Here is a 57,671-nt window from a genome sequence, read left to right as displayed (position 1 = left end):
ATGACGTTTTTATTAGCGGGTTTAGGCACGTTATTTATTAACTTCTTCTTTGATAGTTTAAATGCATGGAAGAAGAAAAAGAAGGGAACGAAGTAAAGGAGGGAACATATGCAAAAGTGGAAGCTTATATATCAGGTGATTATTTTCCTATTGCTTGTAGGTATTGGCGTTTTTAAATACGCCACACCGATAGGGAATTGGGCATCGTTTACAGCTTGCATTGGCATGTTTTTCATTTTACAATCGTTAACGAAAAAAAATAATCAGACATGAAGGTAGCTCGCCGTTTTATCGGCGAGCTATTTTGTTATGCTTTTTTCTTTTCATCACTTGTTTTTTCAGTAGCTAAATGACTATGTTTTCTAGAGTAGAAGAAATAGAAGCATAAGCCGACTAGAAGCCAAACTGCAAAGCTTATCCATGTCGTTTTAGACAAATTGATCATTAAATATAAACAGCAAAGAATTGCAACAACTGGTAATACAGGTACGAAAGGTGCGCGGAATCCACGTTTTAAATCAGGATGTGTTTTTCGTAAAATAAGTACAGCGCAGCAAACGAATGTGAATGCTGTTAACGTACCGATGTTTACTAAATTCGCTAGTAAATGTAAGTCTAAAAGTCCTGCTAATAAAGCTGACACAACGCCAGTAATCCACGTGTTTAATAAAGGGATTTTTACTCTTTTATTCACACGTGCTAACGCTTTTGGAAGTAAACCGTCGCGGCTCATTGCATACGAAACGCGAACTTGTCCATACATAACGACTAAGAGAACGGTTGTCATTCCAGTCATCGCCCCAACAGCGAGTAGTCCTGCAATTGTATCTTCGCCAACGAAATGTAAGGCAAACGCAACCGGATCAGAAACATCTAATTGTGTATACGGAACCATACCTGTTAAAACGAAAGATACAATCATGTATAAAACAGTACAAATAAGAAGGGAACCGATAATGCCAATTGGTAAATCGCGCTGTGGTTTTTTCGTTTCTTCTGCAGCGGTTGCGATTGCATCAAAGCCTAAGAAGGCGAAGAATACAGTGGCAGCCCCAGTAATGATACCGTCGTATCCGAATGGAATGAACGGAGTCCAATTTTCAGGTTTTACATATTTTGCCCCTGCTACGATAAAGGCGATAATAACAGCTAACTTGATAAGAACCATAATATTATTAATGCGTGCGCTTTCGCGTATACCGAAACTTAAAAGTCCCGTAATGAGTAGTAAAATACAAACAGCCGGTAAATCGATAATGCCGCCTTTTCCTACGCCAGGGGCCGAGGCTATTATGGTGGGCAAATGGATGTTAAATCCTTGTAGTAAAGATTGTAAATAACCAGACCAACCGACAGCTACTGCCGCGACTGCAAGTAAATATTCGAGCATTAAACACCAGCCGACGATGAAGGCGACGACTTCTCCGACTGTCATATATGCGTAAGTGTACACACTTCCTGAGACAGGAATAGAAGAAGCAAATTCAGCATAACAAAAGGCTACACAAGCACAAGTAAATGCAGCAATAAGGAATGATAACATAATACCAGGACCAGAATGTTTCGCTGCGACAATACCTGTTAATACAAAGATCCCTGTCCCAATTACGGCGCCAATTCCTAAAAATGTTAAATCAAGTGCAGTTAATGTTCTATCTAACTGCCGTGGTGATTCAGTACTAAGCGGTTTTTTTCGTAATAATGACTTCACTTTGGACTCTCCCCCCCGTTTTTTCATTTCCATAACTGCGAATATAGTATGAGCCCACTAGAAAAGAGTATGTAAGTAAATGGAGGTACAGTTATGGTAGGTTGTTTTTAAAATTGCTGGATTAATCTTAATATAATTCAGAATATTTTGTCAAATAAAAATGTGACAAATAAAATGCGGATGAATAGGGGAAACTACTGGCAGGAATGGACGAGGGTTGTAAATTTACTTTGGATGGAGAAAACCCACTGATTAAAGTTAAAGTAGGAGAAGATGTTATGTTATTTTATTTTGAACTTGTCGTCATTTTACTTTGTACGAAATTAGCTGGTGATATTAGCGTTAGGCTTGGCCAGCCTTCTGTACTTGGTAAATTAATCGTTGGTATTATTATCGGTCCGGCTGTGCTTGGTATTATTAATAGTTCTGAATTGATCGATGAACTGAGTGAAATTGGTGTTTTACTACTTATGTTTATGGCAGGGCTTGAAACAGATTTAGAAGAGCTAAATCGAAATTTGAAATCTGCATTCGCAGTAGCGATGGGAGGAATTATTTTCCCATTCCTTGGTGGGTATTTAGCGGGACTTGCGTTTGGAATGTTACAGTCGCATGCGATCTTTTTAGGGTTATTACTTTGTGCCACTTCCGTTAGTATTTCTGTTCAAACACTAAGAGATTTAGGGAAAATGAATACGAGAGAAAGTACGACGATTTTAGGGGCAGCTGTATTTGATGATGTAATTGTTGTTATTTTATTAGCATTTGTGATGAGTTTTTTAGGTACACAAGATGTAAATGTAACGCTTGTCATTGCAAAGAAAATTATCTTTTTTGTCAGTATCGTTTTCATCTCTTGGAAAGTTGTTCCATGGATTATGAAAATGCTCGTACCACTTCGCGTAACAGAAGCGTTAATTAGTGCAGCTCTTATTATTTGTTTCTCATTTTCGTATTACAGTGAAATGATGGGGATCGCAGGTATTATTGGGGCATTTGCAGCCGGAATTGCCATTTCGCAAACAGAGTATAAGCACGAAGTAGAACATAAAATTGAACCGATTGCTTATGCAATATTTGTACCGGTGTTCTTCGTAAGTATCGGAATGGAAATTACATTTCAAGGTATCGGAAGCCAACTTTGGTTCATTATCATCATGACTCTTATTGCAATTTTTACAAAGTTAATCGGATCAGGTTTAGGAGCAAGATTAACAGGATTCAACCTTCAATCTTCTATTAGTATTGGTGCGGGGATGGTATCGCGTGGTGAAGTAGCGCTTATCATCGCAGCAAATGGACTTACGGCGAATTTATTAGCGAAAGAAAATTTCACAGCGATTGTTATTGTTGTTATATTAACGACGATTATTACGCCGCCGCTTTTGAAGAAGTATTTTGTATAGAGAGGAAGAGCTTATCTGATGTAGGTAAGCTCTTTTTTTATTGGAAAAAGCAATAGTCATATAGCGTGAATAGGTTGTAATTATGGTAAAATCTACGTATATGATAAGTCGAGGAGAGAAAATGTATGAGGATTACGAAGGGGAAGGTTATCGGTGTAATCATACTTATTGCGCTATGTATACCATTTACTGCATGGAAAGAATCAAAAGTGAAAGACTTTCCAGTTTCTATTTTTTCTTCCTATGTAGAAGACGAAAACCTGAAAGACTATAAGTACACTGCTTTTGTACCTGACTTTGCAATTTGGATACATGGATGGGAAAAACAGCGATCTGAAGGTGAAATAACGTCATATAAAAAAGGGGATCGAACTGTAATTGTTCACCATCCACCTGGTAATGATGGTTTTTATCTATACGATGTAAATGATATTAGAGAATAAACGCAACCGTAAGAAGTGGAGGTTAAATAGTGAAAGCTTCAACATTACTATTTAAAATTGAAAGTAATATGGATCAATTTTCACCAGCTGAAAAGAAGGTTGCCATGTACATAATGGAGAATGCAGAGATTGTTCCGAACTTAACGACGAAAGAAGTGTCAACGAATGCAGGCGCGAGTGAAGCAAGTGTTGTTCGCTTTTGTAAGTCAATCGGAATCGGAAGCTTTAAAGCATTTAAAATCGCGCTCGTTCGTGAATTGACGATTGCTGATTATAATATTAATGATTTTTCAGTTATGAATACGGAAGATGGACCGTATGACTTGTTTAATAAAGTTACGTATGTGAATAAAGCTGCAATTGAGGCGAGCGTTACTGCGATAGATAAAAAGGAACTTGAGAAAGCTGCAGATCGTATTGTAAATGCAGATAAAATTATATTTTATGGAGTAGGCGGATCAGCTACTCCTGCGATGGACGGGGCTTATAAATTTACAAGGCTCGGATTTACAGCGATGATGCTATCAGATTTTCATATGATGTTGCCGCTTGTGACGAATTTAAAAGAGGGCGATATATTTGTTGCCATTTCAACATCTGGTCGTACGAAAGATGTACTTGAAATGGCGCAATATGCGAAGAGACAAGGTGCAACAGTTATTGCGATTACAAAGCTTGACCAATCATCACCTTTATATAAAGAAGCGGATATTCGTCTTTGTATGCCAGATGTAGAGCAAGATCATCGTATTGCGAGTATTGCTTCGAGGATGACACAGCTGAATATGATTGATGCTTTATATGTGATTACTTTTAATCGAATTGGTAATAAAGTGTTGGATCAATTTATGGAGACAAGGGAAGAAGCTCTACGGTTACGGAAGTTAAAATGAGAAGATGGGGAAACCCATCTTTTTTTGCATACTGACATAAATTCGTCATGAAAAGAAATAAAATTTCATAAAATAATAAAGTAATATTGATTTTAAATTTCTTAAAGTTATAATAAAAGTATGAAATTAAATTTCAAAGTGGGTGGTAATATGTTAGAAAATTTATCGACAGAACATCGGAATGAGAAGACGATGAATTTAGATGAGATGAGCATAAAAGAAGTTTTGCAAAGTATGAATGAAGAAGATCGAACTGTTGCGTTAGCAGTTGAAAATGAAATAGAAGAAATTGAAAAGGTTGTACAGATTGTCATTAAATCCTTTGAAGATGAGGGCCGATTAATTTATATTGGGGCTGGTACGAGTGGCCGTTTAGGTATTTTGGATGCGGTGGAATGTCCGCCGACATTTGGCACAGATGATAAAATGGTACAAGGATTTATAGCAGGTGGATTGAAAGCGTTTACTAAGGCGGTGGAAGGTGCAGAAGACCGCGAAGAGTTAGCAGAAGAAGATTTAAAAAGTATTGGATTAAACGAGAAAGATACAGTGATTGGAATTGCGGCAAGTGGTCGAACTCCTTATGTAATTGGCGGTTTGAAGTACGCGGCTAGCGTGGGAGCGAGCACGGCGAGTATTTCTTGTAATAAAAATGCTGAAATAAGTAAATATGCAAAACTAAATGTGGAAGTAGAAACAGGCGCAGAAATTTTAACAGGCTCAACGCGTTTGAAAGCTGGTACAGCGCAAAAATTAGTACTTAATATGATTTCAACAGCTTCTATGATTGGTGTGGGGAAAGTATATAAAAACTTAATGGTAGATGTTCAATCTACAAATGAAAAGTTAGTAGAACGATCAAAACGCATTATTGTGGAAGCAACAGGTGTGAGCTATGAAATAGCAGCAGAGTGTTATGAAAAAGCAGAACGTAATGTGAAAGCTGCGATTGTTATGGTGTTACTACAGTGTGAGTATGGGGAAGCACTGGAGAAATTAAAAGAAGCGAAAGGGTTTGTAAAGAAGGCACTATAAAATAATAGGGATGGGGATTCTATTATGAAGAAAGAAGAGAGAATGGCCAAAGAAATATCAGAGCAACTTGGGGGAGTAAAAAATATTCGTGGCATTGCTCATTGTATGACGAGGCTGCGATTAACGCTTCATGATGAAAGTAAAGTGAATATGGACCTTTTGAAAAAGGTTGAAGGGGTTATGGGCGTTATTGAAGATGAGACGCTTCAAGTTGTTGTTGGCCCAGGGACAGTAAATAAAGTAGCAGCTGAAATGGAAGGTTTAACGGGACTGCGAATCGGTGAGGTGGCAGATCATCACCTTGAAGACCTTGGGCAAGAAATGAAGTCAGAGATTAAGAAGAAAAATAATACACCAGTGAAAAACTTTTTAAGAAAAATAGGAAGTATTTTCATTCCGTTAATTCCAGGTCTTGTTGCCTCAGGAATTATAAACGGGGTCGCTAACTTTGCGAAAAACGCAGGTGCTGATCCGAATGCAACGTGGCTACAAATGCTACTACTCATTGGTGGCGGTATCTTTACATTCTTAGGAATTTTAGTCGGCTGGAATACAGCGAAAGAATTTGGCGGGACACCAGTTCTTGGGGCGATTGCGGGTATTTTAATTTTTAACCCGGCGATGGCGAATGTAAAATTATTTGGTGAAGCGCTCGTACCCGGACGGGGCGGATTGTTTGCAGTTATTTTTGCAGCATGGCTTATGGTTGTAGTAGAAAGACAAGTTCGAAAAGCAGTGCCAAATGCAGTTGATATTATCGTGACACCGCTCATTACTGTGTTAGTCGTAAGTATTGTAACGATGTTAGCCATTCAGCCGGTAGCAGGTTTCTTATCTGAAGGAATTACAAGCGGAATTAATGGTATTTTAAGTATTGGCGGCGCATTTGCGGGAGCAGTACTTGCTGGAACATTTTTACCTCTCGTTATGGTCGGATTGCATCACGGTTTAACACCAATTCATATGGAGTTTATTAATCAAACGCACGTAACGCCTTTATTACCAGTACTAGCAATGGCTGGCGCTGGGCAAGTAGGAGCAGCGATTGCCATCTATGTAAAAACAAAAAACAAACGACTTCGTAACGTAATTAAAGGTGCATTACCAGTTGGATTTTTAGGAATTGGCGAACCGTTATTATACGGGGTTACATTACCACTTGGGAAACCGTTTCTTACAGCTTGTTTAGGTGCAGCAGTTGGCGGTGCATTCCAAGCAGTTATGAAAACAGCCGCACTCGGAATCGGTGTATCAGGATTATCATTAATTCCGTTAATTGCTGATAATAAATATTTATTATATTTCCTTGGATTAGTAGTGGCATATACTTTCGGATTCATTTTTACGTACTTCTTCGGATTCAAAGAAGAAATGGCAGAAAACATATAGAGAAAGGGATTCCTTTCTCTTTTTCTATTCATAGAAAGGGAGATTCATATGATCGGAGTTTCAATTTATCTTGCAAAAGAACGAGTAAAGAAGCAAGAAGAATGGCTAAAAGTAGTGAAGGAAAACGGGTTTTCATCTATTTTTACATCATTGCACATTCCTGAAGATGACCCTGGTACGTACAAAGAGCTAATTCAAATACTTGGGAAACAAGCTCTTGAAAATGAGATGGAATTAATGGTCGATGTTTCTCCAAAATCGTTACATCATTTAGGGATGACTTACGAAAATGTAGAAGAGTTAGTGGAATGGGGCATTACTGGTTTACGAATGGACTACGGCATCACGCCGAAAGAAATCGCAAGCGTATCTCATAAAATGAAAGTAGCTTTAAATGCGAGTACGATTACAGATTCATTTTGGAAAGAGTTAATCATAGAAAATATAAAAGTAGAGAATGTAGAAGCGTGGCATAATTTTTACCCGCGCCCAGAAACAGGACTAGCAAAATCATTCTTACAAAAACAAAACGCATACTTACATGAGTGCGGAATAAAAACGATGGCATTTATTCCGGGAGATGGTGAAAAACGTGGTCCGCTATGTGAAGGTTTACCAACGTTAGAAAAGCACCGCAATATGCGCCCACTTGAAGCGTACTTAGAACTTGTACAAGATTGTGGTGTCGATAAGGTGTTAATCGGGGATATAAGCGGAAGTATAGAAAGTGTACAAGAGATAGCGAGTGCGAGTAGAGGAATTATTCCGCTGCGATACGAGCCATTGATAGAGAAAAGTGAAGTGTTAAAAGTGGTGGAGCGAGTGCATACAAATAGACTAGATCCAGCTCGTGATGTCATTCGTTCAGTTGAATCAAGAGAAGGAAATAAAGTGATTTTAAAGCCGATGCATACAATTGCAAGAAAGAAAGGCAGCATTACAATTGATAATGAATTGTACGGTAGATATGCAGGAGAGATGCAAGTTGCCACACATGATTTGCCTAAAGATGAGAAAGTGAATGTTATTGGCATGGTTGTAGAAGAGGACTTGTCTTTATTGCCGTATGTTGGCGCTGGAAAAATGTTTCAACTTTTTTGTGCAATAGAGTAAAAGCTTGAATTAGCACTATTTTGTAGGAAAACATTATCCGTAAAAGGGATAATGTTTTTTGTTTTCTTAAAAAAAGTATTTGACGAATGAAATGAAATACCGTATTGTTTTGACTTGTAAATAAAAGTTCACCATAACAAAACAAAAAGGAGAGTTCAAAATGAACCAATATATTGGGAATTTAATTATTCGTATCGTGTTAGGAGTGACATTCTTTGCGCACGGTTTAGCGAAGTTTCAATCAGGTATCGATAACGTAGCAGGATGGTTTACAAGCATCGGCTTACCAGGTGGTCTTGCATACGGCGTAGCAACAGTTGAATTAGTTGGTGGTATATTATTAATTATCGGTTTAGGCGTAAAATATGTAGGATTGTTATTCGCTCTTATTTTAGCTGGAGCTATCGTAAAGGTAAATGGAGCAGCAGGTTTATTAGGAGATGGAAAGAATCCAGGGTATGAATTAGATCTTGCATTATTAGCAATGGGTGCGTATTTATTCGTTGTAAAAGCAGAAGGATATGTAGATCGTTTCGTAAAAGAGAAAGTAATGAAAGCGAAGTAAACTTATTTATAAATTGTTGACTTGAATCATAATTGTAACTATAATGATTACAACTAGTTGATTAAGAATAAAACAATATAAATATTTTTTTACACAAGTTGTAACCGAGGTGGTTACGACTTGTGTAAAAAATAAATAAAACGGGAGGAAGTAACATGCCTAAATCAAATTTAGAAATTATTCGAAGCACGTATGAAGGATCAGCTTCTTCGAATGCAAAACATTTAGCAGAAGCCCTCTCTGAAAAAGTAGAATGGACAGAGGCAGAAGGATTCCCATACGGGGGAACTTATATAGGTGTAGAAGCAATAATGGAAAATGTATTTAGCCGATTAGGATCAGAATGGGATGATTTTAAGGCGAGTGTAAATATGTACCATGAAGTAAACGGAAAAGATGTAATTATTGCTGAAGGTGTTTATTCAGGAGTTTATAAAGAAACGGGAAAATCATTTGAAGCAGAGTTTGTTCATGTATGGCAACTGGAGAACGGAAAAATCGTGAAGTTTAAGCAGTATGTAGATAGTCATATTGTTAAGGAAGCGATGAAGAGCTAATGCTTTTTAAATGGATTGTAGGCATATGTATTACAATTATAGTAATTATCACGTCTATAGTTGGCGGAAAGAAATTGCTTGCATATGTGGAAAAAGAGAATAAAAATATTCAAATTGAGCGAGTGGCAAACGAAAAGGAGAAGAAAGTTGCAGAAGAAGCCCCACGAGTTAGCGAAGGTGAAATTATTTCTACTATGCACAAAATGGTACACCAAAAGGTAAAATCCTCTGAGAAATGGGGATTTGTAGAAATGACAACAAAAGAAATTTATAGCGTAAAGAAAGATATTGAAAATAGTATAGGTTTTCAATATAAAACGAGGTTACTTTCTATTATAAATAGATGGGAAAAAGGAGATTTTTCACAAACAGTTGAGGAGCATAACTTTTTATGGGGCCTTCAAGGTGGAGATACCGGCAAAGCGACGGAACGTTTATCGCCAGAAGAGGAAAAGCGGTATATAAAAGAAATGAAGAGTAAATAAAAACATCGCCACCCGGATGACGATGTTTTTTTCATTAAGAATGTTTTCGCATTAAAGCTCTAGTTGGTTGAACAGTAACCGTTTTGAAATGAGAAAATAAATAACATCCTGTCACAACGATCATTGTCCCTAAAATTTGTATCCACGTTAGATCTTCACCGAGGAAAAGGAATGCTAAAATAGCTGTGAAAATCGGATTGAAGTTTAGAAAAATACCGGATGTAGTCGCTCCTAATTTTTGCACGCCAATATTCCAAAACACCATACAAAGAACTGTGGAAATAAGCCCAGTATATAAAAGTGATGTTATGAAAGAAGTATTAATATTGGAAACGGTGAAGCTCCCTATGTTAAATGGCAGTAATAGAATAACGCCGAAAATACCAGAGTATAATGTTGCCATGAGTGGTGTCGTTGTTTTTGTTGCCCATTTACTACAAACAGAATAGATTCCCCAAATACAAACAGCCGCAATCATCCATAAATCGCCGCTATTAAAATGTAGTGAAAATAAAAGTGCAAAGTTACCTTTTAATAGGACAAGAATAACCCCAAAGAATGAAAGAATCATGGATAGAATTTGAAGTGTATTTACTTTTTCTTTTAGAAATAATACTGAAAATAGTGCAATTGAAATCGCATTTAATGTAGAAATAAGCCCTACATTCGTTGCGGATGTTTTTTCTAGTGCTAGAAATTGAAAGATGTTAAAAAGAGCGACCCCTGAGATTCCCATTAGTATTAACGGAAGTATTGCGGCACGAGGTGGAATGATTTTCTTTTCTTTAAACCATACGATCGGTAATAAACAAACGATCGCAATCATCCATCTTAAACTTGTTAGTGTCATCGGTGATGCATGATCAACGAGCGATTTTCCAACGACGAAATTTCCTCCCCATAATAAGCTCGTTAGTAATAGTAAAAAGACATAAAAATAAGGCATATTAAAATCCCCTTTGTTATAATCAATGTGAATTGTAAATAATTTTAGCATTTTTCTTCGTTGTGTAATATATTCTTTTGTATAATGGTTAAAAGTCGATAAAATATTTTGTTGTAAATAGTGTTTGTAGAATGATATTCAGTTTTGTATATGTTGTAAGGTGTTTTTTCGAATAATCATCGGTAAGAAAAAGGGGGAATTGTAATGGAGTCGTCTGTTATTAAAGTGTTAGATGATTTGGACGTACAAATTTTAGATATATTGCAGAAGGAGTCTCAAGTAAGTAATGCTGAGCTTGCGCGACGCGTTAATTTATCACCAGCTGCGATGCATGCGAGAATAAAAAGATTAGATGGAGAAGGGTTCATTGATAAGCAAGTAGCCATTTTAAATCAAGAAAAGCTTGGTTTTGATTTGTTATGTTTCATTTTTATGAGTACGAATATTCATCAATCGGATAAACTTGAGGTGTTGGAGAAAGAATTAGAAGCGATGCCTGAAGTGTTAGAATGTCACTGTTTAACAGGAGAATATGATTATTTATTAAAGGTTGCAAATCGTGATCGTAAAGAGCTGGAGCAGTTTATTAGAAAGTTGAATAAGCTGGGTATTACAAGGATACAGACGAGTTTAGCACTTCGTGAAATTAAATATTCGACAGTATTACCGATCCGAAATGAGGAACCGAGCATCGATTAGATTGCTTGGTTTTTTGTTTGTATAAAGTGATTGACGGGGAGAAAAGAGAGATGTATTATTATATAAAATTATGTATTAAAATTCAATTTAGGTTATAAATATTAATATCGGGGACAAGGGGATATAATATGAAAATCTTTAATGCGGTTACGAGTGATGTGAAAGAAATTTATAGTCTTATTGAAGCTTATGCAAAAGAAGGAGTAGTTTTACCACGTTCTCTTTTATCTCTCTATCAATATTTACAATGTTTATATGTTGTGAAAGAAAGCGATGAGATTGTTGGGGTTGCTGGTTTACATGTGTTAGGGGAGGACCTTGCAGAAGTCCGGTCGTTAGTCGTCTCGCATACATATGCAGGGAAAGGAATCGGGCGTATGTTAGTGAACCATGTAATAAATGAGGCAGCGAAAATAAAAGTGAATAGAGTCATTTCTTTAACATATGAAACGGAATTTTTTCAAAAGTGCGGGTTTGATTTTGTGAATAGAGATGCGTTACCAGAGAAAGTATGGATCGATTGTAGACATTGTCCAAAGGTGGATTATTGTGATGAGGTGGCGATGATTCGATATGTTGGGTGAAATTTTCAGAGAAAAAAGGCCCACTATTATGTACGTAATAGTGGGCATCTATATTTTAGGGGAATTTAAGAACTTGAATTCGTTTTTCTTACCGCAAAATTAAAAATGGGATTTTTAAGCTCATAGTTATAAGTAGAACCATCGACAAGCCCTACAACTTTATCGCTTTCGTAAAGATCAAGCATAAATTGTGCCATTTGTTTTGCGGTGTGGAATTTCGGTACAACATTATCGTATTGGAATTCATCAATATCAAATGAACGTTTTGCAAATTCTGTTTCAGTTGCACCAGGTGCTAAAACCTTTGCTTGCAGTTTTGCACCTTGTTGTTTCAATTCGTGAGATAAACCTTCTGTAAATGCACTTACATAGAATTTCGTAGCGCAATACGTAACAGCATCAGCAACGATTGTGTATCCACCGCCTGATGAAACGTTAATAAGTTGTGTGCCATCAACCATTGAATAATCTCGAACGAAAAGAGAGGAGAGTATTGTTAGTGCTTCTATATTTACATGTAACATCGTTTCTATTTTATTTAAATTTTGTTCAGCAATGGAGGCGAAATTACCAAAACCGGCGTTGTTAATCCACGTTTCAATTTGAAAGGCTTGTAGGCTTTCATACAGCTTATAAACATTTTTCGTGATAGATAAATCCGTTCTTCGAATAACAACATCCAATTCTGGATTCATTTCGTTAATTTTTAATTTTAATCCGTCTAATTCTTCTTGTCTTCGAGCTACAAGTATTAAGTTCTTTCCGCGAGCTGCAAAGGCTAAAGCCGATTCATAGCCAATTCCAGAACTCGCACCAGTAATAACAGTGTATTTCATATAAAATCCCCCTAAGTTCAAATAAATATATTATGGTTAGATTTTATTTGTTAGAGTATACTCTAAGTCAAATGTTTTTTATGAATTTGATAAGGCTATAAAATATATGAGGGTAAGCACGTGGAGGGAGTTAGAGTATGTACACAATTAGCGAGGTGGCTAAATTAATAGGAGTGAGTACACATACACTACGTTATTATGAAAAGGAAAATATATTAATTGCAAATCGCGATACAAATGGGAATCGAATGTATGCAGAGTCGCATATAAAGTGGTTGCAGTTTGTAATGAAATTAAAACAAACGCAAATGCCAATAGCGAAAATAAGAGAATACGCTAGATTATATTTAGAAGGGGAGCATACAACCGAAGCTCGTTTACAGCTCCTAGAAGATCATAGGAAATCTATTCAGATTCAAAGAGAAAACTTAGTAATTACAGAAAAGATGCTGGAGAATAAAATTATTGCATATAAGGCCTCTTTGGAAAGTAAATAGAAAACATAATCCGACTCTTAATTATTTATGATAAAAATGGATTTGATCTCATAGTGTGCCGGCAAATAAAAAAGAGCAGCTAGCAAAAGCTAACTGCTCTATTCAAGGGATCTCTCCAAGGGGGAGTGGAGAAAATATTATGTTACTAGCAGTATTGACGGGTTATTAGGAAATATACAAATCGGATGAAAGAAATTTTAAATAATCTTTCGGTATTGACAGTTTTTAAAATATTCATGTACAATACATATGAATGACATTCAGTCATTTTCGTATGGCAGGATTTAGTTAGTTTGGCAATGGAACAAATATAAATGGTAAATGAGGATGATAGTTGTTTATATATTAGTGATGAAGGAGTATATTTTTTTAAAACAAAAATGACTGATAGTCAGTCATAAGAGGTGAGAGGTATGAAAAATAGAGCTTGGTTATATGTCATATTAACATGTATCTTTGAAATTTTTTGGGTGTTTGGTTTTAATACCGCGGATACTTGGTGGCATTGGATTATTATTTTAGGAGTTATCGCTGTTGATTTTCACTTCCTTTCTAAAGCGTGTGAACATCTTGCGACAGGGACTGTATATGCCATTTTTGCCGGAGCTGGTACGGTAGGTACTTTCTTAATGGATGTATTCCTTTTCGGCGGGAGTTTTAGCGTAGGGAAACTATTCTTTATCATGATGGTTGTAGCCGGTGTTATCGGTTTAAAGCTGGCTGATAATAAAGAAGAAACTGTGGAAGGAGCTGCTTAAAGATGGGTTGGTTTTTCGTATTTTGTGCTGCAATTAGTGAAATAGTCGGTGTGATTGGTCTTAAAATGTATAGTAAAGATAAAACGTTAGCAAATGGTGCAATTTATATAGGTGGATTTGCTACATCCTTCGCATTCTTGTATACATCTTTCTTATTTTTACAAGTAAGTGTCGCTTATGCGGTTTGGATTGGTATTGGAACAGCAGGTGCCGTTTTATTAAACATGTTCCTGTTTGGTGAGTCGAAAAGTAAAGCACGTATCATTAGTGTGGCTCTTATTGTATGCGGAGTGACAGGATTGAAGGCTCTTTCTTAAAGATATATTGTATTTATCTCCTAATGGTTTATTAGGAGATTTTTATTATTAAAAAATGATTTCCTCTTAGAGTTCACTATCATTGACAGTACAATCGATTATCTTATAAAATGAGTGACAGTCATTCAATATGTGTGTGAAAGGGTTTAGATGATGAATAAAAAAGAAAAAATTGTCTATGCAGCTATTGAAGTGTTTCAGGAAAAGGGCGTTGAAAAAACGAAGATTTCTGATATCGTGAAATTGGCTGGCATTGCACAAGGAACTTTCTATTTATATTTTCCTTCTAAGTTATCTGTTATGCCTGCAATAGCAGAAGTGATGGTTGAAAAGATGATACTTGCAGTGAAAGAAAAAGTGCAAAATGATGCGCCTTTCTCAAGTAAAGTGACGCAAGTAATAGATGCGGTGTTTCACTTTATAGCGGAATATCGTGAAATACAAGCTTTAATGTATGCGGGTCTTGCATCTACAGAACATATAAAAGAATGGGAAGCTGTGTATGAGCCTCTTTATATGTGGCTAAGCGAGTTTTTAAGTGCGGCGAAAGAAGCTGGTGAAATTCGTGATTCGGTTCACGCGGAAAGAACGGCTAAGTTATTTATCGCTCTTGTTGAATCTGCAGCGGAACAAGTTTATTTATATGACCATAAAGATGATGAGCAAGTCGAGCTACAAAAGGCAGAAGTACTAGATTTTTTAACACATGCACTACATATAAAGAAGTAGTAAGATGAACCTGTCTGAAAAGGTAGGTTCATTTTTGAGGAAAACTGAATGATAGTCATTCACCTAATGCGTATGTATGTGTGGAAGGATAGAGTGAAATTCTAATGAGTGGGGCATCTCTACTCATGATTAGCCCACAAATAGCAGGATAAAGAAAAAGCTTCTTGGGCATTATTTTTTTGAGGAACTTACGGGAAGAGGTGTTAAAAAGTGAAGAAACCGATAAAAGAACAAAAGATGGTATTGGTCATTCTTTTGAGTAATATATTTATCGCTTTTTTAGGGATTGGATTAATCATTCCGGTTATGCCGTCTTTTATGAATGACATGAATTTAACAGGTAAGACGATGGGTTATCTCGTTGCAGTATTCGCAATGGCTCAGCTCATTACGTCACCTATTACAGGCCGGTGGGTCGATCTTTACGGTAGGAAGAAAATGATCATCATTGGATTATTTATTTTTGGTGTTTCAGAACTTCTTTTTGGATTAGGAAAAGATGTGTGGATGCTTTATGCAGCACGGGTGTTAGGCGGAATTAGTGCGGCGTTTATTATGCCTGGTGTTACGGCATATGTTGCGGATATTACATCTATGCAGGAACGTCCAAAAGCGATGGGGTATTTATCAGCAGCGATTAGTACGGGTTTTATTATAGGACCTGGAATTGGCGGATTTATTGCAGAGTATGGTATACGTGTGCCGTTTTTCGTTGCAGCAGCAATTGCCTTTATAGCATGTGTAATTTCGATCTTTATTTTAAAAGAACCGTTAACGAAAGAAGAACTTGCAGAGATTTCTGCTAACACGAAAGAATCAAGTTTTATTGGTGATTTAAAGAAATCATTACATCCAATGTATGCAATTGCATTTATTATCGTATTTGTACTCGCATTCGGATTATCAGCGTATGAAACTGTGTTTAGTCTATTTTCTGATCATAAGTTTGGATTCACACCGAAAGATATTGCGGCAATTATTACGATTAGCTCCATCTTTGGGGTAGTTGTGCAAGTATTTATGTTTGGTAAATTGGTTGATATGTTCGGTGAAAAAGTGTTGATTCAAATATGTTTAATTGTAGGTGCAGTATTAGCGTTTGTTTCAACTGTAGTCTTTAATTATTGGATTGTACTTCTCGTTACTTGCTTCATTTTCCTAGCATTCGATTTGCTTCGTCCAGCTTTAACGACGTTTTTATCAAAAGCAGCTGGAAAAGAGCAAGGATTCGTTGCTGGTATGAACTCGACTTATACGAGTTTAGGAAATATCGCAGGACCAGCGATGGGCGGAATATTATTTGATATGAATATTCATTATCCATATGCATTTTCAGGAGTTGTTTTAATAGTTGGTCTCGGCATTACGTTTATGTGGAGAGAGAAACAGCTAGCTGAAAGTTTTGCGAAGTAATAAAACCCCTTACGACGGTAAGGGGTTTTTGTTTTATCCCGCTTTAATTGGCAGTAAGACCCCCACCTCAAAATTCACTGAAAGCAAAGAATTTAGGTGGGGGATCAACTGCCCATAAAAGTCCGATTGGTGAGGGCTGATAATCAGTGGGGGATGAAGAAAACCCCCACTGATTAAAGTTTCACTTTATAAGCTTAATCCAAACCGTTTTAATTCAATGAAAATCCCCTCTAATTGCTTTCCTTTATCCGTTAATGTGTACTCTACACGAGGCGGAACTTCTGGATATACTTTTCTCGTTATAATACCTTGAGATTCTAATTCTTTTAGGCGAAGTGATAATGTTTTCGGACTAATCCCGTCCATTGATTTTTGTAAATCACTAAAGCGTAATGTTCCTTCGATAAGAAGGTCGCGAATGATTAAAAACGTCCATTTTGTACGAATTACGTCAAGTGTTTTAGCGATAGGACAAGGTATGCCAGGTAAACCTTTCGTTAATTCAACTGGATCTATATTGTTCATGGAACTAGCCTCCATAAAATTTTTTTGGATGAATTTGCTTTATAGTATCACAAAACTATACTTTTGGTAACTATATGAAAAAAATATCACTACTTCCATAAAGAAAGTTAGTGCATATACAATAGCAATACGAAATACAAAGGGTTTGTATGAGGAGGTGATTTTCATGGGGATGAAAAAGTTGTTTGGGTTCTTTAGTTTGTTTGTTATTTGTATTGTACTTGTAGCATGTAGCGGGGAACAAAAAACGGAAATCCAGTTATTAAAAGAAATGCCGAAGCCAAAAGCAATGACAATTGATCCCTCACTAAGTAAAAAGGAAGCGACCGAAATGGTTCATGCAGCGCAGCGTTTTTATGCATTTTGGGATACAGGTAAGGAGGAACTTATTCTGCAAACTGTTTCTGAAAATTTTTCCGATAATACATTGCCGAAAGGGCGACCACAAGGCACTGAAGGATTAAAGTTTGCGGCACAAAATTTTCGTAAAGTCGTTCCTAATATACATTGCGAGATTGAAGATTTATTAGTCGTCGGTGATAAAGTAACAGCTCGTCTTTCTTTTACAGGAACGCATAAGGATAAGAAAATCAATTTTTTTGCAATTGATATTTTACATGTGAAAGACGGAAAGATAACGGAAGACTGGCATTTAGAAGATAATCTTACGCTGAAACAGCAACTGGGGTTAATAGCCGAGGAGTAAAATAAGGGAGAGAAAAGCGATGAAAAATATATTCATTATAAATGGACATGAAAAATACGGTACAAAGGAAGGCAGATTAAATAAAACGTTAGTTGATTATATGATAACTGTATTAAGCGAGAAGCATCATGTGAAAACAACAACGATTCAAGATGGCTACAATATTAAGGAAGAGCAAGAGAAGTTTTTATGGGCCGATGTTGTGATTTATCAAACACCGATTTACTGGTTTAGTGTACCGGGCTTATTTAAAACGTATATGGATGAAGTATATGAATATGGTTTGTTCTTTAAAGGTGCTGATGAATATGGAACAGGTGGTTTATTAAAAGAGAAGCAGTATATGTTTTCTACAACTTGGAATGCACCTGAAAAGGCATTTGGAGATAAGACGAAGTTCTTTGAAGGGGAAAGTTTAGAGTCAACGCTTAGCCATTTACACCGCGTGCAAAAGTTTCTTGGCATGAGTCCGTTAAAGAGCTTTGCTTGTTATGATGTGGTGAAGAATCCTACAATTGATAAGTATTTAGAGAACTTGAAGAATCATTTAGAAGAAATCATTTAATAATTACAGCCATCCCCATATTTAATGCGGGGATGGTTGTATCCATAATTTCGCAAAATTTGCCCAGCCGAATGAATCAATTGTTACATTTTTTAAAGAAGAAGGGTATGTTTTTTCTTTTTAAAACGGATCAACTTCAGCTAAATTTGGAGTAGTACTAGGCTGTAGCAAAAGATTTTTTAACGTTCCTACTTCAGAAAGAGCTACTAATATGTAGCCACTAATCAGTACAATAAGCCCAATGACGCGTAACGTTTGTAAGCTTACTTCATTATTATTCGTTTCCGTTGGATTTGGGGGCGTTGAAGGTGGATTATTGTTCATAGCTAGGCTCCCATCTTTTTTTATTTATATATGTGTAAAATTATTATTTAACTTATGGATAGGAATCGTATAGTCATTTTCACTATATGAGAAATGCCTATGAAAAGTGATTAGAAATTTGGGGACGAAGAAGGGAGGAATCCACAGGTCATTAAAAATGATATTCCTTTTTAATTTTCATACAAATAAAAAGGTTAACCAAAGTAGCTAAACAGCTATTTTGGCTAACCTCTAATAACTATCCTAGTATACGCAACGATTCTTCAATAAACGCTGGGATGTCCTCCGGTTGTCTACTTGTTACTAGCTGATTTTGGCATACGACAACCTCTTTGTCATGGAAATTTCCACCGGCATTTTTTAAATCGACCGAAATGGATTTATATCCAGTCACATCACGTCCTTCAAGCGTTTGGGCAGTGATGAGTAATTGGGGGCCGTGACAAATAGCAAAAACAGGTTTTTTCGCATCCATAAATGCTTTGCTAAAGCGAACGAAACGTTCATCTGCACGAAGTATATCTGGGGAAAATCCGCCTGGTATGAAGAGGGCATCAAAGTTCTCTGGAGAAACATCATCGATACCTTTATCAATTACAACTTCACTTTTTCCTTGTTTACCGTGTACCGTTTTACCTTTTTCTGCTTCAATAGTTGTTAATTCATATCCCTTTTGTTTAAAAGCTTCTGCTGGCTCTGTGTATTCTGTGTCCTCAAAATAATCTGTTATTAAAGTAGCAATTTTTTTACTCATTCTAATCCGCTCCTTACATTATATTATCGGTTCCAGAATCGTCCTTGGGCAATGCCTTCTATAAATGATTCAATTGAAGTATCTGTTAAGTTGTAAACTCCTGCTTCATCCAGTTTAACCTTACTATGGTCTAAAGCATGAGGGTCGCTAAGGACATAGGCTATCGGTTTAAAGTGTTTAAAAGTAGTTTCTGCAAATTCTAAAACAGGGGGTTTAATGACAGATTCACTACTAAACACTAAGACTGCATCAAAAAGTGAGGAGTCTGCTGTTGTATAAGTATCCGTTACTTTAATAGAATCATTGAAATGATGAATTTTATTATCTATGATGCCATAGTTAATTCGGTGCTGTGCAAAAGCTTGAATCCATTCGAACAGAAGGGAAATGCTTGGATCGCCATTTAATAGAATTGCCACATTTTTGGAATCAGCTTTAAAAATAGTATTGGACATGCTGAGTGCAGGTGATTTTGCATCCGAATTTATTTCTTGATTTTCCTTAGGCAAGGGAGCTCCAATCATGTTAGCGACTTCCTTTGCTAATTGACGATCGACGTGGTTTAAAAGAGCAATTACATTTGCCTTCACCATGTCTGATTTGCACTTCCCAACTTCAAAGCAAAATGCGTCTTTTATGTGCTGCTTTTCAATAGCATTCATACTATTGTAGAAAAGTTTAGCCTGAGAATAAAAGTTAAGGAAGCTTTTACTGCGCCCCCTAATTTTATGTCCATCAACCTTTTCTTGATAATGTTCATATCCGCCCTGTTCGGCTTGGACGGTTGCTGGTTGATTGTTATTTAAGCCATTAGGATGATAGCTTGTTTGACCGCGATGAATCTGCATTTGATGCATACCATCACGTTGATTATTATGAAAAGGACATACAGGCTGGTTAATAGGAATTTGGTGGAAATTAGGACCTCCTAAACGAGATAATTGTGTATCTGTATAGGAGAACAATCTTCCTTGCAGAAGAGGATCATTTGAAAAATCAATACCTGGTACGACATGGCCAGGGTGAAAAGCTACCTGTTCCGTTTCGGCAAAGAAGTTATCAACATTTTTGTTCAGTGTCATTTTACCAACTAGTTTTACAGGAACTTCTTCTTCAGGCCATAGTTTCGTTGGATCTAAAATATCAAAATCAAATGCATGCTCATCTTCTTCCGGAATTAACTGTAATCCAAGCTCCCATTCCGGATAATCGCCTTTTTCAATTGCTTCGTATAAATCTTGACGATGGAAATCAGGATTTTTCCCAGCAATCCTTTGAGCCTCATCCCATACTAATGAATGAACCCCTAGGGTAGGTTTCCAGTGAAACTTTACGAAGTGGGCTTTTCCTTCTTTATTAATAAGTCGAAATGTATGAACTCCAAAACCTTCCATCATTCGTAAACTACGCGGAATTGCGCGATCACTCATCTGCCACATAACCATATGAGTAGACTCGGGATTATGCGCAACAAAATCCCAAAATGTATCATGAGCACTAGCTCCCTGAGGAATATCATTATGTGGCTCTGGTTTAACTGCATGTACAAAATCAGGAAATTTAATAGCATCTTGGATAAAGAATACTGGCATATTATTACCTACTAAATCATAGTTACCTTCATCTGTATAAAATTTTGTGGCAAATCCGCGCACATCTCTTACTGTGTCATTGGATCCTTTAGAGCCTTGAACGGTCGAGAACCGTACAAATACAGGTGTTTTTTTTGAAGGGTTAGTAAGAAAATCTGCTTTTGTATATGCCTCTAAAGATTCATAAAGCTGAAAATAACCATGTGCGCCAACTCCGCGCGCATGAACAATCCTTTCAGGAATTCGTTCATGATCAAAGTGGGTCATTTTCTCGCGAAAGTGGAAATCCTCCATTAAGGTTGGGCCTCTTAAGCCCATCTTTAAAGAAAATTCATCCTCGGCTATTTTTACTCCTTGGTTTGTTGTTAAAGCATGTTTGCATTGATTATCTGTAATGTGATGTTCCAATTGCTCCATTTTCTTATTCACAATATAGGCACCTCCTTTGCCCTGTTAATTTAATACATACCCTTTTTATTAGGACGTAAACATGTATTATCGTTTTTATATGTAAAATTATAAAATATCGATTGTGCCGATGATTCTTGTTTGAGGAGGAAAAATAAAAAAGCCAAGGAGAGAATTTATTTTCTCCTTGGCTTTTATGATAATCCCTTTCGTTAAAACGAGGAAACGCGTTGCTTCGTTTTTGGTACAATAATACATTTGATCCAGAGTAACCCGACAATCATAATGATAAGGCTATGTAAAAATTGACTTGTAGCAATGAGTATAACAATTGAAAATACAATGAGTTGAATGCTTAGCAATATAAAGATTAAGTGAAGAAATTGATTCATTCGTTTCTCAGTATCAATTGGATATAATGCTACAATAATATTTCCCGAAAAATATTTCCACAGGGAACGGAGCTGCATAGAAATCATATATAGGACGATGTAAGCGATAGCGCCTTTTACGTATATGTTTGGTATAAAATATAAGGCGAAGGCACCGATCAACCCTAAACGAATATATATACCGAAATAATCATTCCCACGTAAAAATGCCAGTGTATGTAAATAGAAGAAAGTTGCTTGTTTTTTATGTAATAAAGGTTCAATCCAATTTGTAAGCCATTTTCTTTTATTTACTTGCTTATTTAGTTGTGGAACATCGGTGAAAATGCTAGCAAATTGATAAAAACGAACGTTCATTTTTTCTTCTTGCTCGATTATGTAATCCCACGGTATTCGTTTTGTAGGCTGTTTTTTCGTGTATAGAAGTAGGAAAGCAAGTAGTAAGAGCAATCCGCCTAATATGAGAACATGTGCCGAGTAAAATAGCATGTAAATGATTAGGGCGTTACAAGTAATACGAATAATGAACCATATGTTTTTTTCATGACTATCACGCCACATCCAATGTGTATATATATTCCAAGCTTTCGTAATCATTAAAACGATAAAGATTGTACATAAGAAAGGTACAGTTAATTGTAATGATTGCAGTGCAAGTGGAACGAGAATAAGGAACGTAAATAATAATGGGAAAAGCTGAATGATGTAATTATATAGAAGAGATTTTTTAAAATAAGACGTTAGTTTCTCTTCTAATGCAAGCAAATAGACAGCATCAGGTTTTTGAATAAATGTACGGATCGGGCATCTCGTTATAATGAATGTAAGTACAATCGTGATAAGTAGTAAAGATATTCCTTTAGAAGGAGATGCTTTTAGAAACTGAGCATAGTAATATGCGCCAACGCATGAAATAAAGATAAAGCTATATAGTAAACCGTTAATCATACGTGCAAAGTATGTAATGATATTTTGAATATGTTGTTGGAAGCGACTGCTCCATAGTGATTCGATTGACATGTTTTTCACCTCTTTGTTCTATTATATATGTTTTACAAAAGAAAAAACGAGCAAATTGCGTTATGCAACTTGCCCGTTTTTCTTTTCGTTATTTTTTTTCTCATCACGATTCATTAATGGATAGAAAGCAAATCCGATTACGAATAAACCAATTCCGAGAAGGAACGTTTTTATATCGGATGCGCCGGTTTTAATAACCCATAGTGCGTAGCAAAGTGCGATTACTGCTACTATGCCATCTGTAATTCTTGCCCGCATTTCATTTTTATATGTTTCACCAGTTGCGACTAGTTTTAACTGGAAGATTGGTGAAACGAGATATGGAATGAGGTAGGCTAGTGTTGATACGGTAATAACGAATGTATAAGCTTCCGCAATTGTTCCGGATAGTGTTGAGAATAAGAACACTTGCGACATAATGTTTGTTAATCGTAATGAGTAAATTGGACTTCCTTTTTTATTTGTTTTCGTAAAGAAGGAAGGGAAGAAACCTTCTTTTGCAGCTTGATATGGTACTTCTGAGCTTAATAAAATCCAGCCCAAGATAGAACCGAATAGGGAAGTAAGAGCAAGTAATGCCATCAGTTTCCCGCCGCCATGCCCCATTGCAGCGTTTAATGCGTCTGCTAATGGACGTTCAGAAGCTTGTAATTTATCAACGTGAAGGACACCCATTGTTAAAATTGTAATTCCTAAGTAAATCGCAACTGTAATAAGTAATCCCGCAACTGTTGCGCGTTTTACTGTTTTAGGAGAGGTAGCACGGTTTGATAAAAGTACTGCTGATTCAATTCCGATAAATGCCCAAAGTGTTGTAAGAGCGGCTAAATTTACTTGTGAAAGAAGGCCGTGTGATACACCTGATTTATCGATCATCGGTGTGTACCATTGTCCAAACTTAGAAGCCTCGAATGCAAATAACGTAACGACGATGAATAAAAGGAATCCTGTTACTTTCGTTGTTGTTGCTAAGAAGTTTAGTTTTCCAGCTCCGCTTACACCGTTTGTTAATATAATATGAGTTCCCCAAAGTAAGATGGAACAAATCGTAAATGTAATTAGTTTTCCGACTTCTATGTTAAAAGAACCGATTGAAAATAGTAGTCGTGTATCTTTCATAATTGGGAAGAAGAGTGATAAATATCCCGCGAAAGATGTAATGATGGCAACGTTACTTGCCCAGTTTGCAACCCAATATCCCCATACCATACTGAAACCAGCCATTTTTTTCTTTTTTGGTGTTGAGAATAAAGCATATGCATGACTTTGTGGTCCTGTCGTTAAATCAGGACGACGAATTGCTAAATTACCGAAAACAAGAGCTAGCATTAAAACACCAAACCCTGTTGTTAACCAAGCTAAAGTGACACCGAGAGGGCTTGCTGTTTGTGCCAACGTACTTGGCACCATGAAAATACCAGCGCCAACCATGTTACCGACAACGAAAGCTGTTAGTACCCAAAAGCCCCATTTTTTTTGTTGCATAGAAAATACCTCCAAAGTTAGTATAACCAAGTCAAGCGAGGAGATATGTATGTCTTCTTAGTAGAGAAGAGAAGTCCCAAACAAAACAAAAAAAGCACGTAATTTGCCGCTACATGCTTTCTATCTTATAAGAAACCCACGACATACCTCTCGATAGCTCTCCACAAACGAAACGTTTCGTTTGTGACAGTTCTGCACTTATTAAATGCAGACCCAGCAAGCGTGCATGGTGGACACGGGCTTACTTCGGCAATCATTCCTTTCTCATTCCTTCATCAATGCCACTACATCTCCTGAAATGATACTTTTAATGACTGCAACCTCTACCTCACCGAGATACGAATGAGGATTTAAATATTAAATTAACGTCTTTAAGAGTAACAAATGAATTTTTATACGTCAATGGATATAGTAATAATCAGATTATAGAGAAGAGTTTGTGATTAGGAATGAATAATTATTTGATATAAAAAGAAGCTGATCTAAAACTAGATCAGCTTCTACATATAAGATTAAACGAAGTTTAATACAGTTACTTTTTCACGTGTCATAGACTCAAGGCTCTTACGAATACCTTGTGCGCCCATACCTGAACCTTTTACACCGATGAATGGGAAGTGGTCAGGGCCGCGCTCTGTACGTCCGTTAATTTGAACAGAACCAGTTTCGATTTTGTTAGCAATTGCAAATGCTTTGTTAATGTCTTTTGTGAAGACACTTGCTTGTAAGCCGAACTCTGATTTGTTAGCAATTTCAATTGCTTGCTCATCTGAAGAAACACGGATGATTGGAAGGATTGGGCCGAATGGCTCTTCCCAAGCAACTTTCATTTCTTCTGTTACGTGGTCGATTAATGTTGGGTAAATTAAGTTACGCTCACGTTTGTTACCGATAATAATTGTTGCACCTTTTTCTACAGCGTCGTCAACTAAACCTTGAACGAAGTCAGCAGACTTGTCGTCGATTAATGGAACGATTGTGCTATCTTGTTCTGGAGATCCAACTGATAGTTCAGCTACTTGCGCTTTTAATAAGCTAACAAGCTCATCTGCTACGTTTTCGTGTACAAGTACACGTTTAATAGCTGTACAACGTTGACCAGAGTAAGAGAATGCACCGCTTACGATATGGTTTGCAGCATCTTGTAAGTCAGCATCTTCACGAACGATACCAGGGTCTTTACCACCAAGTTCTAATACAAGTGGAATCATTGCAGCTTTTTTCGCTAAATGTTTACCTGTATTTGTACCACCTGTGAACGATACCATATTGATGCCTTCGTGTTCTACTAAGTAGTCACCAATTACAGAACCACGTCCTGTAGCTACGTTTACAAGACCTTTTGGAAGGCCAGCTTTATGTAGTGCTTCAACCATTTTAATACCACTAATTGCACCTTGAGTTGCTGGTTTGAAAATAACAGCGTTACCCATAATTAATGCTGGTGCAAGTTTTGCAGCAGATAAGTTTACTGGGTAGTTAAATGGTGCGATTGCTAATACAACACCAAGTGGTGCGCGTTGGATGATCGCAAGTTTAGATTTCGTTCCGCCAGGGAAGCTATCGCCCAGCATGCTTTCTCCGTGCATATGAAGAGCTTCTTCAATTGTGTAACGAATGAAATCAGCTGTACGAACAACTTCTTTCTTCGCATCTTTATATCCTTTACCGACTTCTTTCATAATGATATCGGCAATTTCATCTTGCATATTTACGAGCTCATCAGCCCATTTATATAAATATTTTGCGCGATCTTGTAGAGAAGCTTCCGCCCATGATTTTTGAGCTTCTTTTGCAGATGTAATTGCTTCATCTACTTCTCCGCGAGTAATTGCTTGTACTTGTCCAATTACTTCGTGTAAGTATGGAGATGGAATTTCGATTGTTTCTCCTGAAGAGCTTTCTCTCCATTCTCCGTCTAAATAAAATTTGTACGTATTGCTAGTTGTCATGATTAGTCCTCCTAAAATAGCAACTTGTAAGAGTGAGTATAAGGTGATTGTAGGGTGTTTGATAACATTTTTCAAATGAAATGTTTGTGAAAACGATTTCTTATTCTTTTTTTATTTTGTATGCCCTTTCTTACAGAAGATTCCCTTATTTCAAAATGATGTAGCGTATATTTTTATTCATTGTGTAAAAAAACAATTGACAGAATACTCAATAAAGTTGTAAGATTATAAATGGAAAATAAATGAAGGGGGTGTGCGTAATGATTGTAATCGTAAATGTGATGGGCTTAGCTCTGTTAAATGGCAGAAAACATTCATATCATTACGCAACCCGTGCGGATATATAAGGCATCTTTGTCTTATAAAAAGCGTACGTTGCGTATATCGTAACGTACGCTTTTATGCATTTTTGTGCATATCGTCAAGCGGCGGTATGCTTTTTTTTGTTTTCCACATTACTATATAAAATTTTGGAAGGTGGAAAAATGTGATGAGATTGTATGGATTACGAAATGTAAATGTGATGGATCTGGATAGTGGGTAAAGAAATGGGAGTGAAACGAGAACGAGAAGGGAGAGGTTACATTGTTATCAGTATTACTAAAGTTAAAATGGTTTTTTAAAGAGCATTGGAAGAGATATAGTATCGCCATTGGAGCTCTTTTAATTGTAAATATAGTTGAAGTCATTCCCCCGAAAGTGTTAGGGGTTACGATTGATAATATAAAAACAGGAACGTTAACGAATGCAGCGATTATGCAATTTATTCTTATTTTAATAGGGGTTACGGTAATTGGATATGGTCTTACTTTCGTTTGGCAACATCAATTGTTTGGGGGAGCATTCGTACTGGAGAAGACGATGCGCTCTAAATTTATGGGGCATTTACTTAAGATGACACCGACGTTTTATCATAAAAATCGTACTGGTGATTTAATGGCGAGAGCGACAAATGATTTAAAAGCAATTGCTATGACAGCTGGTTTCGGTATATTAACGCTCGTGGATTCGAGTTTATATATGCTTACGATTGTCTTTATGATGGGATTTACAATTAGTTGGGAGCTTACATTTGCGGCACTTATACCGCTTCCGATTATGGCGTATGCGATGAACATATATGGAAAGAAATTGCATGAGAGATTTACAGTTGCGCAAGATGCGTTCGGAGATATGAATGATAAAGTACTTGAATCGATCGCTGGTGTGCGCGTTATTCGTGCATACGTACAGGAAAATGCAGATGTGGGAAGGTTTCATCATTTAGGAGATGACGTCTACGAAAAAAATATGAAAGTAGCAAGAATTGATGCATTATTCCAGCCGACGGTGAAAATGCTTGTTGGCCTTAGTTATTTAATCGGTTTAGTGTACGGCGCATATCTTGTATTTCAATCAAAGGTGACACTTGGTGAACTTGTTTCATTTAACGTGTATTTAGGGATGATGATTTGGCCGATGTTTGCAATTGGCGAATTAATTAATGTTATGCAAAGAGGAAATGCTTCGCTAGACCGTGTGAATGAAACGTTAGCGTATGAACCAGATGTCAAGGATCCGAAAAATCCAAAGCTTGTACAAGAGCCGGATTATATTCAGTTCGATGACGTTACCTTTTCATATCCTTCATCAACTGAAACAAATTTAAAAAAGGTTTCATTTACATTAAAACAAGGGGAAACGCTTGGGGTTGTTGGAAAAACAGGAAGCGGAAAAACGACGCTCGTACGCCAGCTTCTTCGTCAATACCCACTTGGAGATGGGGATATTGCAGTCTCTGATGTGACGTTAGATAACATAACGAATGAAAATGTACTCGGATGGATTGGGTATGTACCTCAGGAACATATTTTGTTCTCAAAAACAGCGAGGGAAAATATTTTATTCGGAAACCGAGAAGCGACTGAAGAAGAACTCGAGAAAGCGATTGAAATTGCGGCGTTTACAAAGGATTTAGAGTTTTTACCAGAAGGGTTAGAAACGCTCGTTGGAGAGAAAGGTGTTTCTTTATCGGGAGGGCAAAAACAAAGGATCTCGATTGCGCGAGCTGTTATTCAAAATCCGGAAATATTAATTTTGGACGATTCTTTATCAGCTGTTGATGCTCGTACGGAAGCAGCAATCATTGAAAATATAAGAACAGAAAGAAGCGGAAAGACGACAATTATTACGACGCATCGTTTATCTGCCGTACAACATGCGGATTGGATTCTCGTTATGGATGAAGGTGAAGTAATGGAAGAGGGTACGCATGAACAGCTTATTCAAAGCGGAGGCTGGTATGCGGAGCAGTTTGAAAGACAACAAGGTGAAAGTGAAAGTGAAAGTGCGGATAGTGGGGTGAAAATATGAGTGTTTCAAAACGATTGTTTCAATATGCGATGAAAGTGAAAGGGACGATTTTTGCAGCGATGCTAATGTTGTTTATTTTCGTCATCGCAGAGCTTGCTGGTCCTTTCGTCGCGAAAACGATGATTGACGATCATATCGTTGGAATAGAGAAACCGTGGTATGAAACAGAAAAGAGTGAAGAGGCTGTTTCGTATAATGGCACCTTCTATAAGCGAAGTGATCGCTTTGGAGAAGGGGAGAAAAAAGGAAAAGAAGTACGTGTGATGCAAGTTGGTTTTCAATATTATTTTGTACCGAATAAAGTAAATCTGGAAGGGTCACGTACTGTAAAAGATGATATGATTACCGTCCAAAATGGTAAGGCAGTGCAAGTGTATAAAGCGAAATCATTAACGAAAGAAGAAGTGTTTGCGTTTTATAAACCAGAAATAAACCCCCTATTATTACTTGGTGGTGGTTATTTCGCTTTATTAGTAGTTGTCTCATTATTTGCATACGGAAAGCAATTTTTCCTACAGAAGGCAGCGAACAAAATTATTCAAATTATGAGGGAAGATGTCTTTTCTCATATTCAAACGTTGCCGATTCGTTATTTCGATCATTTACCAGCAGGGAAAATTGTATCGCGTGTAACGAATGATACGGAAGCCATTCGTGATTTATACGTAACGGTACTGGCGACATTCGTTTCTAGTATCATTTATATTATTGGGATATTCGCTGCGCTATTTTTACTCGATGTAAAATTGGCGACGTTATGTTTACTTATTATCCCGATTTTAATTGTTTGGGCAATTCTTTATAGAAAGTATGCGTCTGTATACAATCATAAAATGCGCTCACGTTTATCTGATATTAACGGAACAGTGAATGAATCTATTCAAGGGATGCCGATTATTCAAGCGTTTCGTCAAGAGCGTGAAACGAAGAAAGAGTTTGAAGAATTAAATGGCGATTATTTTAAATATCAAAATAAAATTTTGAATTTAAATGCAGCAACTTCTCATAATTTAGTGTCTGTATTAAGAAATATCGCTTTCACAGGTGTGATTTGGTACTTCGGTGGTGCTTCATTAAGTGCTTCAGGCGTCATTTCTCTAGGGATACTGTATGCGTTCGTTGATTATTTAACACGATTGTTCTCGCCAATTACAAATATGGTAAATCAGCTTGCTAACTTAGAACAATCGCGTGTTGCATCAGAACGTGTTTTTGAATTGTTAGAGGAAAAAGGGGAAGCAGTAGAAGAGGAACGTATGCCTCGCTTACAAGGAAATGTAAAGTTTGATAATGTGTCGTTTTCTTATAATGGAAAAGATGAAGTGCTAAAAAATATTTCTTTTGAAGCGAAACAAGGAGAGACAGTGGCACTTGTCGGTCATACTGGATCAGGAAAAAGTTCCATTATGAATGTACTCTTCCAGTTTTACGAGTTTGAAAAAGGGAAGCTTACGATTGATGGTCACGATGTAAAAGAGATGCCGAAACAAGCAACGCGTGAACATATGGGAATCGTACTGCAAGATCCGTTTTTATTTAGCGGGACGGTCGCTTCTAATGTAAGCTTAGAGAATGAAAAAATTTCAGAAGATCGCATCGTAAAAGCATTGCGTGATGTTGGTGCTGAACGGTTTGCGAACAATATAGATGAAGAAATTACGGAGAAAGGAAGCACACTTTCAACCGGAGAACGTCAGCTTATTTCGTTTGCTAGAGCACTCGCTTTTGATCCAGCCATTTTAATTTTAGATGAAGCAACGTCTAGTATTGATACAGAAACAGAGGCGATGATCCAACAAGCGTTAGAAGTTGTGAAAAAAGGAAGAACGACATTTATTATCGCTCACCGTCTTTCAACAATTAAAAGCGCAGATCAAATTATTGTGCTTGATAGAGGAACGATTTTAGAAAAAGGCTCTCATGATGAACTAATGAAAAAGCGTGGGCGTTATTACGATATGTACAAAACGCAAATGGAAGGAAACCAGAGCGCTTAATATGTATGGAGGAGAACTTGTGATTTTCACAAGTTCTTTTTTAGTGAATCAGGGCTGTTAAATAAGAAGTATTGTTTTACCTTTTTCTTTATAAATGCTATATTAAAAAATGTTACTTATTTTTTGTATGTAGCGTTATTTTCCCCTTTTGTTTGATTATGAAGAAAAAGGATAAACTAAATAAGAACATTTTCATTGAAAAATTGTTCAAGATTGCATACAATCAATATAGTTTTTAAATTCCTATCAGAATACTTGGAGGATTACCATTATGAAAAAATTATTTTCAGTACTTGCAGTAACTACATTAGCAATCGGGATTGTAGCGGGCTGCGGTAAAGAAGAGAAAAAAGATACAGCTAATCAAGATGCGTTACAAAAGATAAAACAAAGTGGTGAACTTGTAATTGGAACAGAAGGTACATATCCACCGTTCACATTCCACGATTCAAGTAATAAATTAACTGGATTTGACGTTGAATTAGCAGAGGAAGTTGCAAAACGTTTAGGAGTAAAACCTGTATTTAAAGAAACACAATGGGATAGCTTACTTGCTGGTTTAGATGCAAAACGTTTCGACATGGTTGCGAATGAAGTTGGTATTCGTGAAGATCGTCAAAAGAAATATGACTTCTCTAGCCCATATGTTTCATCTTCAGCGGTATTAGTTATTGCGAAGGATAAAGATAAACCTGCTACATTTGCTGATGTAAAAGGATTAAAAGCAGCACAATCTTTAACAAGTAACTATGCAGATATTGCTAAGAAAAATGGTGCGGAAATCACGAATGTAGAAGGCTTTAGCCAAGCTGCAGAATTATTAAACACTGGCCGTGTTGATTTCACAATTAATGATAAATTATCAGTGTTAAATTATTTAGAAACGAAAAAAGATGCAAAAATTAAAATTGTAGATACAGAAAAAGAAGCGTCACAAAGTGGATTCTTATTCCGTAAAGGTAGTGACAAGCTAGTACAAGAAGTAAATAAAGCGTTAGAAGATATGAAAAAAGATGGTACGTACGATAAAATAGCGAAAAAATGGTTCGGTGAAAATGTATCTAAGTAGTGCGTTGGTTTCAGATCGATTGTCTACTTGGATAGATATTATGCAGTCTTCCTTCATGCCTATGCTGAAGGAAGCTGTGTTTACGACAATTCCATTAACGCTTATTACATTTATTATCGGGATTATACTTGCGACGTTAACAGCGCTTGCACGTATTTCAGGTAGTCGTATTTTACAATGGATTGCTCGTATCTATGTATCTATCATTCGCGGAACGCCACTTCTTGTACAGTTATTTATTATTTTCTATGGTCTTCCAACTCTTAATATTGAAGTTGAGCCATATACAGCAGCAGTTATTGGATTTTCGTTAAATGTTGGTGCGTATGCATCTGAAATTATTCGTGCTTCTATCCTTTCAATCCCGAAAGGACAGTGGGAAGCAGCTTACACAATTGGGATGACATACCCGCAAGCATTAAAACGTGTTATTTTACCGCAGGCAACGCGAGTATCTATTCCGCCGCTTTCGAATACATTTATTAGTTTAGTGAAGGATACTTCATTAGCATCGTTAATTTTAGTAACAGAAATGTTCCGAAAAGCGCAGGAAATTGCGGCAATGAACTATGAGTTTTTAATTGTTTATTTCGAAGCAGGTCTAATTTATTGGGCAATTTGCTTCTTATTATCTATTGTGCAACAAATATTAGAAAAACGTTCAGAACGTTACACTCTAAAATAACCCTTTCATAAAAGGAGTTTTTGTTTTTATGATTTCAATTCAACATTTACAAAAAAGTTTCGGAGATAATACCGTACTAAAACATATAGATTTATCAGTTGAGAAGGGGGAAGTTGTTGTTATTATCGGCCCATCTGGATCTGGTAAAACGACATTCCTGCGTTGTCTCAACGTGTTAGAAACGCCGAACGCTGGTAATATTCGCATCGGTAATAAAGAGCTCGACTTCTCTCAAAAAGTATCGAAGAAAGATATTGTCAATCTTCGTACGCAAACAGGTATGGTATTCCAGCACCATAATCTATTTCCGCATTTAACAGCACTTCAAAATGTAATGGAAGGGCTCGTTACAGTGAAAAAGATGGGGAAAGAAGAAGCGAAGAAAAAAGCAAACTATTTCCTTGAAAAAGTTGGTCTTGCGGATAAAGTAGACTTATATCCGTTCCAATTATCAGGCGGACAACAACAGCGCGTTGGAATTGCTCGCGCGCTTGCGATGGAGCCGGAAGTGTTACTATTTGATGAGCCGACGTCAGCACTTGATCCTGAACTCGTTCAAGAAGTTCTGAAAGTAATGAAAGAACTTGCTAAAGAAGGCATGACGATGGTCATTGTAACGCACGAAATGCGTTTTGCGCATCAAATTGCGAACCGCGTTATTTTCATGGATGGCGGTGTCGTTGTCGAACAAGGTACACCAGAAGATGTATTTACAAATCCAAAAGAAGAACGCACGAAGAAGTTTTTACAAATGTTGCAGTAAATGAAGGAAGGTCTCAAGGCATATGCCTTGAGACCTTTTTGCCATATATATTTATTTTTGGAATCCGCCAAGGCTTTGCTCAGCCATTGCAACTAGACGTTTTGTAATTTCTCCACCAACAGAACCGTTAGCACGAGCCGTAGAATCTGCTCCTAATTGTACACCAAATTCTTGAGCGATTTCGTACTTCATTTGGTCGATTGCAGCTGTTGCTCCTGGTACTACTAATTGATTTGAAGAATTTTGGTTTGCCATAGGAATATATCCTCCTTAGAGTTATAAAAATTTTTTTGGTTGGACTAGCTGGAGTTGAACCAGATTATCGCCCCGTTTGGCGCTAATCCATCGGTAATTAAGTTTGTACTCATAGTATGGATGTTACCTAGAAAGATATACGAAATAATAATTTGTAAATTTTGTAAAAAAATCTTAGTGATTTCGTAAATTATGAAATAAGAGTAATCGTTGTATTTTTTAGAAAGAAGGCTAAACTAAGAGCGATATGAAATATGTTTTTCTTTTTGTATCCCGCTATTGTGGGGCAAATCATTAACTTCTTATTTATGACTTACTAAAATTAAATCGGTAGCAACTTTATAGTTCTATTTTAAGTAGGGGGGACAGGACGCTCCTATGCACGGCTAGATGCTCTCTTCAATCTGCTTGTAAATGATAACGTATGGAGGAATCGTGATGGGAATTTGCCCGCTTTGCAACGCATTAGAATCACAAACATATTCTTGTCAAAATTGCCAAGGTATACTCCAAGATTATGGAAAAACTGTAGATTACATTGACGATTATAGTGCGTATATGGACCAAGAATTATTGAGTGCAGTAGATGGATTAACACATAATAATTCAAATGAATACTGCAATCATATTTTTTATTGCGGAGTATGTAACGTGGAAACAGAGGTTGTAGTGAAATTTGTGTAAATAGAAAACTTCCACCTTATGAATGAGGTGGAAGTTTTTGTTTTTGTATTTGTGAGTGAATCATAGGGGATGGGATATGTTCGGTGTTTGTTGGAGTTCCGGACTTTATTTGAGACATTTTTTCTTTTGCATCGCGTAAAGAATGTTCAGTTAAGTAGATGGCATATTCGTAAAATAATTGGCGCGTCAGTTCACTTTGTTCTTTTAACTTTTCATCTTGGAATACAGTTCGCCCAGGTTTAGAGTTTGCTTCAAAGAGCCACGGGTTTTCTTGCGTGTCTAAACCGATATCAAAACCAATTTCTCCAATATTTCCGGTTACTTGTTCATCGAGCGCGTAACTGATTTGTAAGGCTGTATGTTTTAATTTATTTTCAATTTGAACTTGTTTCGTTGAATCTGGAAAAAGTTCTTGCAGTAATTTTGTATCGCCACCGCTATTTACATGCGTTGTTAAGCTACCTTTGCCAGCAATTTTTGCAACGATTGCACTGACCATCCATTGGCCGAAATGATTTTTATTTGTATGAATGCGAAAATCAACAGGTTGCCCATCGAAGCGAAGTAAGGAAATACCTTGTTGTACGATAAACTTTTTTAAATCATGTCCTTTTAACACATGGTTCAGAAGCGTTTCTAATGATTGGTACTTTCTTAGTTTATTTTCTTCATTTTCGCGATAACGACAGTAGTAGCAATTCTCTGTTTGAGAGTAAAATATTTGATGAATGTTTCTCCCGAAGCTACCGTGTATCGGTTTCATGTAAACAGATTTATACGTGCCAAGAAAGCGTTCTACTTGTTCGAAATGTTGAAAAGCTTCCGTGTTTGGTAATAAGGGAGTAATGGATTCATCTTTCATAAGAAGTTGATGCACTTCCCATTTATTGAAAAAACCTGGGTTAAACCACGGAATGGAATAGTCATGCTCTAATTTTCTTTTTGCTCTTACGATCGGTTTATAATTTTCGGCTTTCCGATTTGGTAATCGATCATAAATGACATTCGGTAAAGGGACTTTTTTCTTAATCCACTGTTCCTCTTGAAAGAAATAACCTTCAATTGTTTCGTCTGCCCAGTTTATATGTTGCACACCAAAAACAAATACAAATGGTCGCAAGGTGAATGGTGGCGTTAGTAACTCGCTGAGAGAAGTTGAACGGTTTCCTAAAGGATTAGAAGAGTCATCGTTAAAACCAGTTGTGAAAATCCCGATTAATGGTCCGAAAATAATGGTTTCATTTTGCGTGAATGCATGGATAGTAGTGGAATGAGGAAGTAAAAGTTTCTCTGCAATTTGTTTTCCGATAATGATTTCGCGAGTAAAGGAATAATGAATTTTCACCTCTTCACTTGCAACATGGCGTACGCCGAAGGAAAGAGATGCAATTGGTGGTGTAATGGAAAAAATGTAAGGTAAAGTAATACTATTTGGATGCTCATTTGAAATGTTTAATGTATATATGTGCTCTTTCAAAATGGTGTTACCTCCTTTCATTATGGTGTGAAGCGACTAAACTTTAGTGGTCCGTGATATATTTTTTCGGCTAGTGCATCACTATGACGAATGTAATGTTCGTACGGGGGAATCGTGTTGACATACATAAGCCAAATTGCCCCTTTTTGATCCATAATAGTGGAAAGCTCTAGCTCGAATAACGAAGAATAAGATTCATCTAATGTTTGAAACACTTCATTGATAATGTCATGTAAAGCGTCTTGTAATAATTGTACACCGGTACTAGATAGTACGTATTTAATTTTTGAAAATGAATGCAGCGAGGAATCATCCGTTGCCGAAAGTAAAAGTTGATTCGGAAATGAGCTTTTTTGTATAAATTGGCCGATAGCAGTCCACTTCTGTTCTTTATTTTTTTGCAAAATGGTTCGAATATGGAGCGGGTATGTTAATTGATTTGGTGGTTGCAGCATTGTATGGGTGATGTAACGTGCTGATCGTATGTTAGATTTGTACCAAGATATAAATTCATCTGTCCGTTTGATTGGAGTAGAAGTATGATAGTCACCATTTATCGTATCGATATGAAACGTTTTGTTTTTATAAGTGATCCGGTACAGACTTTCATTGGAATGTGTGTTAGTAGGCCGTATAATAATATCTTTTGTTTTTAATAACAGTTTGAAAATGTTTTGTATCGTTGCTATTTCAAATTTTGGTATATAAGGAGATAATTTTTTATTCGTGAGAAATAAATCATGAAGTTCGCTTAAGTCAATGAGTGTGTTATTTAAAAAGGTAGTGGTAGGACGGTTGTGTAATGAGTGAATAATTGATTTTGCTTTGTTGAAGTCTGTTTCCTCGTTAAAAGAAGAACGATCGTAAATATAAGAAGGAATAGGGAATATTTGCTCTTTCCATTTTCCTGTATCTGTATCATAAATAAGACCAGAGACAAGGTCCGTTTTAGGATCAATACCAAATGGCGTAAACTGGGCCACGACATTATGATAAAGCCGAGCGCGTTTAGCGATTTCGGTGTAATACATTTGCTCATAATGAGGGTGAGAAGTTAAAATACCGAGAACCAACGAAATCACTCCTTTACTAACAAAATGTTGGCATAATAGGCATAGCTATATATTGCAAATACGTTTTTATACCATTATACTTTTGTCCGTATGATGATATGCTATAGTTTTGGAGAAGCGAAAGGTTGATTGTAATGAATATATGGTTAAGTATGTTAACGACGACAGGGCTCGGAGCGATTATTGGAGGATTTACAAATCATTTAGCGATAAAAATGTTATTTCGTCCTCATCGCCCTATTTATATTGGAAAATTTCAAGTTCCATTTACACCAGGGTTAATTCCGAAGCGCCGCGATGAACTTGCTGTTCAATTAGGGAAAATGGTTGTCGAACATTTGTTAACGCCAGAAGGAATCGGAAAGAAATTAACAAATGAAGAGTTTCAAAAAGGTTTAATTCAATGGACACAAGTAGAAGTGGATAAAGTAATTACGAATGAACAGTCGTTACGACATATGTTAGAAAAATGGAATGTAGTACATGTAGAAAAAGAGGCGACCGGGAAAATCGAACATGTGATTACAGAAAAAATAGAGGCATTTTTAGCAGAGTATTATACATATACATGGGAACAGGTTTTACCTCATTCTGTTCATGAAAAAATAGAGAATACAATCCCAAATGTCTCGGCATTTATTTTAGAGCGAGGAATTAGTTTCTTTGAGAGTGAAGAAGGGAAAGCACGTCTTTCAAAAATGATTGATGATTTCTTTGCTTCTAGGGGAACGCTACTTAACTTAGTCGGAATGTTTTTAGGGAATGTAAGTGTAGTGGATCGTGTGCAGCCAGAAGTCATTAAGTTTTTAGGGAAAGATGGAACAAAGCAGCTTTTAACTGACGTACTGCAAAAAGAGTGGGAAAAGTTAAAAGGAAGAGATGTAAAAGAAGTAGAAACGTTTGTAGAAAAAGAAATGATTGTAAGCTCCATATTGTCAGCGGTTAAAGTTGAAGAAACAGTGAGTAAATTTTTAAATCAATCTGTTCAGCAATTATGTGCGCCAGTTCGAGAAACAATCATTGAAAAAGTGCTTCCAAGCGCAGTAACGAAAGGCTTGAAGTGGGGAACAGAAAATGTAGAGAGTATACTAAACAATCTACATCTTGCGGAAATTGTCCAGCAAGAAGTGTCTACATTTTCAACAGAGAGACTAGAAGATTTAGTGCTGTCCATTACAAAAAATGAGCTGAAAATGATTACGTATTTAGGTGCATTATTAGGCGGAATGATTGGACTCGTGCAAGGGCTATTACTGTTGTTCCTTATGTAGTAAAGATAAGTACATAGAAATAAAAGTGAAATTTCTTCACATCTCTTGCATAGTTTGATATGGTAAGAAGAGGTGCGTATGTAAATGCACTTAAAAGGCGGTGCGCATGATAAGCGCTAGCCTTCTAAAGGAGGAAAAATAAAATGACAAAAAACATTCATGATGTTGCATATGAATTACAAAAAGCAATCGCTGAAAACGAAGATTTCCAAACATTAAAAGCAAGCTACGCAGCAGTACAAGGTGACGCAGCTTCAAAGAACTTATTCGATGAGTTCCGCACAATGCAACTTGGCCTACAACAAAAAATGATGCAAGGTCAAGAAATCACTGAAGAAGATAACCAAAAAGCACAAGAAGTTGTAGCTCGCATTCAACAAGATGCTAAAATCACAAAGTTAATGGAAACTGAACAACGTTTAAACCTTGTTATCACTGACGTTAACAAAATTATCATGAAGCCACTTGAAGAATTATATAACGCGCAACAACAAGCGTAATGAAGGAAGACGCCCCTCGGATAGGGGCGTCTTTTTTGTTTGTTATTTGTGGAAATACTCAGTCTCAATATTCTTCTCCTTCAAAAACTTTTCAATTTCTTTTTGCTTCCTACCATTCACTTTCTCAAAGCGTTTTGTAAAAGAAAAATCAGTTTTGAATAAGTTACCATTTTGAGCGAGTTTGTCTAGTTCTTGCTCTAGTTCTACTGAAAGTGCTGTAGACGCTGAAATGAATTCATACATTTTTTTCGAAGGTTTTTTGTAATCATCAGGGGTCGTATTGTTACTAATAAAATCATGAAAATTCGCATCATTTTGTTTTGCTAAATCTACAAGTTGTTGTAATTTCTTTCGGTCGGATTCCGTGACATTCTCATCAGACATGGCTGACGAAAGTTGAACGATGTTTTCGTATAACTCTCCGCTATAATCTAAATACGTTTTTATATTTTGTTTCATTTCATCTTCATTAATAATTTCATTCTTTTTTGAGGAACTAAATATAGTTTCTGGAATTTTTATCGTTACATCTTTAATAGATTGCACAGCGTTTTCTTCCTTATGTTGTGCACTGTTTGAACAAGCTGATAGCAATAAAATTGTAAGTAACATGAGTAGATATAAAGTATACTTCTTCATTTTAATCTCCTTTTATATTCATTATTATCTTTGTAAAATAGCTATATTCCATTTCAAATACTTTACTAAAGTTGCGTATAGATGTTTTATCATTTGATAACATATGACGGATATGAGTAAACCGCTGCAAAAAGCGATGAACACATTGTAAACATCGGAATAACTGATTTGATGAAACCCTTTAAAAAATCCTAACCCTATTAATAAAATAGGTGAGATGATTAATAGTGGAGTAGCAATGATAAGTGCTAGAATAATCGGTAATAAAAAGAGTAGTACGAAAAAGGCGATAATGATAAAGGTAAAGTTTAAAACACTTAAGCTCATAACAGAAAATAGTGCGGTTATCATATTTTTGAAGCTTCGTTTCTTGTCAGCGTTATGTATTGCATAGGAAACAGTAAGCTCTTTCGCGATCGTTTTAGGGTTTCCTAGTTTTCTAGCAATTTCTTCTTCACATTTCCCATCCTGTTTACCACTGATAAAATGAGTTTCATACTCTGAAATAATATCTTTCTTTTCTGCATTAGGCATATTCCGCAGGGAAGAATTAAGTTGTTCCAAAAATTCATTTTTGTTCATAACAATCACTTTCCTTTATAGAATGATGGATTAAAATTGAGAATGCTATATTTTGAAAGGGGGATACGAATTACAAAGTGTGTTCCAATTAATGGGTATTCCAATATTTACAAATATATCATTTACTAGTGTTCTTTGCAAGGTACTGTTATGTTTTTAATACTGTGACAAGATGGAAGTTTTTTGTACATTTTTAGAGAAGTTTTAAAAATGTTATTTTAGGATAAATAAAGGGTTGTAAGCGCATTCCTTTGCGGCTGTCAAAATAATGTTAAATTCATACTGTTGGAAAAATAATGCATTTGTAATATAATGATAAATAATACTTCACCACATTAATTAACTAGGTGAAATTAAAAATCTTTATTACACACATTATGAAATAAAGGGATGATTAGTTTGAGTACAGGTGTAAAAGCAAACGACGTGAAGACAAAAACAAAAGGAGCAGATCTTGTTGTTGATTGTTTAATTAAACAAGGTGTTACACATGTTTTTGGTATTCCAGGAGCGAAGATTGACTCTGTATTTGATGTACTGCAAGAAAGAGGACCAGAGTTAATTGTTTGTCGTCATGAACAAAACGCAGCATTTATGGCAGCTGCTATTGGTAGATTAACAGGGAAACCGGGCGTATGTCTTGTAACTTCAGGACCAGGGACATCGAATTTAGCGACAGGTCTTGTTACTGCGAATGCGGAGAGTGATCCCGTTGTTGCTTTAGCTGGTGCAGTTCCACGTACAGATCGATTAAAACGTACGCATCAATCTATGGATAATGCTGCACTATTCGAACCAATCACAAAATATAGCGTAGAAGTAGAGCATCCTGATAATGTGCCAGAAGCATTATCAAATGCATTCCGAAGTGCGACTTCCACAAATCCAGGAGCTACTTTAGTAAGTCTTCCGCAAGACGTTATGACAGCGGAAACGACTGTAGAGTCTATCGGTGCGCTTTCTAAGCCACAGCTTGGAATCGCTCCCACACATGAAATTACATATGTAGTAGAAAAAATAAAATCGGCGAAATTACCAGTTATTTTACTCGGTATGAGAGCGAGCACAAATGAAGTGACGAAAGCCGTTCGTGAATTAATTGCGGATACAGAACTTCCTGTCGTTGAAACATATCAAGCAGCTGGTGCAATTTCGCGTGAGTTAGAAGATCATTTCTTTGGCCGCGTTGGATTATTCCGTAACCAACCAGGTGATATTTTACTAGAAGAAGCAGACCTTGTTATTTCGATCGGTTATGACCCAATTGAGTATGATCCGAAATTCTGGAATAAACTTGGAGACAGAACGATTATTCATCTTGATGACCATCAAGCAGATATCGACCATGATTACCAACCAGAGCGCGAATTAATTGGCGATATCGCTTTAACTGTAAATAGCATTGCAGAAAAATTACCGAAACTTGTATTAAGTTCGAAATCAGAAGCAGTGTTAGAACGATTACGTGCGAAATTATCAGAACAAGCAGAAGTTCCAAACCGTGCTTCAGAAGGTGTTACGCATCCGCTTCAAGTGATTCGTACACTTCGTTCTTTAATTAGTGACGATACAACCGTTACATGTGACATCGGTTCACATTCTATTTGGATGGCAAGATGTTTCCGTTCTTATGAACCACGTAGATTATTATTTAGTAACGGTATGCAAACGTTAGGTGTTGCACTTCCTTGGGCAATTGCCGCTACTTTAGTTGAACCGGGCAAGAAAGTTGTTTCCGTGTCAGGTGATGGTGGTTTCTTATTCTCTTCGATGGAATTAGAAACAGCGGTACGTTTAAACGCACCGATCGTACATCTTGTATGGAGAGATGGTACATATGATATGGTTGCATTCCAACAAATGATGAAATACGGTAGAACATCAGCTACAGAGTTTGGCGATGTCGATCTTGTGAAATATGCAGAAAGTTTCGGTGCAAAGGGTCTTCGTGTAAACACGCCTGATGAATTAGAAGGTGTATTAAAAGAAGCACTAGCAGCAGACGGCCCTGTCATTATTGATGTTCCAATTGACTACCGTGACAACATTAAATTAAGCGAAAAATTATTACCAAACCAATTAAACTAATGGAGGCATGATTGAGATGACTGTTGCACAATTCATTGATATTGATGCAAAAAGAACGAAAACGAGTAATGAAGTATATCAAACATCTACAATGCTTGCGCTATTAGATGGTATATATGATGGTGTAATTAGCTTTGAGGAATTGAAAGAACGTGGTGATTTCGGCATCGGCACATTTGATCAATTAGATGGTGAAATGATTGCATTCGATAACGAATTTTATCATTTACGTTCAGACGGTTCAGCAGAAAAAGTAGAACCGGAAGAAACAACACCGTTTGCGACTGTAACGTTTTTTGAAAAAGAAATGAGTTATACAGTAGAGCGTCCGATGAATCGTGAAGAAGTTGAGGCATTATTACATGAATTAATGCCAAGTAAAAACTTATTTTACGGTATTCGAATGGACGGTACGTTCCGTGAAGTAAGAACGAGAACTGTTCCAAGACAAGAAAAACCGTATACACCGCTCGTTGAAGTGACGAAATCACAACCAATCTTTTCATTTAAACATACAGAAGGTACGCTTGCTGGATTTTGGACACCAGATTACGCGCAAGGTATTGGTGTAGCGGGTTTCCACTTACATTATATTGATGATGAAAGAAGCGGGGGAGGACATGTTTTCGATTATGTTGTTGAAAACTGTACGATCCAAATTTGTCAAAAAGCTCATATGCATTTAGCACTTCCAGAAACAGCTGATTTTATGGCGGCTGAATTATCTAGAGAAAACTTAGAGGATAATATTGCGACTGCGGAAGGTGCAGAGTAAAAAGGGAAGCCGATTCGGCTTCCCTTTTATTCTTGATTAATCCCGATATGCGGAACAATGCTCATCAGAAATGAAATAGTTCTCTTTAACAGTTAAGGCTGATACTTCTACCAATTGATGCCCAAGCCCATCCCATACTGTAACAGTATGTAAGGAGGACCATTCAATATTCCCACGAGCGAGTCGGAAAGAATAATAGTCGTTATTTGTTGTTACTAAAACTTTGTTATAAATAATATTTTTCGTTTTTTTATTTTGCAAAATAAGAACAAAGTCTAGTTTATCTTCATCTTTTGGAATTTGTAGTATTCTCGCTACAAACATTCCATTTGGGTTTTTCTTCGTTTTATAGACTTTTTCTGACTCTATTTTTTGTTCAGGTTTCCCCCTCATAGTCTCTCCCTTTACATATGTTTATTTCTTTGAAACGAACGGATTCCCCTCGTAATAAAAACGCCACGGATATTGTACAGCTTCTTCTGCATAGTCGATGTTAATACGAGGTCCTGCTGTTATTTTATATTGTGATGATATGTGTTCTTCTTCTGGGACGAGTTCAATATGTAATGTGTCGCTTTGTAAGGATACGCCTCGTTCTTCTAAAGTAATTCCGAGGGCACGGCATAGTTTGCCAGGGCCGTTCGTTAAATTTTTATACTGCGCTTTTGTAATGTCGGTTTTATTGTATCGTGCAAGTTTTATTTCTTCAATCCCGTCTACTGGCTCAAGGGCTCGAATGAGAACACCTTGTGGGGTGCCAACTGGCGCTGTAATGACGTTAAAACAATGATACATACCATAAATTAAATATACGTAAGCATGCCCCGGTGCGCCAAACATGACTTCTGTGCGATCTGTTCGTCTGCCGCCGTAACTATGTGCGGCTTTATCATCGGGCCCCTTATATGCTTCTACTTCTACAATGATTCCGCTTCGTTTTATTCCATCTACAGTATGTACAAGTTTTTGTCCGAGTAATTTCTTTGCGACTTCTAACGTATCGCCTTCATAAAAGGAAGGTGGTGCTTGCATTGTACTATCTCCTTTACTGAGTGTATATGTATATAGTAAACCAAATTTTCAGTAGTAATTCTAACTCGTTCTATTTGCTACATTTATTTCATAAATTATGGATAGAGTACAACAGCGAAGAGGGGGAGTGCGACATGATTTATCGCTTACTAGCTCTTAATATAGATGGGACACTACTATACAACAACGGAAAAATTGCAAAAGGATTACGAGAAACAATTGAATTTGTGAAAAGAAAAGATGTATACGTTACATTATTTACGAGCCGTAATTTTCAGTCTGCTCATAAAGTTGCAAAGGCGTTAAAATTAGATTCTATCCTAGTGACACACGGTGGTGCTTTCGTTTCAGCAACGTTAGATAAGCCGTACGTTCAAAGAAGATTATCGGAAGAGAAGACGTTTAACATTGTGCAAGTATTAGAGCACTTTGATTGTAACATCCGCATTTCTCATGAACGGTTTTCAATCGGAAATCGGGAGAGGAATACACCAAACTTAATTGCGCGTACTGTATTATCAAGTGCAGATCCGTTATTTTATCCAGTTCAATTTGTAGACTCATTAGGTGATGCGCTTCGTGATCATCCAGTAGCGGCTCCGAAAATTGATGTAATTTTCCAAAGTAAAGGTGAAAAAGAACGAGGGTTAAATACATTACGAAAAGCATTCCAAGATATAGAGTATATTGAGTGTGATTCAAAACGAATAGAAATTTTGCCGCAAAATGTATCAAAATTACGCGGATTACAATTGCTTGGAGAGCATTTAAATATTTCGCTAAACGAAATGGTTGCGATTGGAGATAGTTTAGAAGATCTAGAAGTAATTGAAAATGTAGGGCTTGGTGTAGCGATGGGGAACTCGCCTGTAGAATTAAAGCAAGCAGCAGACTGGATTACACGTTCAAATAGTGAGAACGGTGTAGAGTATATGATTAAAGAACATTTCCGTAAGCAATTCCCGCTTCCGTTTTTGAAAAATCATAAAAATACACCGAAACGATGAAAGAAAAACGTAGCTTTTTGGCTACGTTTTTTTATTGGTTTTATTCGAAAGATGAAAACGTTTTACTAGATAAATTGTGTCTGAAGTTCATACAATTTACTTGAATCCTTTAGAAAACTGTTGTAAAGTGGGTGATGTTGCCAAAATAGTTACACCACATGAAATATTCTTCAGATTAATTTTGTTGAGCTCCATATGCAAAAAATACTTCCGCATGATAGTTTAGTTCACGTATTATCTCAAAAATGAATTGTAGTAATTTTATTAAGCAGTTGTAGAGTCTCTTGTTTTTATTTAAATGGATGATTTTAAGTTATTGTGAGTAAGGCTTGGTACATATGAAAGATGCTTTTTTGTTTGGTTTTAGGAAGTTTAAAAGGGGGAATGAATTTTTTGAGGAAATCATTTAATCAAAAAATAAAAAAATTAAGTAGTAGTTTTATAGTTGTGTTACTAGTATGTATGAATTTTTTAATCCATTTACCGTATAAAGCAGAGGCAGCTACAACAGAATTAAAAGGTTTAGGTGATGTATCTTATTACAATGCAATCATTTTTGGAGATCATAGTGCAACGAGTGCGGATATTGAGGGTGCGATGGCTGTTCAAAAAAATATGAATGCATCAAGTTATACAGTCGTAGCGGCTGCAACTGGAGCGAATAATTTAGCTGGAGCGACATGGGTAGATGAAGGATATCCGTCATTATTACTAGGCGGTCAATTTACGAAAGCGGGAACAGGACAAGTAATTATCCAAGATGGAACAGTGGCGATGACAAAAGATGGTGACCCAGAAGGTGCAATGCAATCATCATATGACCGTATCTCTTATGAAGAGCAAGCGGAGATTGATGCGAAATTTAAAGAGTTTAGAAAAGATGTTGATAGTGTAATTGAGGATGCGGGCCAATTACACACTGATAAACCAAAATCGGGTATGACCTTTGGGATCGGTGAAGATGTAAATAATCCTAATATTTATGTCTCTTCAGGATTAGAAGGGCAAGAACCATTCAATGTAAAGGATGTTTATCTTCCAAATGTAAATAACAAAGATTTTATTGTTATTCATTCAGATGCGGAAGAAGTTAATTTTGGTGGCGGTGCAATCCTGTATGATACGACAGATAAGGGCGGGTTCACATTAGTTAATACCTCTCAAGCATATGACCCTAATTCCTTTTTTACTGAGTTAGCTAGTAAAGTCATTTGGGTGTTCCCTAATGCTAAAAAGATAACAACTAAAGGATATGGTGTAGTAGGAAGTGTATTTGCGCCTAATGCAGTTGTAGAGACAAAGGGTGGCTCTATTAACGGACAAGCCTTTGTTGGTGGGTTACACCAAAGAGATGGATTTGAGGTTCATAATTTTAAATTTAACTGGCCAAAGTGGAAAAAGCCGGCAGCTGAAAAAGGAAATTTACAAATTAAAAAAGTTGATGAAAACGATGAAAACATTGTTTTAAAAGACGCAAAATTTGATGTTATAGACAAAGATAATAATGTTGTGGCTACTGTTACAACAAACGAAAAGGGTATTGCGGAAGTTAAAGATTTACCATTTGGTGATTATTTTGTAAAAGAAATTAGTGCACCAGAAGGATATATAAAAGTTGATACACCAGTAAAAGTAACAATTGATAATACAAACATAATTGAATTTGTTATGAAGAATACGAAAAAAGTAGAAAATGGTCAATTTAAATTATTGAAAAAAGATAGTGAATCTGGTCAACTTTTACCAGGTGCAAAATTTGATGTTATAGATAAAGATGGGAACGTTGTCGAAACAATTATTACAGATGGTAAAGGTGAAGCTTTATCAAAACAACTTCCAGTTGGAACATATACATTAAAAGAAGTTGAAGCACCAAAAGGTTACGAACTATCATCTAGCTTAGTTCATGTTGATGTAGCTGCTAATAAAACAGTGACTGTAGATGTGTTGAATAAAAAAACTGTTGAAAAAGCTACAGGTCAATTTGAAATCGTAAAAGTGGATGCAGAAGATAAAGCGAAAGTATTATCAGACGCAGAATTTGAAGTGTACAAAGATGGTAAAAAAGTAGAGACGTTACGAACAGATAAAACAGGTAAAGTAATCTCTCAGAAATTAGAGCCAGGAACATACACATTAAAAGAAACGAAAGCGCCACAAGGATATACATTATTAAAAGAAGAAATTGAAGTCGTTGTGGAAGCAAACAAAGTAGTACAAGTACAAGTAGAAAACGCAAAAGAACTAGGAAGCTTACAAGTAATCAAAAAGGATGCAGAGAGTGGAAAAGTTCTAGAAGGCGCAAAATTTAGACTGAAGAACGAAACTGGTCAAGTAGTTGGAGAAGCGAAAACAACGAATAAAGACGGCGTTGTGAAATTCGAAAACTTAGTGCCAGGTAAGTATACGTTAGAAGAAACGAAAGCGCCGGAAGGCTATAAAGCAGTAGAAGTAACAGTAGAAGTAAACGTAGTAGCAAATGAAGTAGTAAAACAAGAAGTTATGAATGAAAAAGTAACAGGTCAATTTGAAATTGTAAAAGTAGATGCGAATGATAAAGCGAAAGTATTATCAGGTGCAGAATTTACAGTATATAAAGATGGTAAAATGGTAGCGGAACTGAAAACAGATGAGAATGGAAAAGTGATGTCACCAAAATTACCATTAGGTGAATATACAGTGAAAGAAACGAAAGCACCAGAAGGTTACAAGCTTTCAAATAAAGAATGGAAAGTAACAATACAAAACGAGAAAGAAGTAGTAAAAGTAGAGGCAGAAAACGAAAGAATCTTAGGTTCTCTACAAATTATTAAGACGGATGATAAAGATCAAGCGAAACGTTTAGCAGGCGCAGAATTTACATTGAAAGATGTGAAAGGAAATGTTGTAAAAGAAGGAATTACAACAGATAAATCTGGAATCGTTAAAGTAGACGGACTAGTGCCTGGTGAATATACGTTAGAAGAAACAAAAGCTCCAGAAGGTTATGAGTTAACAAAACAAGTAATTCATGTAACAGTTGATGGTGAAAAAGTTATTGATGTAAAAGTAACGAACAGTAAGAGCCTTGGTCAATTTGAAATCGTAAAAGTGGATGCAGAAGATAAAGCGAAAGTATTATCAGATGCAGAATTTGAAGTGTACAAAGATGGTAAAAAAGTAGAGACGTTACGAACAGATAAAACTGGTAAAGTAACCTCTAAGAAATTAGAACCAGGAACATACACATTAAAAGAAACGAAAGCACCACAAGGATATAAGTTGTTAAAAGAAGAAATTGAAGTCGTTGTGGAAGCAAACAAAGTAGTACAAGTACAAGTAGAAAATGCAAAAGAACTAGGAAGCTTACAAGTAATCAAAAAGGATGCAGAGAGTGGAAAAGTTCTAGAAGGTGCAGAATTTAAGCTAAAAAATGAAACTGGTCAAGTAGTTGGAGAGGCGAAAACAACGAATAAAGACGGCGTTGTGAAATTCGAAAACTTAGTGCCAGGAAAGTATACGTTAGAAGAAACGAAGGCGCCGGAAGGCTACAAAGCGTTAGAGGTTACAGTAGAAGTAAATGTTGTAGCTAATAAAGTAGCGAAACAAGAAGTATTGAATGAAAAAGAGACAGAAAAAGGTCCAGAAAAGCCAGGTGAAGAAACAGAAAAGCCAGGTGAAGAAACAGAGAAACCAGGTGAGGGAACAGAAAAGCCAGGTGAAGAAACAGAAAAGCCAGGTGAAGAGACAGAGAAACCGGGTGAAGGAATGGTAAACGTAGATAAAGAACAACCTACCTCACCAGAAAAAGGACAAGGTGCGTCTCATGCACAACGCCTTCCAGCCACAGGACATGATATGAATTATCTTCCATTCGTTGGTTTTGCTCTTGTTTTATTAGGGATACGTCTTAGATTTATGATTAAAAATAGTTAATAGTTTTATAAAAGGCATAAGAGAAATGTTATCTCTTATGCCTTTTAGTTTTTTGTTTAAGCTTCAATAACCTTAAGCATTCGATTTAAAAATGCGGCTGATTCAGCACGTGTTGCTGTGCCTTTTGGTACGAATTCATTGCGCTCGTTCCCTTTTACGATGCCGTATGCGTAAACATTTTGTAATGCTTTCTTATCGTATGCTAAATTTTGGTCAGTGAATGGTAATTTCACTTCTTTTCTATAAATCCAGTTATATTCTAATGCACGGTCAATCATAATAACAGCTTCATCACGTGTTATTGTAGCAGTCGGATCAAATTTATTATTCCCACGACCATTAATGATACCTGCGCTAGCTGCACGATTAATTCCGTCTACTAAAGATGGATGTGCTTCGTTTAAGTCTGTAAATTTAGCGTTTCCAGCCGGTAATTTTAAAGCTCGCGACATTAAATTTGCAAACTCCGCTCGTGTTACGAGGCGGTTTGGCCAGTAAGAACCATTTCCATCACCGAACATGATTTTCCTAGCTGCTAATTGACGAATGTCTTGTTCATACCAACCACCTGTAATGTCATCTTTTTCATGAGGGACTTCTGGCGGTGGCATAACCTCTTTACGATGTTCATTATAGTAAGCGTTCGTGCCTTTTAAGAAAGCATCCCATCGTCCGCGTTGAATCATAAATGCAGGGCAGTTTTTTCCGCTCCAAAATTGATGCTTTTGCACGTGATCTAGAGATATGTTTAATTCGTTCATTAAATAAGCAGCTAATTTTCGGGCATTTTCTACCGCCTTCGTATAATTCCCATCACTATTCACAGCAATTTCAATTCCGATAGATTCATAGTTTCCTGTCTTATTTCCAGCATGCCAACCAACTTCATTTAATGGAAGATGTTGATAAATTTCTTTGTCATCCACTGTAAAATGCCAAGATGCTGAACGATCAGTATTTCCGCGTGCTTGGCTATCTAAGTACTTCGCATGATTTAACGCGTTAGCACCTTTACTTGTATTAGCAGTTTCATGAATTGTAATGTATTTCGGTTCCATTGCGTAGCCAGGACGAATGTTTTCATTCCCTTTTGGAACGATCATTTCTTTAAATGTAACACCATAAACGTTATTTGTAGGCAAATTAGATGGTGTTTTGAAGAAAGTTGCGCTTCTCTTTTCGATAGAACCTGTTTTTTCAAATAATGATGCTTTTGTACCTTCAAATGTAGCTGAAGGAGCATAAATCCATTTCTCAGTTCCGTTCAGTTGAATTTTAAACCAATTTCCAGCTTGTTCAGTAGGAGCTACTGTTTGTGGCTGTAATGTCGTTTCTTCTTTAAACGATTGGAAAGGGAATGAATATATTGATGTTTCGTCTTTCACAATTAGTTTTTGATTTGAAAGTTTATGAATCTCTTGTACTTCTAAACTATTATTTTCCTTATTAACCCAACCAGAACCGGATGTAGTTTGTACGTAATATGTATTACCTTTTTTCTTTGTTGCCTTTACTACTGGTTCAGCAATTTCAATATTTGTTTTGGTTTTTAAGTCGTTTGCATCGTATAGTGGAAGTTTTGTTGATAAGTGGAGAAGATATTCACCCGAGATTTCAAGGTCGTTTTCTTCGTCATGTCTATGCTGTTTTGCATGTTCTTCAATGCTTTTTAACGCTTGTTCATCAATAGACAATTCCGCAGTTTTCTCTATATTTTCTGCGAATGAATGGGTAGGTGCTATAAATGCTTGTAATGCCAAAGATAGTGCTAAAATGTTGTAAAACCTTTTTTTCATAGTTATTTTTTAACACGTTATAGTATATATGTCGTGTTAACAGTCCTCCTTTAGATGTATTTTAAATTAGTAGCAAGTATTAATACGTTCTAGATTGTAACAAGAGCATATTGTAATGTCTATACAACTAGGAAAAGTTCGTGAAAAACTAATATTCAGTTTGTTTTAAATAGGATATAGAAATAAGGTAAAACCTTCTGTATTGACCTACAAACGCCCTTCAAGTAAACTAAAGAGAGTTTGCAAATGAAAAGGTGATAATGTTGTTAATTTCAATTAAAACGTTACAAGATGATCGTTTTTTACGTCCGCTGCAAAATATTGGCGGCTTATTTTTTGAAGATAGTACGATTGGATTTGAACAAGAGGAAGCAAATCTTATCGTTGATATACACATTGAAGAGAATGTGAAAGCATCTGCTCGTTTAACAGATGTTGCTACTGGAAATGTGTATGAAGAAACTTTCGCAAAAGATTTATCTGCTTTCACAGATGAAAAAGAGCGTATGAAGCAAGTGAAGCACGTTGTTTCTTATGTATATCTTTCTGTTCTTCAGCAGTTAACTGGTCTTGAACAAAGCTGGGGCATTTTAACAGGAGTTCGTCCGACAAAACTTCTTCATAAAATGCTTCAAAGTGGTATGTCAAAAGAAGAAGCACACCAAGAACTTCGTGAAAGCTATTTAATTCATGAAGAGAAAATTGAACTTCTTCAGCGTATTGTGGATTGCCAATTAGCGGTAGTTCCGGATTTATACCGTTTGAAAGAGGAAGTAAGTATTTATATCGGTATTCCATTCTGCCCAACAAAATGTGCATATTGTACATTCCCGGCGTATGCAATTAACGGACGCCAAGGCTCTGTTGATTCATTCTTAGGTGGTTTACATTATGAAGTTCGGGAAATTGGTAAGTTTTTAAAAGAAAAAGGTGTAACAGTTACGACGATTTATTACGGCGGGGGTACACCGACAAGTATTACAGCAGAAGAGATGGATATGCTGTATGAAGAAATGTATGAAGCGTTCCCAGATGTGAAAAATGTGCGTGAAGTAACAGTTGAGGCAGGTCGCCCAGATACAATTACGCCAGCAAAACTAGAAGTGTTAAATAAATGGAACATTGACCGTATTAGTATTAATCCGCAGTCATACCATCAAGAGACATTAAAAGCAATTGGGCGTCATCATACTGTAGAAGAAACAATTGAGAAGTATCACTTAGCTCGTGAAATGGGAATGAACAATATTAATATGGACTTAATTATTGGTCTTCCTGGTGAAGGGCTAGATATTTTCAAGCATACGTTAGATGAAACAGAAAAGTTAATGCCAGAATCGTTAACAGTTCATACGTTATCATTCAAACGTGCTTCTGAAATGACGCAAAACAAACGTAAATATAAAGTAGCTGGTCGCGAAGAAATTACAGCGATGATGCACGAAGCAGAAGAGTGGACGCAAAAGCATAATTACGTACCATATTACCTATATCGTCAAAAGAATATTTTAGGTAACTTAGAGAACGTTGGTTATGCAATGCCGACGCAAGAAAGTATTTATAACATTGTTATTATGGAAGAAGTTCAATCGATTATCGGACTTGGCTGTGGTGCATCAAGTAAATTTGTTCATCCGAAGACAGGCGCAATTACGCACTTCGCAAATCCGAAAGATCCAAAATCATATAACGATGGCTTCGTAAAATATACAGAAGACAAACTGAAAATTTTAGAAGAGCTATTCGTATAAGAAGAAAGAGGTTGTTCCGATTTGGAACAGCCTCTTTTTTATATTGTTGTGAGTAAATTGCTATAATTTCATTTATCAAGAGACCACACTGTTTGTAAAACTATGTCGATAATAATCAGAAAAATTAGTCAAATCATTAGAGGACAATGTCTACTTATGGACGAAATGATAGATTTATGAAAGAGAAAAGGGGGAAATTGTTGGCATGTACATGACGATAGGGAGAATATTTGATTTAGCGGTTGGTAAGTATCCGAATAAAGAGGCGTTAGTAGAGCCGGAAAAAAATATTCGCTGGACATATAAACAGTGGGATGAGCAAATAAATAAAACGGCGCAAGCTCTATTGAAAGAAGGGGTAAGAAAGGGAGATACTGTATCTGTTTACTTATATAATTGCCGTGAATTTGTAAACGTTTACTTAGCTTGTGCGAAAATTGGAGCGATCTTTAACCCGATTAATTTCCGCCTAAAAGCAAAAGAATTATCGTATATCCTCCAAGATGCAACCTCGAAAGTAGTAGTCTTTGAAAAAGCAGTTGAATCAACTGTTGCTATCATTGAACGAGATTTTCCAAATTCGTCTTTTTGGTACGTAGAAGACGATACACCTTCCTATGCTAGTTCTTACCATGAAAAAGTGAACGCAGCATCTTCTGACAAAGTAGATATCGAAATTGATGAAATGGATTATTGTTCTATGCTATATACGAGCGGTACGACAGGTCATCCGAAAGGCGTGCTACATCGTCATCGTGAAATGGCTGAGCATAGTATGATTTGTACGTATTTCTTAAAATATAATAGAGATAGTGCTGGGCTTGTAGTGGCGCCTTTATATCATTGCGGCGAGTTAAATGCTGGAATCATTCCGCGTATTCAAGTTGGTGGAAAGAATGTTATTTTACATCACTTTGATACGGATAGAGTATTACATACGATTCAAGAAGAGAAGATTACGACATTTTTTGCAGCACCGACGATGTGGAATATGTTACTGCAAAAAGATTTAACGCAGTACGATTTAACATCGATGAAGATTGGTATATATGGAGGAGCGGCAATGGCTCCAGCATTAGTGAAGGAATGTAAAGAACGTCTTTATATTGATCTCGTACAAATATACGGAATGACAGAAATGGGACCAGTTGTTGCGTTTCTTGTAGAAGAAGATCAAATTACGAAAGCAGGTTCAGCAGGAACACCGTGCTTTAGTCATGAAATCCGCATTGTAAAACCAAATGATGATGCACCAGCAGAACCAGATGATGTATTACCTCCTTATGAAGTAGGGGAGATTATTTTACGCGGCCCAACTATGATGGCTGGTTATCATAACCGAGAAGAAGCAAATGCAAAATCGATGTATAAAGGATGGTATCACTCTGGTGATTTAGGTTACTTCGATAAAGATGGCTATTTATTCGTCGCAGATCGTGTGGATGATATGGTAATTAGCGGAGGCGTTAATATTTATCCACGTGAAATTGAAGATTTTCTACATAGTCATCCTGGTATATTAGATGTTGCGGTGCTTGGTGAGCCAGATGAATTATGGGGAGAACGTGTTGTGGCTGTTGTTGTAAAGAAAGATGAAGCGATTACAGAAAAGGATTTGGAAATATATTGTAAAGAAAGTGATGAATTAGCAGATTATAAACGTCCACGTCACTATTTATTTGTGGATGAACTGCCTCGTAATGCGAGTGGGAAATTACAAAAATTTGTCCTGAGAGAGTCGTTGAAAGGCGCAAAACAATAGAAACCGATTTATACAAATAAGATTATCTTTTTTAATAAGGAAATAGTGTATATGTAAAAAAGCGGAGAGTATGTATCTCCGCTTTTTATTATTTTTGTAAGCATCAAGTGTACATATTAATTAGTTAAAGTTATAGCGGTACAAAAATACGTTGAAATCTTCTTCCTTTGGTCCAAAATTAACTGCTTTTTCTTGTATGCGTTGGAAGTTTTGTCTATCATAAAATTCATAGTTGCATTCGTTATCTGTATATAAATATAAAGATGTTACGTCTTCTTTTTTCATATATTGGAACAAATCGTTTAGTAAAGACTTCCCAACTCCAAGACCTCTAGATTCTTCGGATACGATGAATAATTGTATACAGCCTTGAAATTGATTTTCTTTTCCTTGAATGAGTTCTTTATATGTTTTTTGTACTTGTATAAATGCTTTTAGAAATTCCCTATTCTCTTTATTCGTTATGAATAGCTTTAGCGTGTTAAAGGCAAAGCTAACAGTGTTATGGAAGCTCTTTAAACGGTTTTTATCTTTTTCAGAATCGCCTAAAATGACACCAATCACTTTATTATCTTTTTCGGCTACTTTACTGAAGGAACTTCCTAAAATACAACTGTGTAGATAAAAGTTTAATACTGAGTTTAAAAATTTTTTATCTGTAATGAATTCATTAAATCCAAATGCTTCACCGATTAAATGTTTTATAGGCTCATAGTCTTCCTTAACAAGACTTCTATATTTTACTGTGTTCATAATTGTATACTCCCTTTATTAATGTAAATGACTTATTATAAATAGTAAGGGCTCCTCTAAGGGGAGAGTCAATGGTTGTATGCGAAAAAATATAAGGGAAGAGATGCAAATGAAAAAAATGTTTTCTATTGGAGAAGTTGCAAAAATAAAGGATATTACGATAAAAGCGCTAAGATACTATCATAAGATGGGGATTCTTATTCCAAAACATGTTGATGAATCAACGGGGTATAGATATTATTCTATAGATCAATTTATTCACATTGATATTATAAAAAGCTGTCGAGAGTTGAACACGAGCATAGTAGAGCTGCAAGAGATTTTTAAGGAACGTAATACGGATAAATTGCTACGATTTTTACAAGTGAAGAGAGAAGAAGCGGAAGAGCATATAAAGAAAATGAAAGAGGTAATGGAAACGATTGATGACTTACATGCGAAAGTAGTGAGTTCACAGGAAATATTAAAGAATGATGAAATCTCTATTGAATTTTTTGAACAACGTTATGTCGTTGTTGCGCCTTGTAAAGAAGTAGGGAGTTTACAGGAGTTACTGTATTATTCCGATTTAGAGAAAATCGTGCAAGATTATGAAGAGAAAATGGAAATGGAGATGGGGATTCTCTACAATGTAAATGCAAATTGGGATGTAGAACCGAAGTATGTTTTTAATAAAGTACGAGATGATGTACATATGGAAGAGATGCAAAATATAAAAGTATTACCGGGCGGGAAATATATAACGTTAGCGTATAGTAAAGAGAATGAAGAGGAACATAGAAATACTATGATTAAATATATGAAAGAAAATAGTATAGAAGTAGAGAGTTTTATTGAAGTGGAGTTAGTTAGTGATATTTTTAATGCGGAGACGTATAGTTGTCAAATTCAAATTTTGATAGGGGATAGTGAGAATAAGAAGTTTTGATGCTATAAATTTAGGGGGACGATCCAAAAAGCCTACTTATTAATAAGAGAGACCATCCCTAAAAAATGGGACGGCCTCCTTAAATCGTATTACTTACGTGAAAATCCTTCTTCATCAAGGTATTCCGCAGCTTCTGGATAAGAGTTGAATGTACCGTCTAAGTTTACACCAGCGTACACGTTCCACATATCGTCCTCTGAGATAAGAGTAAGGATATGACCGTCTTCGTTCTGCCATTCTTCTTCTTTCGCAGGTTCTGCAGGAATTACGATTTCTTCTTGAGATAATAGTTCAATTGATTGCTCGATTACTGAGCGTAATTCATCTGCTGAAAATTCGCGGATGTTAACCATACCTTTATCATCCGTTTTGTAACCTTTAATACCACTTGCATATACAAATCCGTTTCCGTTTGGATGTAAGTGATAAACAACGTTCTTTTTATCTAAACGACTTTCTTCAAAGTGAAAGTTCACGCGTTTTAATGATACGTTCTTTCTTTCTAATTCAGGGAAAGATTCAATGATCGATAATTTTTCTTCAAAAGTTAGCATAGTGCCTCCAAATATATAATAAAAGATTTAATTTGTTCATTATAACATAGTTATAATAGTTTCCAAAGATGCGGCGGAAGTTTACAATTGAATGCGTTTACGTCACGATACTGTAAAAAGTGGGCTAACGAATATATTCTTTTAGGTGTACAATGGAACGTGGACTTAATGTGAAGGTGGTTATTTATATGTTTCAAAAAATAGCAAAGGAATGTTTAGCAGGTTTTACTGTTGCGATTGTTGCGTTGCCACTTGCCATTGCATTTGGTATTGCTGCAACGGGAACATCTGAGGGAGCACTAGTCGGATTGTATGGTGCGATTTTTGCAGGTTTATTTGCGGCGTTATTTGGTGGTACACCTGGGCAGGTAACGGGGCCAACTGGACCGATTACGGTTATTGCAACAGGAGTTATTGCGACGCACGGATTAGAGGCGAGTTTTATAGCCTTTATGATGGCGGGACTGTTTCAAATTTTATTTGGTGTATGTAAGCTTGGCTCTTACGTTCGATACATTCCGTATCCTGTCGTTTCAGGATTTATGAACGGTATCGCATTGATTATTATTTTAGGTGAAATAAAGCATGTGCAAAATAGTTTTCTACTCGTAGTATTAACGATTATTGTAATGATTGTTTCTGGAAAATGGATTAAGGCCATTCCGTCTAGTTTAGTTGCATTAGTCGGTGTAACGGCTTTGCTTCCTTTATTTTCTTCTGCGTTAGAAGGGCTTACAGTGAAGTTACCGATTATCGGAAACTTGTCATTAAATAAGGTGATTGAAAAAATTGGGACGATTCCAGAAGCGATGCCGACGCTTCATATTCCATCTTTAAATGGAACAGGGATTGCAGAACTTATTTTACCAGCGCTTAGTATTGCTTTATTAGGATCGATTGACTCGTTGCTAACATCGGTCGTAATGGATAATGTGACAGGTACACGTCATAAAAGTAATAAAGAACTGGTCGGACAAGGTATCGGTAATATGATGAGCGGGTTGTTTGGCGGATTAGCAGGGGCAGGGGCGACTGTACGGTCTATCGTTAATATAAGAAGCGGTGGTAAAACGGCGCTTTCAGCAAGTATGCATAGTGTTATATTATTTATTTTCATTATGGGACTTGGATCGGTCGTACAATACATTCCGCTTGCTGTATTATCAGGTATTTTAATTATAACTGGTATTGGAATGTTTGATTGGGAAAGCATGAAGAAAATGCATGTAGCACCAAAAGGTGATGTCATTGTTATGCTCGTAACGATGATTGTCACAGTGAAGTTCGATTTAATGATTGCTGTTGCGTTCGGTATTATTCTTTCGTTCATTATATACATGGTGAAATGTAAAGAACGTAAAGCTTCTATTGTAAAAGAAAAAGACGCGACATATAAAATTAAAGGCCCACTTTCATTTTTAACAGTGGATCGTATTTTTTATGCTTTACAAGACGTAAAGTCTCCGGTTGTTTTACGTATGAAAGATGTGCGCTATATGGATGTATCAGGCGCAATGGCGTTATTTAATTTCATTGAGCAGTCGGATAAGTCAGGAGTGAGTGTGACGCTAGAACAAGTGCCTACTCATATTGAAAAAACGTTAGTAACGCTGGCGAGTAATGAGCAGAAAGATAAATTACAGTTTGTAGAAGCTGGTGCTATGTAAGGAAATGCCCTCGTATGAGGGTGTTTTTTATTGTGTTCAATATCTTTATATCGTGATGTTTTTATGTTATTGACATTTATTAATCTTAGCAGTATAGTAACATTCTAGATTAGGTATGTGCTATTATAAGAAGGTATATGAATTTTGAGATTCCTTTATATTCAGAAGGAAGAGCTGTAAGCTGGAGGGAATATTTG

The 57,671-nt window shown here is 36.4% G+C and carries 56 protein-coding genes and 1 riboswitch (1 of these 57 cut by a window edge); of the genes, 36 read left to right on the top strand and 20 right to left on the bottom strand.

What is annotated here, in order from left to right:
* Positions 1-96 carry the end of a hypothetical protein gene (locus AC1DMU_RS18325; RefSeq protein WP_000391504.1) on the top strand. Its footprint begins 108 nt before the window's first position, so the window shows 96 of its 204 coding nt (coding positions 109-204); its start codon lies off the left edge, out of view; its stop codon occupies positions 94-96.
* Positions 97-108: 12 nt separating this feature from the next.
* Complete coding sequence (locus AC1DMU_RS18320) at positions 109-273, top strand: hypothetical protein (protein WP_075312097.1); 165 nt, start codon at positions 109-111, stop codon at positions 271-273.
* 34 nt (positions 274-307) lie between these two features.
* Here AC1DMU_RS18320 and AC1DMU_RS18315 read toward each other — a convergent pair whose 3' ends face one another.
* The gene (locus tag AC1DMU_RS18315; protein ID WP_088062060.1) at positions 308-1,711 is read right to left on the bottom strand and encodes an amino acid permease; all 1,404 of its coding nucleotides are present in this window, start codon (positions 1,709-1,711) and stop codon (positions 308-310) included.
* 206 nt (positions 1,712-1,917) lie between these two features.
* Between AC1DMU_RS18315 and AC1DMU_RS18310 the strand changes: the two genes are divergently transcribed.
* From AC1DMU_RS18310 to AC1DMU_RS18270, 9 genes are all read left to right on the top strand, one after another.
* Positions 1,918-3,117: a cation:proton antiporter gene (locus AC1DMU_RS18310; RefSeq protein ID WP_142291678.1), complete on the top strand. Its 1,200-nt coding sequence runs from the start codon at positions 1,918-1,920 to the stop codon at positions 3,115-3,117.
* A 125-nt stretch (positions 3,118-3,242) separates the two neighbouring features.
* Positions 3,243-3,560: an outer surface protein gene (locus AC1DMU_RS18305; protein ID WP_088062065.1), complete on the top strand. Its 318-nt coding sequence runs from the start codon at positions 3,243-3,245 to the stop codon at positions 3,558-3,560.
* Between the two features lie 29 nt (positions 3,561-3,589).
* The gene (locus AC1DMU_RS18300) at positions 3,590-4,453 is read left to right on the top strand and encodes a MurR/RpiR family transcriptional regulator (protein ID WP_000648163.1); all 864 of its coding nucleotides are present in this window, start codon (positions 3,590-3,592) and stop codon (positions 4,451-4,453) included.
* 150 nt (positions 4,454-4,603) lie between these two features.
* The gene (gene murQ / locus AC1DMU_RS18295) at positions 4,604-5,488 is read left to right on the top strand and encodes an N-acetylmuramic acid 6-phosphate etherase (protein WP_088062067.1); all 885 of its coding nucleotides are present in this window, start codon (positions 4,604-4,606) and stop codon (positions 5,486-5,488) included.
* A 24-nt stretch (positions 5,489-5,512) separates the two neighbouring features.
* Positions 5,513-6,877: a PTS transporter subunit EIIC gene (locus tag AC1DMU_RS18290; RefSeq protein WP_000711311.1), complete on the top strand. Its 1,365-nt coding sequence runs from the start codon at positions 5,513-5,515 to the stop codon at positions 6,875-6,877.
* A 48-nt stretch (positions 6,878-6,925) separates the two neighbouring features.
* The gene (locus AC1DMU_RS18285) at positions 6,926-7,990 is read left to right on the top strand and encodes a DUF871 domain-containing protein (RefSeq protein ID WP_088062069.1); all 1,065 of its coding nucleotides are present in this window, start codon (positions 6,926-6,928) and stop codon (positions 7,988-7,990) included.
* Between the two features lie 160 nt (positions 7,991-8,150).
* Positions 8,151-8,555 (top strand): DoxX family protein, encoded by a 405-nt coding sequence (locus AC1DMU_RS18280; protein WP_046957250.1) that lies wholly within the window; start codon positions 8,151-8,153, stop codon positions 8,553-8,555.
* 155 nt (positions 8,556-8,710) lie between these two features.
* Complete coding sequence (locus tag AC1DMU_RS18275) at positions 8,711-9,112, top strand: nuclear transport factor 2 family protein (RefSeq protein ID WP_088062071.1); 402 nt, start codon at positions 8,711-8,713, stop codon at positions 9,110-9,112.
* A complete protein-coding gene (locus AC1DMU_RS18270) occupies positions 9,112-9,597 on the top strand; it encodes a PRK06770 family protein (protein ID WP_088062072.1) in 486 nt (161 codons plus the stop codon). The genes AC1DMU_RS18275 and AC1DMU_RS18270 overlap by 1 nt, the downstream gene beginning before the upstream one ends.
* A 34-nt stretch (positions 9,598-9,631) precedes the next feature.
* Here AC1DMU_RS18270 and AC1DMU_RS18265 read toward each other — a convergent pair whose 3' ends face one another.
* Positions 9,632-10,543, bottom strand: coding sequence for a DMT family transporter (locus AC1DMU_RS18265; protein ID WP_088062075.1), 912 nt, complete (start codon positions 10,541-10,543; stop codon positions 9,632-9,634).
* A 204-nt stretch (positions 10,544-10,747) separates the two neighbouring features.
* On the opposite strand from AC1DMU_RS18265, the gene AC1DMU_RS18260 reads away from it, so the two are divergent.
* Together AC1DMU_RS18260 and AC1DMU_RS18255 are read left to right on the top strand one after the other, a co-directional pair.
* Positions 10,748-11,242: an Lrp/AsnC family transcriptional regulator gene (locus AC1DMU_RS18260; RefSeq protein WP_000446106.1), complete on the top strand. Its 495-nt coding sequence runs from the start codon at positions 10,748-10,750 to the stop codon at positions 11,240-11,242.
* Positions 11,243-11,370: 128 nt separating this feature from the next.
* Positions 11,371-11,826, top strand: a complete 456-nt coding sequence (locus AC1DMU_RS18255; protein WP_048545675.1) for an N-acetyltransferase — start codon at positions 11,371-11,373, stop codon at positions 11,824-11,826.
* 65 nt (positions 11,827-11,891) lie between these two features.
* On the opposite strand, the gene AC1DMU_RS18250 is transcribed toward AC1DMU_RS18255, so the two are convergent.
* Entirely contained in the window at positions 11,892-12,662 is a 771-nt protein-coding gene (locus AC1DMU_RS18250; RefSeq protein ID WP_088062077.1) for an SDR family NAD(P)-dependent oxidoreductase, read from the bottom strand.
* A 137-nt stretch (positions 12,663-12,799) separates the two neighbouring features.
* Between AC1DMU_RS18250 and AC1DMU_RS18245 the strand changes: the two genes are divergently transcribed.
* From AC1DMU_RS18245 to AC1DMU_RS18225, 5 genes are all read left to right on the top strand, one after another.
* Complete coding sequence (locus AC1DMU_RS18245) at positions 12,800-13,159, top strand: MerR family transcriptional regulator (RefSeq protein ID WP_088062079.1); 360 nt, start codon at positions 12,800-12,802, stop codon at positions 13,157-13,159.
* 413 nt (positions 13,160-13,572) lie between these two features.
* Positions 13,573-13,917, top strand: coding sequence for a DMT family transporter (locus AC1DMU_RS18240; protein ID WP_048545668.1), 345 nt, complete (start codon positions 13,573-13,575; stop codon positions 13,915-13,917).
* 2 nt (positions 13,918-13,919) lie between these two features.
* Positions 13,920-14,234 carry a DMT family transporter gene (locus AC1DMU_RS18235; protein ID WP_000539670.1) on the top strand — a complete coding sequence of 105 codons (315 nt, stop codon included), beginning with the start codon at positions 13,920-13,922 and terminating at the stop codon, positions 14,232-14,234.
* A 150-nt stretch (positions 14,235-14,384) separates the two neighbouring features.
* Positions 14,385-14,963, top strand: a complete 579-nt coding sequence (locus tag AC1DMU_RS18230) for a TetR/AcrR family transcriptional regulator (protein WP_001993037.1) — start codon at positions 14,385-14,387, stop codon at positions 14,961-14,963.
* 210 nt (positions 14,964-15,173) lie between these two features.
* Entirely contained in the window at positions 15,174-16,376 is a 1,203-nt protein-coding gene (locus tag AC1DMU_RS18225; protein WP_088062081.1) for an MFS transporter, read from the top strand.
* A gap of 186 nt (positions 16,377-16,562) precedes the next feature.
* Here the strand turns inward: AC1DMU_RS18225 and AC1DMU_RS18220 are convergent, their stop codons facing one another.
* On the bottom strand, positions 16,563-16,901 hold the full coding sequence (locus AC1DMU_RS18220) for a winged helix-turn-helix transcriptional regulator (protein ID WP_001059468.1): 339 nt from the start codon (positions 16,899-16,901) through the stop codon (positions 16,563-16,565).
* Between the two features lie 166 nt (positions 16,902-17,067).
* Here AC1DMU_RS18220 and AC1DMU_RS18215 point away from each other — a divergent pair, with 166 nt between their 5' ends.
* Both AC1DMU_RS18215 and AC1DMU_RS18210 read left to right on the top strand, forming a co-directional pair.
* Positions 17,068-17,607, top strand: coding sequence for an ester cyclase (locus AC1DMU_RS18215; protein ID WP_088062083.1), 540 nt, complete (start codon positions 17,068-17,070; stop codon positions 17,605-17,607).
* A 19-nt stretch (positions 17,608-17,626) separates the two neighbouring features.
* A complete protein-coding gene (locus AC1DMU_RS18210; RefSeq protein WP_088062085.1) occupies positions 17,627-18,172 on the top strand; it encodes an NAD(P)H-dependent oxidoreductase in 546 nt (181 codons plus the stop codon).
* Between the two features lie 120 nt (positions 18,173-18,292).
* Here the strand turns inward: AC1DMU_RS18210 and AC1DMU_RS18205 are convergent, their stop codons facing one another.
* From AC1DMU_RS18205 to gapN, 6 genes are all read right to left on the bottom strand, one after another.
* Positions 18,293-18,496 (bottom strand): hypothetical protein, encoded by a 204-nt coding sequence (locus AC1DMU_RS18205; protein WP_001063864.1) that lies wholly within the window; start codon positions 18,494-18,496, stop codon positions 18,293-18,295.
* Positions 18,497-18,734: 238 nt separating this feature from the next.
* Positions 18,735-19,250 (bottom strand): type 1 glutamine amidotransferase domain-containing protein, encoded by a 516-nt coding sequence (locus tag AC1DMU_RS18200; RefSeq protein WP_088062087.1) that lies wholly within the window; start codon positions 19,248-19,250, stop codon positions 18,735-18,737.
* A gap of 23 nt (positions 19,251-19,273) precedes the next feature.
* Positions 19,274-21,271, bottom strand: a complete 1,998-nt coding sequence (locus AC1DMU_RS18195) for a catalase (protein ID WP_142291679.1) — start codon at positions 21,269-21,271, stop codon at positions 19,274-19,276.
* Positions 21,272-21,462: 191 nt separating this feature from the next.
* Positions 21,463-22,662 carry an ABC transporter permease gene (locus AC1DMU_RS18190; protein WP_088062089.1) on the bottom strand — a complete coding sequence of 400 codons (1,200 nt, stop codon included), beginning with the start codon at positions 22,660-22,662 and terminating at the stop codon, positions 21,463-21,465.
* A gap of 60 nt (positions 22,663-22,722) precedes the next feature.
* Positions 22,723-24,147 (bottom strand): amino acid permease, encoded by a 1,425-nt coding sequence (locus AC1DMU_RS18185; RefSeq protein ID WP_088062091.1) that lies wholly within the window; start codon positions 24,145-24,147, stop codon positions 22,723-22,725.
* A 146-nt stretch (positions 24,148-24,293) separates the two neighbouring features.
* A riboswitch (Lysine riboswitch) is annotated at positions 24,294-24,481 on the bottom strand.
* Positions 24,482-24,659: 178 nt separating this feature from the next.
* Positions 24,660-26,099 (bottom strand): NADP-dependent glyceraldehyde-3-phosphate dehydrogenase, encoded by a 1,440-nt coding sequence (gene gapN / locus AC1DMU_RS18180; RefSeq protein WP_088062093.1) that lies wholly within the window; start codon positions 26,097-26,099, stop codon positions 24,660-24,662.
* Between the two features lie 585 nt (positions 26,100-26,684).
* On the opposite strand from gapN, the gene AC1DMU_RS18175 reads away from it, so the two are divergent.
* The 5 genes from AC1DMU_RS18175 to AC1DMU_RS18155 all read left to right on the top strand — a co-directional run bounded on the left by AC1DMU_RS18175 (position 26,685) and on the right by AC1DMU_RS18155 (position 32,965).
* Positions 26,685-28,451 (top strand): ABC transporter ATP-binding protein, encoded by a 1,767-nt coding sequence (locus tag AC1DMU_RS18175; protein ID WP_088062095.1) that lies wholly within the window; start codon positions 26,685-26,687, stop codon positions 28,449-28,451.
* Entirely contained in the window at positions 28,448-30,448 is a 2,001-nt protein-coding gene (locus AC1DMU_RS18170; protein ID WP_088062097.1) for an ABC transporter ATP-binding protein, read from the top strand. The genes AC1DMU_RS18175 and AC1DMU_RS18170 overlap by 4 nt, the downstream gene beginning before the upstream one ends.
* A gap of 271 nt (positions 30,449-30,719) precedes the next feature.
* Positions 30,720-31,517: an amino acid ABC transporter substrate-binding protein gene (locus tag AC1DMU_RS18165; protein WP_000732834.1), complete on the top strand. Its 798-nt coding sequence runs from the start codon at positions 30,720-30,722 to the stop codon at positions 31,515-31,517.
* Complete coding sequence (locus AC1DMU_RS18160; RefSeq protein ID WP_033657688.1) at positions 31,504-32,202, top strand: amino acid ABC transporter permease; 699 nt, start codon at positions 31,504-31,506, stop codon at positions 32,200-32,202. Before AC1DMU_RS18165 ends, AC1DMU_RS18160 begins: the two co-directional genes overlap by 14 nt.
* A gap of 28 nt (positions 32,203-32,230) precedes the next feature.
* On the top strand, positions 32,231-32,965 hold the full coding sequence (locus tag AC1DMU_RS18155) for an amino acid ABC transporter ATP-binding protein (RefSeq protein ID WP_000623593.1): 735 nt from the start codon (positions 32,231-32,233) through the stop codon (positions 32,963-32,965).
* Positions 32,966-33,016: 51 nt separating this feature from the next.
* Here AC1DMU_RS18155 and sasP read toward each other — a convergent pair whose 3' ends face one another.
* A complete protein-coding gene (gene sasP, locus AC1DMU_RS18150; RefSeq protein WP_000013339.1) occupies positions 33,017-33,220 on the bottom strand; it encodes a small acid-soluble spore protein, SasP family in 204 nt (67 codons plus the stop codon).
* A gap of 438 nt (positions 33,221-33,658) precedes the next feature.
* Here sasP and AC1DMU_RS18145 point away from each other — a divergent pair, with 438 nt between their 5' ends.
* Positions 33,659-33,904 carry a hypothetical protein gene (locus AC1DMU_RS18145; RefSeq protein ID WP_088062099.1) on the top strand — a complete coding sequence of 82 codons (246 nt, stop codon included), beginning with the start codon at positions 33,659-33,661 and terminating at the stop codon, positions 33,902-33,904.
* A 16-nt stretch (positions 33,905-33,920) separates the two neighbouring features.
* On the opposite strand, the gene AC1DMU_RS18140 is transcribed toward AC1DMU_RS18145, so the two are convergent.
* A complete protein-coding gene (locus AC1DMU_RS18140; RefSeq protein ID WP_088062101.1) occupies positions 33,921-35,381 on the bottom strand; it encodes a YheC/YheD family endospore coat-associated protein in 1,461 nt (486 codons plus the stop codon).
* A gap of 20 nt (positions 35,382-35,401) precedes the next feature.
* Positions 35,402-36,454 carry a YheC/YheD family protein gene (locus AC1DMU_RS18135; RefSeq protein ID WP_088062103.1) on the bottom strand — a complete coding sequence of 351 codons (1,053 nt, stop codon included), beginning with the start codon at positions 36,452-36,454 and terminating at the stop codon, positions 35,402-35,404.
* 134 nt (positions 36,455-36,588) lie between these two features.
* Here AC1DMU_RS18135 and AC1DMU_RS18130 point away from each other — a divergent pair, with 134 nt between their 5' ends.
* Positions 36,589-37,725 (top strand): DUF445 domain-containing protein, encoded by a 1,137-nt coding sequence (locus AC1DMU_RS18130; RefSeq protein WP_142291680.1) that lies wholly within the window; start codon positions 36,589-36,591, stop codon positions 37,723-37,725.
* Positions 37,726-37,868: 143 nt separating this feature from the next.
* The gene (locus tag AC1DMU_RS18125; RefSeq protein ID WP_088062107.1) at positions 37,869-38,225 is read left to right on the top strand and encodes a YlbF/YmcA family competence regulator; all 357 of its coding nucleotides are present in this window, start codon (positions 37,869-37,871) and stop codon (positions 38,223-38,225) included.
* 42 nt (positions 38,226-38,267) lie between these two features.
* Here the strand turns inward: AC1DMU_RS18125 and AC1DMU_RS18120 are convergent, their stop codons facing one another.
* Complete coding sequence (locus tag AC1DMU_RS18120) at positions 38,268-38,864, bottom strand: NDxxF motif lipoprotein (protein WP_088062109.1); 597 nt, start codon at positions 38,862-38,864, stop codon at positions 38,268-38,270.
* Between the two features lie 24 nt (positions 38,865-38,888).
* A complete protein-coding gene (locus AC1DMU_RS18115) occupies positions 38,889-39,446 on the bottom strand; it encodes a DUF1700 domain-containing protein (protein ID WP_088062111.1) in 558 nt (185 codons plus the stop codon).
* Positions 39,447-39,845: 399 nt separating this feature from the next.
* Here AC1DMU_RS18115 and alsS point away from each other — a divergent pair, with 399 nt between their 5' ends.
* Together alsS and alsD are read left to right on the top strand one after the other, a co-directional pair.
* Positions 39,846-41,534 carry an acetolactate synthase AlsS gene (gene alsS / locus AC1DMU_RS18110; RefSeq protein WP_087985754.1) on the top strand — a complete coding sequence of 563 codons (1,689 nt, stop codon included), beginning with the start codon at positions 39,846-39,848 and terminating at the stop codon, positions 41,532-41,534.
* 16 nt (positions 41,535-41,550) lie between these two features.
* Positions 41,551-42,309: an alpha-acetolactate decarboxylase gene (gene alsD, locus AC1DMU_RS18105; protein WP_088062113.1), complete on the top strand. Its 759-nt coding sequence runs from the start codon at positions 41,551-41,553 to the stop codon at positions 42,307-42,309.
* A 36-nt stretch (positions 42,310-42,345) separates the two neighbouring features.
* On the opposite strand, the gene AC1DMU_RS18100 is transcribed toward alsD, so the two are convergent.
* Entirely contained in the window at positions 42,346-42,702 is a 357-nt protein-coding gene (locus AC1DMU_RS18100) for a hypothetical protein (protein WP_088062114.1), read from the bottom strand.
* Between the two features lie 21 nt (positions 42,703-42,723).
* Positions 42,724-43,341 carry a DNA-3-methyladenine glycosylase gene (locus tag AC1DMU_RS18095; RefSeq protein WP_088062116.1) on the bottom strand — a complete coding sequence of 206 codons (618 nt, stop codon included), beginning with the start codon at positions 43,339-43,341 and terminating at the stop codon, positions 42,724-42,726.
* 134 nt (positions 43,342-43,475) lie between these two features.
* Between AC1DMU_RS18095 and AC1DMU_RS18090 the strand changes: the two genes are divergently transcribed.
* Complete coding sequence (locus tag AC1DMU_RS18090) at positions 43,476-44,348, top strand: Cof-type HAD-IIB family hydrolase (RefSeq protein WP_088062118.1); 873 nt, start codon at positions 43,476-43,478, stop codon at positions 44,346-44,348.
* A gap of 393 nt (positions 44,349-44,741) precedes the next feature.
* Positions 44,742-48,263 (top strand): MSCRAMM family protein, encoded by a 3,522-nt coding sequence (locus AC1DMU_RS18085; protein WP_476941540.1) that lies wholly within the window; start codon positions 44,742-44,744, stop codon positions 48,261-48,263.
* Positions 48,264-48,319: 56 nt separating this feature from the next.
* Here AC1DMU_RS18085 and AC1DMU_RS18080 read toward each other — a convergent pair whose 3' ends face one another.
* The gene (locus AC1DMU_RS18080) at positions 48,320-50,059 is read right to left on the bottom strand and encodes an S-layer homology domain-containing protein (protein WP_142291681.1); all 1,740 of its coding nucleotides are present in this window, start codon (positions 50,057-50,059) and stop codon (positions 48,320-48,322) included.
* Positions 50,060-50,319: 260 nt separating this feature from the next.
* Between AC1DMU_RS18080 and AC1DMU_RS18075 the strand changes: the two genes are divergently transcribed.
* Both AC1DMU_RS18075 and AC1DMU_RS18070 read left to right on the top strand, forming a co-directional pair.
* Positions 50,320-51,810, top strand: a complete 1,491-nt coding sequence (locus AC1DMU_RS18075; RefSeq protein WP_002007015.1) for a coproporphyrinogen III oxidase — start codon at positions 50,320-50,322, stop codon at positions 51,808-51,810.
* Positions 51,811-52,015: 205 nt separating this feature from the next.
* A complete protein-coding gene (locus AC1DMU_RS18070) occupies positions 52,016-53,572 on the top strand; it encodes a fatty acid--CoA ligase (RefSeq protein ID WP_088062120.1) in 1,557 nt (518 codons plus the stop codon).
* Positions 53,573-53,692: 120 nt separating this feature from the next.
* Here AC1DMU_RS18070 and AC1DMU_RS18065 read toward each other — a convergent pair whose 3' ends face one another.
* Positions 53,693-54,325 (bottom strand): GNAT family N-acetyltransferase, encoded by a 633-nt coding sequence (locus tag AC1DMU_RS18065; RefSeq protein WP_088062123.1) that lies wholly within the window; start codon positions 54,323-54,325, stop codon positions 53,693-53,695.
* Positions 54,326-54,404: 79 nt separating this feature from the next.
* On the opposite strand from AC1DMU_RS18065, the gene AC1DMU_RS18060 reads away from it, so the two are divergent.
* The gene (locus AC1DMU_RS18060) at positions 54,405-55,253 is read left to right on the top strand and encodes a MerR family transcriptional regulator (protein WP_088062125.1); all 849 of its coding nucleotides are present in this window, start codon (positions 54,405-54,407) and stop codon (positions 55,251-55,253) included.
* An 89-nt stretch (positions 55,254-55,342) separates the two neighbouring features.
* Here the strand turns inward: AC1DMU_RS18060 and AC1DMU_RS18055 are convergent, their stop codons facing one another.
* Positions 55,343-55,807, bottom strand: coding sequence for a hypothetical protein (locus tag AC1DMU_RS18055; protein ID WP_000955011.1), 465 nt, complete (start codon positions 55,805-55,807; stop codon positions 55,343-55,345).
* A 152-nt stretch (positions 55,808-55,959) separates the two neighbouring features.
* On the opposite strand from AC1DMU_RS18055, the gene AC1DMU_RS18050 reads away from it, so the two are divergent.
* Positions 55,960-57,474, top strand: coding sequence for a SulP family inorganic anion transporter (locus tag AC1DMU_RS18050; RefSeq protein WP_142291682.1), 1,515 nt, complete (start codon positions 55,960-55,962; stop codon positions 57,472-57,474).
* The last annotated feature ends 197 nt before the right edge of the window (positions 57,475-57,671 follow it).

The sequence above is a fragment of the Bacillus sp. 01N45 genome (assembly GCF_056399205.1).
This window is presented reverse-complemented; position numbering and strand designations above follow the sequence as displayed.

Bases quoted from the DNA above. Each gene is read 5' to 3' on its own strand.
- AC1DMU_RS18320 (WP_075312097.1), top strand. From the start codon at position 109: ATGCAAAAGTGGAAGCTTATATATCAGGTGATTATTTTCCTATTGCTT.
- AC1DMU_RS18310 (WP_142291678.1), top strand. From the start codon at position 1,918: ATGGACGAGGGTTGTAAATTTACTTTGGATGGAGAAAACCCACTGATT.
- AC1DMU_RS18305 (WP_088062065.1), top strand. From the start codon at position 3,243: ATGAGGATTACGAAGGGGAAGGTTATCGGTGTAATCATACTTATTGCG.
- murQ (WP_088062067.1), top strand. From the start codon at position 4,604: ATGTTAGAAAATTTATCGACAGAACATCGGAATGAGAAGACGATGAAT.
- AC1DMU_RS18290 (WP_000711311.1), top strand. From the start codon at position 5,513: ATGAAGAAAGAAGAGAGAATGGCCAAAGAAATATCAGAGCAACTTGGG.
- AC1DMU_RS18285 (WP_088062069.1), top strand. From the start codon at position 6,926: ATGATCGGAGTTTCAATTTATCTTGCAAAAGAACGAGTAAAGAAGCAA.
- AC1DMU_RS18280 (WP_046957250.1), top strand. From the start codon at position 8,151: ATGAACCAATATATTGGGAATTTAATTATTCGTATCGTGTTAGGAGTG.
- AC1DMU_RS18275 (WP_088062071.1), top strand. From the start codon at position 8,711: ATGCCTAAATCAAATTTAGAAATTATTCGAAGCACGTATGAAGGATCA.
- AC1DMU_RS18270 (WP_088062072.1), top strand. From the start codon at position 9,112: ATGCTTTTTAAATGGATTGTAGGCATATGTATTACAATTATAGTAATT.
- AC1DMU_RS18265 (WP_088062075.1), bottom strand. From the start codon at position 10,543: ATGCCTTATTTTTATGTCTTTTTACTATTACTAACGAGCTTATTATGG.
- AC1DMU_RS18260 (WP_000446106.1), top strand. From the start codon at position 10,748: ATGGAGTCGTCTGTTATTAAAGTGTTAGATGATTTGGACGTACAAATT.
- AC1DMU_RS18255 (WP_048545675.1), top strand. From the start codon at position 11,371: ATGAAAATCTTTAATGCGGTTACGAGTGATGTGAAAGAAATTTATAGT.
- AC1DMU_RS18250 (WP_088062077.1), bottom strand. From the start codon at position 12,662: ATGAAATACACTGTTATTACTGGTGCGAGTTCTGGAATTGGCTATGAA.
- AC1DMU_RS18245 (WP_088062079.1), top strand. From the start codon at position 12,800: ATGTACACAATTAGCGAGGTGGCTAAATTAATAGGAGTGAGTACACAT.
- AC1DMU_RS18240 (WP_048545668.1), top strand. From the start codon at position 13,573: ATGAAAAATAGAGCTTGGTTATATGTCATATTAACATGTATCTTTGAA.
- AC1DMU_RS18235 (WP_000539670.1), top strand. From the start codon at position 13,920: ATGGGTTGGTTTTTCGTATTTTGTGCTGCAATTAGTGAAATAGTCGGT.
- AC1DMU_RS18230 (WP_001993037.1), top strand. From the start codon at position 14,385: ATGATGAATAAAAAAGAAAAAATTGTCTATGCAGCTATTGAAGTGTTT.
- AC1DMU_RS18220 (WP_001059468.1), bottom strand. From the start codon at position 16,901: ATGAACAATATAGATCCAGTTGAATTAACGAAAGGTTTACCTGGCATA.
- AC1DMU_RS18215 (WP_088062083.1), top strand. From the start codon at position 17,068: ATGGGGATGAAAAAGTTGTTTGGGTTCTTTAGTTTGTTTGTTATTTGT.
- AC1DMU_RS18210 (WP_088062085.1), top strand. From the start codon at position 17,627: ATGAAAAATATATTCATTATAAATGGACATGAAAAATACGGTACAAAG.
- AC1DMU_RS18205 (WP_001063864.1), bottom strand. From the start codon at position 18,496: ATGAACAATAATCCACCTTCAACGCCCCCAAATCCAACGGAAACGAAT.
- AC1DMU_RS18200 (WP_088062087.1), bottom strand. From the start codon at position 19,250: ATGAGTAAAAAAATTGCTACTTTAATAACAGATTATTTTGAGGACACA.
- AC1DMU_RS18190 (WP_088062089.1), bottom strand. From the start codon at position 22,662: ATGTCAATCGAATCACTATGGAGCAGTCGCTTCCAACAACATATTCAA.
- AC1DMU_RS18185 (WP_088062091.1), bottom strand. From the start codon at position 24,147: ATGCAACAAAAAAAATGGGGCTTTTGGGTACTAACAGCTTTCGTTGTC.
- gapN (WP_088062093.1), bottom strand. From the start codon at position 26,099: ATGACAACTAGCAATACGTACAAATTTTATTTAGACGGAGAATGGAGA.
- AC1DMU_RS18170 (WP_088062097.1), top strand. From the start codon at position 28,448: ATGAGTGTTTCAAAACGATTGTTTCAATATGCGATGAAAGTGAAAGGG.
- AC1DMU_RS18165 (WP_000732834.1), top strand. From the start codon at position 30,720: ATGAAAAAATTATTTTCAGTACTTGCAGTAACTACATTAGCAATCGGG.
- AC1DMU_RS18160 (WP_033657688.1), top strand. From the start codon at position 31,504: ATGTATCTAAGTAGTGCGTTGGTTTCAGATCGATTGTCTACTTGGATA.
- AC1DMU_RS18155 (WP_000623593.1), top strand. From the start codon at position 32,231: ATGATTTCAATTCAACATTTACAAAAAAGTTTCGGAGATAATACCGTA.
- sasP (WP_000013339.1), bottom strand. From the start codon at position 33,220: ATGGCAAACCAAAATTCTTCAAATCAATTAGTAGTACCAGGAGCAACA.
- AC1DMU_RS18145 (WP_088062099.1), top strand. From the start codon at position 33,659: ATGGGAATTTGCCCGCTTTGCAACGCATTAGAATCACAAACATATTCT.
- AC1DMU_RS18130 (WP_142291680.1), top strand. From the start codon at position 36,589: ATGAATATATGGTTAAGTATGTTAACGACGACAGGGCTCGGAGCGATT.
- AC1DMU_RS18125 (WP_088062107.1), top strand. From the start codon at position 37,869: ATGACAAAAAACATTCATGATGTTGCATATGAATTACAAAAAGCAATC.
- AC1DMU_RS18120 (WP_088062109.1), bottom strand. From the start codon at position 38,864: ATGAAGAAGTATACTTTATATCTACTCATGTTACTTACAATTTTATTG.
- AC1DMU_RS18115 (WP_088062111.1), bottom strand. From the start codon at position 39,446: ATGAACAAAAATGAATTTTTGGAACAACTTAATTCTTCCCTGCGGAAT.
- alsD (WP_088062113.1), top strand. From the start codon at position 41,551: ATGACTGTTGCACAATTCATTGATATTGATGCAAAAAGAACGAAAACG.
- AC1DMU_RS18100 (WP_088062114.1), bottom strand. From the start codon at position 42,702: ATGAGGGGGAAACCTGAACAAAAAATAGAGTCAGAAAAAGTCTATAAA.
- AC1DMU_RS18095 (WP_088062116.1), bottom strand. From the start codon at position 43,341: ATGCAAGCACCACCTTCCTTTTATGAAGGCGATACGTTAGAAGTCGCA.
- AC1DMU_RS18090 (WP_088062118.1), top strand. From the start codon at position 43,476: ATGATTTATCGCTTACTAGCTCTTAATATAGATGGGACACTACTATAC.
- AC1DMU_RS18080 (WP_142291681.1), bottom strand. From the start codon at position 50,059: ATGAAAAAAAGGTTTTACAACATTTTAGCACTATCTTTGGCATTACAA.
- AC1DMU_RS18075 (WP_002007015.1), top strand. From the start codon at position 50,320: ATGTTGTTAATTTCAATTAAAACGTTACAAGATGATCGTTTTTTACGT.
- AC1DMU_RS18070 (WP_088062120.1), top strand. From the start codon at position 52,016: ATGTACATGACGATAGGGAGAATATTTGATTTAGCGGTTGGTAAGTAT.
- AC1DMU_RS18065 (WP_088062123.1), bottom strand. From the start codon at position 54,325: ATGAACACAGTAAAATATAGAAGTCTTGTTAAGGAAGACTATGAGCCT.
- AC1DMU_RS18060 (WP_088062125.1), top strand. From the start codon at position 54,405: ATGCGAAAAAATATAAGGGAAGAGATGCAAATGAAAAAAATGTTTTCT.
- AC1DMU_RS18055 (WP_000955011.1), bottom strand. From the start codon at position 55,807: ATGCTAACTTTTGAAGAAAAATTATCGATCATTGAATCTTTCCCTGAA.
- AC1DMU_RS18050 (WP_142291682.1), top strand. From the start codon at position 55,960: ATGGAACGTGGACTTAATGTGAAGGTGGTTATTTATATGTTTCAAAAA.